The organism is Jeongeupia chitinilytica, assembly GCF_014652315.1.
GTDB classification, from domain to species: Bacteria; Pseudomonadota; Gammaproteobacteria; order Burkholderiales; family Chitinibacteraceae; genus Jeongeupia; species Jeongeupia chitinilytica.
Genome location: NZ_BMYO01000008.1, coordinates 171261 through 226357, shown reverse-complemented (window position 1 = coordinate 226357; position 55097 = coordinate 171261). Strand labels below are relative to the sequence as shown.

Sequence of the window (55097 nt, the reverse complement as noted above, 5' to 3'; positions counted from 1 at the left end):
TGGGCGATGGTCTGCATCGCCTTCCTCGTCGGCCTGCCGATCTTCTTCGAAGTCGGTTTCGTGCTGCTGGTCCCGATCGCCTTCAACGTCGCCCGCCGTACCGGCACCTCGCTGCTGCTGGTCGGCCTGCCGATGGTTGCCGGCCTGTCGGTGGTGCACGGTCTGGTACCGCCGCACCCGGCGGCGATGATCGCGGTCGGCGAGTATCACGCCAATGTCGGCCGGACGATCTTCTACGCGCTGATCGTCGGCATCCCGACGGCCATCGTCGCCGGCCCGCTGTTCGCCAGGTTCATCGCCCCGCGCGTGCAGCTGCCGGCGCACAATCCGCTCGAAGACCAGTTCATCCACCAGGACGAATCGCGCGTACTGCCGGGCTTCGGCATCACGCTGTTCACGATCCTGCTGCCGGTGCTGCTGATGCTGATCGGCGGCTGGGCCGACGTGCTGGCCGCCAGGGGAAGTGCCGCCAACGACCTGCTGCACTTCATCGGCAACTCGGTCGTCGCGCTGCTGATCGCCACGCTGGTGAGTTTTTTCACGCTGGGCTTGGCGCGCGGCTTCAAGCGCGAGACCATTCTCAAGTTCACCCAGGACTGCCTGGCGCCCACGGCCGGGATCACCCTGCTGGTCGGCGCCGGCGGCGGCCTGAACCGCATCCTCGTCGATTCGGGCGTCGCGCACGAAATCGTCTCGCTGTCGAACGTGCTGCACATCTCGCCGCTGCTGCTGGGCTGGATCATGGCCGCGCTGATGCGCATTGCCACCGGCTCGGCCACCGTGGCGATGAGCACCGCTGCCGGCATCGTCGCACCGATCGCGCTGGCGCAGGGCTATCCGCATCCGGAGCTGCTGGTGCTGGCCACCGGCGCCGGCTCGCTGATCCTCTCGCACGTCAACGACGGCGGTTTCTGGCTGATCAAGGAATATTTCAACATGAGCGTCGCCCAGACCTTCAAGACCTGGACGGTGCTCGAAACGCTGGTGTCGGTCGTCGCCCTCGTGCTGGTGCTGGCGCTGTCACTGGTGATCTGAGAGCGCAATCAATGACCGTATCCGACATCGTTTTCCAGATCCGCAGCCGTTACGACCAGCTCTCGGGCACCGAGCAGAAGGTGGCCGATGCGGTCCTCGCCGACCTGGCCTTTGCCGCCAGCGCGAGCATCAACGAGCTGGCCGAGCGCGCCGGCGTCAGCATCGCGACGATCTCGCGCTTCGCCAAGGTTGCCGGCTGCGACGACGTGCGCGACCTGAAGCTGAGGCTGGCACAGGCCGGCGCGATCGGTGCGCGCTTTCTGGCCGACCAGGGCGGCGGCGAAGACAACGTGTTCTACAACCGGATCTGTGCCGACATCGAGGCCGCACTGCACCAGAGCCTGGCGCACTTTTCCGAAGCGCAGTTCCGCGCTGCGGCGGCGCTGGTCGACAAGGCACGCATGACCTGTGTCGCCGGCTTCGGCGGCGCGTCGACGATGCTCGGCGACGAGCTGCAGTTCCGGCTGGCGCGGCTCGGCTATCCGGTGTCCGCCTACCACGACCCGGTGCTGCTGCGCATGCTCGCGACGACGCTGTCGGAGCGCGACGTGCTGCTGCTGCTGTCGGTGTCTGGCGTTACGCCCGAGCTGCTCGAGGTTGCCGACATCGCGCGCCAGTACGGTGCAAAAGTGGTGGCCATCACCGCGCCGGACTCGCCGCTGGGCGAACGCGCCGACGTGCTGCTGCCCTTCCACGTCGACGAGACCGACTTCATCTACAAACCGTCGGCATCGCGCTACGGAATGATGCTGGTCATCGACGTGCTCGCGACCGAACTCGCGCTGATGCACAAGGCACACAGCAAGGAAATGCTGCGCCGGCTCAAGCTCGTGCTCGACGACTATCGCGGCGGTGGCGACCGGCGCCTGCCGCTCGGCGACTAGGAGAACCCATGTACGACCTGATCATCCGCAACGCACGCATCCTCGACGGCGACGGCGGCGAATGCCACGGCAGCGTCGCGGTGGCCAACGGCCGCATCGCCGCGATCGGCGTCGGCCTCGACGATGGCGACGCGCACGACGTCGTCGACGCCACCGGACTCGCACTGGCGCCCGGCTTCATCGACGTCCACACCCACGACGACACCAATGTGATCTGCGAGCCGGCGATGCTGCCCAAGCTGTCGCAGGGCGTGACGACGGTCGTCGTCGGCAACTGCGGCATCAGTGCCAGTCCGGTACGGCTCAGGGGTGACCCGCCCGATCCGATGAATCTGCTGGGCGACGCCGAACACTTCGTCTACCCGCGTTTCAGCGACTACCGCGACGCGGTCGACGCCGCCCGGCCGGCGGTCAACGTGGCCGCGCTGGTCGGCCACACCGCGCTGCGGCAGAACCACATGGACCGCCTCGACCGCGAGGCAAGCGAGCCCGAGATCGCAGCGATGCGGGCCGAACTCGACGACGCGCTCGCCAACGGTGCGCTCGGTCTGTCGACCGGGCTGGCCTACGCGTCGGCGTTTTCGAGCTCGACGTCCGAGGTCAAGGCGCTGGCCGAAGTGCTCGACGTCCATGGCGGCGTCTACACGACGCATCTGCGCACCGAATTCGACGGCATCATCGGTGCGCTCGACGAGGCGTTCGAGATCGGCCGCCATGCGCGCTCGCCGGTGGTCGTCTCGCACCTCAAGTGCGCCGGCGCCGGCAACTGGGGCCGCGGGCCGGAAGTCATCGACCACCTGGCCGCCGCGGCGCACGGCCATCCGGTCGGCTGCGACTGCTATCCCTACTCGGCCAGCTCGTCGACGCTCGACCTCAAGCAGGTCACCGACGAATTCGACATCCTGATCACCTGGAGCACGCCGCATCCCGAAGAGGCCGGCCGCAAGCTTGCCGACATCGCGGCCGGCTGGGGCGTTTCGCTGATTGAGGCCGCACGCCGGCTGCAACCGGCCGGTGCCGTCTACCACGGCATGCAGGAATCCGACGTCCGGCACATCCTCTCGAACCCGCTGACCATGGTCGGCTCGGACGGGCTGCCGAACGATCCGCTGCCGCATCCGCGGCTGTGGGGTGCCTTTCCGCGCGTGCTCGGCCACTACAGCCGCGATGTCGGGCTGTTCCCGCTCGCCGAAGCGGTGCGCAAGATGACCGGCCTGTCGGCCGACCGCTTCGGCCTGACCGACCGCGGCCGCATCCGGCCGGGCGCCTGCGCCGACCTCGTCCTGTTCGATCCGGCCCGCATCCGCGACGTTGCCAGCTTCAGCGCACCGCAGCAGGCTGCCGACGGCATTCACGGCGTCTGGGTCAACGGCGTGCTGTCCTACCGCGACAAATCCCCGACCGGCGTCCGCGCCGGCCGATTCCTGCCGCGTCAGGCCGACGTGCGCACGACTTTCCCATCCCAACAGGAGAACCATCATGTCTGACATCACCCGCATCGGCGTCGAAGGCGGCAAGGGTACCGGCGGCCAGCATCTGCCGTTCGCACGCGCGGCCGGCGCCGACGGCTGGCTGTTCGTATCGGGCCAGGTGCCGATGGTGAACGGCGAGATCATCGACGGCGGCATCGTCGCCCAGTCGCACCAGGCGATCCAGAACGTGCTCGCCATCCTCGCGGAAGCCGGCTACGGCCCCGAGCACGTCGTCCGCTGCGGCGTCTGGCTCGACGATCCGCGCGACTTCATGTCGTTCAACCGCGTGTTCATGGAGTACTTCGGCGCCAACCCGCCGGCGCGCGCCTGCGTGGTGTCGAGCATGGTCGTCGACTGCAAGGTCGAGGTCGACTGCGTCGCCTACAAGAAGCCGGCATGACCATGCGGATCGGTCTGATCGGCGAAGCGATGATCGAGCTGGCCGGCACGCCACTCGAACGCCGCTGGGGTGGCGATACGCTCAACACCGCCGTCTATCTGGCACGCCAGCTCGGCGCGGCCCACCCGGTGCATTACCTGAGCGCGCTCGGCGACGACAGCCTGTCCGACGGGCTGCTCGCCGACTGGCAGGCCGAAGGCATCGCGACGGAGCGGATCGCCCGCCTGTCCGGCCGCCTGCCCGGCCTGTATCTGGTCGAAACCGACGACGCCGGCGAGCGGCGCTTCCATTACTGGCGCAGCGACAGCGCGGCCCGCCACTGGTTTGCCGGCGGCCTCGATTTCGCAGCCCTGTTCGACGGTCTGGATGCGGTCTACCTGTCCGGCATCACGCTGGCGCTGTTCCCGGCGCCGGAGCGCAAGCGGCTGATCGAGGCGCTGGCCGCGTTCAGGCGGCAAGACGGCCGGGTCTGGTTCGACAACAACTACCGGCCGCAACTGTGGCCGGTGGCCGACGCGCGTGACGCCTATGCGCAACTCTACGCGATCGCCGACATCGCCCTGGTCACCGAGGACGACGAGACCCGCGTTTTCGGCGACGACGGCGACGCGCTGATCGCCCGTGTTCAGGCGCTGGGCTGTTCCGAGATCGTCGTCAAGCGCGGCGCGGCACCGGCCACCGTCATCAGCGGCGGGCTGCAGGTCGCGGTGGCGGCCAGCCCGGTGGAACGCGTCGTCGATACCTGCGCCGCCGGCGACTCGTTTGCCGCCGCTTACCTTGCCGCTCGCCTCCTTGGCGCGACCCCGGCCGATGCCACCCGCAGCGGCCACCGGCTGGCCGGGCTGGTGATCCAGTACCCGGGCGCGATCATGCCGACCGGAGCGATGCCGCGGTAAACGGCGGCAACGGCCGACGGCGAACCGCACACGGTCTGCCTGCAGGCGACGGGTTCCTGAGTCGCCCCCTTCGCCAATCGCGCCACCGGACCATCCATGACACAGCCCCTGCAACGCAGGGGCTTTTTGTCGCCCGGCATCTCCCGGCATCCGGTCCGGCCCCACGGCGGCACAATCGACACGCCCATCTGTCCGGTTTTGTCCAAAGCAGCCGCCGAAGAAACTAGTGTTCACAACATAGCCAGCGGCCGCCCGGATGCGCGCCGACAGTCGACCCTCAACGACTTGGCAGATCCGCTCACCTGTTTTGACAGATGACACCGAGCGGATCATGAACAGGCCAGCTTCCTCCGTTGCCCTTCGTCGCGACTGCGTCCGCAGCGTGACCGATGCACGCGACCGGCACATGCCACGCGCCCTCCCTGTCCGCCCTCCCCCCAAGCCCCCGCATTCACCACCCGCGTCGACAACCGCACACCCGAAGGTGCGCGTGGCACACCCCGCCCGTCTTCAACCGAATCCCCGTTTGCCGAGGAAAGCATCATGGCCAGTCCACTCCTGATTCGCGGCCACCAGGGCGCCGACGTCGCCGCGCTGAAACAGGCGCTGCGGACCGCACTCGAACAGGCCGGCATCAACGCCGCGCCCTTTCCCGGCCTGAACGACGGTGGTGACGGATTCGACGCCGACACCGAGGCGGCGCTGCAGCAATGGCAGGGCAGCGCCGGCTTCGTCGCCGACGGCATCGCCGGCCCGCGCGTGCTCGGCGAGTTCGGGCTGCTGCAGAGCGATCCGGCCCAGGTCCAGGTCAACGTCGCGTCGGTGCAGAAGATGTTCCCGGCGACCAAGGCGTCGAACATCGAGCGCAACCTGCCGTACGTGATGGCCGCGCTGCGCGCCGCGGGCCTGATCGAGCGTGATCTGATCTGCATGGCACTGGCGACGATCCGCGCCGAAACCGAGGGTTTCGTGCCGATCAGCGAAGGCGTGTCGAAATTCAACACCGCCCCCGGCAAGCCGCCGTTCAGCGCCTACGACCCCGGTACCGACATCGGCCACACCCTCGGCAACACCGAGCCCGGCGACGGCGCGCGCTTCAAGGGTCGCGGCTACGTGCAGCTGACCGGCCGGGACAACTACACAAGGCTGGGGACCAGGCTCGACATCGATCTCGTCGGCCGGTCCGAACTGGCCAACGCCCCGGAGGTCGCCGCCTGTCTGCTTGCCGCCTTTCTCGTCGCCAAACGGGACCCGATCCGGGCGGCGCTCGACAGCGACGACCTGAAAAAGGCGCGCAAGCTCGTCAACGGCGGCAGTCACGGGCTCGACCGCTTCACCGACGCCTACCGCCGCGGGCTGGCGGTGCTCGGCCCGGTGCAAGCGGCCCGCGCAAGCGGCAAGGCCAAGGGCTTCACCGTGCCCGAGACGCTGACCGTCGTCCGCGACGGCGTCGACCTGCGCGACCGGCTGTTCATGCCGCGCGTGCAGTCGTTGCCGCCGCAACATCCGACCGATGCCGACGTTGCACAACTGCTGCCGGCCTACACCAGGGCCGGGCTGGTGCTGAACCAGGGCACCGAAGGCGCCTGCACCGGCTTCGGCCTCGCCTGCGTGATCAACTACCTGCGCTGGCGCGCCAACGGCGGCAAGGCGACCGAATCGGTCAGCCCGCGCATGCTGTATGCGTTCGCCCGCCGCTACGACGAATACGACGGCGAGGATTACGAAGGATCGAGCTGCCGCGGTGCGCTGAAAGGCTGGCACCGCCACGGCGTCTGTCCGGCGCACGACTGGCCCTATCACCCCGGCGAGGACACGACGCCGAATCCGGGCTGGATCGACGCAGCGCTGGAAACCACGCTCGGCGTCTATTACCGGATCGACCCCAAGGCGCTGGTCGACCTGCAGGCGGCCATCGCCGAGGTCGGCGCGATCTATGTCTCGGCGTACACGCATCCCGGCTGGGCCGGCGTCGCGCGGACCAGGGCACCGAAATCGCACGCGGACCTGCCGCTGATCGCGTTCGACGACCGGCCTTCGCTGTCGGGCGGGCATGCCTTCGCGCTGGTCGGCTTCAACCGGACCGGCTTCGTCGTGCAGAACTCGTGGGGCGAGGCATGGGGCGCCGGCGGCTTTGCCGTGCTCGGCTACGCCGACTGGCTCGCCAATGCGATGGACGCCTGGGTCGCGGCACTCGGCGTGCCCGGCAACCTGTCCGGCCAGCGCGTGCCGCGTTCGCACCGCAATGCGCCCAGCGGCGTCGCGGCTTCGAGCTGGGATGACGAAACGACGACAAGGCACAGCATCATCAGCGGCAACGACGGGCGCATCGACAGCTTCATCGCCGAAGACGAACTCCAGCGATCGCTGCGCGCACAGGCCTGCACGCTGCCCGACCTGTGGTTCCGCACCCAGCCGGGCGACGTCAAGCGGCTGGTCATCTACGCCCACGGCGGCCTCAACAGCAAGGATGCAGCGCTCAAGCGCGCCCGCGTGATGGGGCCCTACTTCACCGGCAACGGCTGCTACCCGCTGTTCCTGGTCTGGAAAACCGGCCTGCTCGAATCGGTCGGCCAGATCATCGGCGACCATATCGACCAGCTGCGCTCGGGCCTGTTCGGCGCTGATCGCGGCATCACGGACTTTTTCGCCGACCAGCAAGATGCGCTGGTCGAAACCGTCATCGGCCGCCCGCTCGCCCGGCCGATCTGGAGCGAAATGAAGGAAAACGCCGGGTTCGCGACCGAACGCGGACGCGGTGGCGACCTGCTCGCACTGGCGCTGCAGGCACTGGCGAACCTCTGGGGCGACAAGCTGGAAATCCACCTGATCGGCCACTCGGCCGGCGCTATCCTGCTCGGCCAGCTGCTCGACCGCTTCGCCCAGCTCGACCTCGGCGAGCGTCTGGCCTCGGTCCACCTGTATGCGCCGGCCTGCACGGTGGCGTTCGCCAACACGCACTACACACCGCATCAGGCCCTGATGAAACGCCTGCATCTGCACGTGCTCAGCGACGACAACGAGCGTAACGACACCGTCGCGGAAATCTACCGCAAGTCGCTGCTTTATCTGGTCAGCAACGCGCTCGAAACGGACAGGCGCACGCCCCTCCTCGGGCTGGAAAAGGTGTTCACCACCCCCGATGCGCGGGACTGGGACGGCGCGTCGACGACCTTCGACACCGTCAACGACTGGTGCCGCGCGTGGGCCGACGCAGGCGGCGCCGGGCGGCTGCACGTCTGGCGGGACGCCCGGGTCAGGTCCGGCCCGGACACGACGATCTCCGCATCCCACGGCAGCTTCGACAACAACATCGAGGTCATCGGCCAGACACTGAAACTGGTGACCGGCAACGACGTGCTGACCATGCCGGTCGACGACCTGCGCGGCTTCTGAGCCGGTGCGAACGGCGGGCCGGCGATTGCCACCCGCCACCATCAACGTTGCGCCTGCAGGCCGTCCCGGACGGAGATCACGTAATCCTGACTGGCGCCACGGCTATTCGAGCAGCTCCTGAAGCGCTTTCGCGCCGGCACCGTTGCTGTCGTTGTACGCGTCGACGATGGCCTGCGTCAGCTTGCCACGGTTGATCGCGTGCCCGGCCGGCAGCTCGTTCTCGCTCTTGAAACCCAGCGAGGAAACGTAGAAGAAACTGATCTTGTCCAGATCGGCACCATCCCGGCGCAAACGCCGGTCGCCGACCACGGCAAGGCTTTCCCGGGCCAGCAGGCGGTACCAGTCCGAATCGGCCAGCCAGGTCCGCATCGTGGCCTCGCCCACGCTGTTGCGGATGTTGGCCTGCGCAAGCCGGCGCAGCAGCTGGTCGGCACCGGCGTCGGGGGTCGGGTCGGTGCGCTCCGGTACCGGTACCGCCGCCGACCGGACAGCTGGCGGCGGCTGCACCTCGGCCTGCGCCGGTACGGCCGGCGCCGCCTTCCTTTCGGCAAAGAACCCCGATTGCGACAGCACCGCAACCAGCCCGCCCACGGCCGCAATCACGGCGGCCACACCGGAAAGCACGCCGGGAAGCGTTTTCCACCACGAACCCTTTTCGCTGTCTGTATCCATGCCCGCCGCCGCACCGGAACCGCCTGTTTCCGCTATGGCAGCAAGCCCCGGTCACCGCGCCTGTTTTCGGACAACCGGCCGGCCAAGGGCGTGGCAACCGACGAACGTCCGGCCGGCATAGGAATCCATCAACGAAAAAGCCGCCCTTGGGCGACTTTTTCCGTTGATGGCAATGCTCAGGCGTTGCAACCGCAACTGCCGCCGTGCGCGTGCACCTTGTAGGCATTGACCGCGTCAACCGCCAGCTTGCGGCCTTCGGCGATCGCCTTGCGGGCTTCGACCGTCGCTTCGAGCATGTTCGCCAGCGCGGCTTCGGTTTCCGGCCAGCCGCGGGTCTTCAGGCCGCAGTCCGGGTTGATCCACAGCCGTTCGGCCGGAACGACGTCGAGCGCCTTGGCAATCAGCCGCAGCATGTCGGCCACCGGCGGGACGCGCGGGCTGTGGATGTCGTAGACGCCCGGGCCGATCTCGTTCGGGTAGGCGAATTCGCCGAAAGCTTCGAGCAGCTCCATGTCCGAGCGGCTGGTCTCGATCGTGATCACATCGGCGTCCATCGCGGCGATCGCAGGCAGGATGTCGTTGAACTCCGAGTAGCACATGTGGGTGTGGATCTGGGTGCTGTCGACGACGCCCGAGGCCGAAATCCGGAATGCGCGGCCGGCCCATTCCAGATACGCATCCCAGTCCGAGCGCTTGAGCGGCAGGCCTTCGCGGAACGCCGGTTCGTCGATCTGGATCACCTTGATGCCGGCGGACTCGAGGTCGACGACCTCGTCGCGGATCGCCAGCGCGATCTGCAGCGCGGTATCGCGGCGCGGCTGGTCGTCGCGGACGAACGACCACTGCAGGATCGTCACCGGGCCGGTGAGCATGCCCTTCATCGGCTTGGTGGTGAGCGACTGGGCGTAGCGGCTCCACTCGACCGTCATCGGGTTCGGGCGCGAGACGTCACCGAAGATCACCGGCGGCTTCACGCAGCGGCTGCCGTAGCTCTGCACCCAGCCGAAGCGGGTGAAGGCGAAACCGGCCAGCTGTTCGCCGAAGTATTCGACCATGTCGTTGCGTTCGGCTTCACCGTGCACCGGCACGTCGAGGCCCAGCGCTTCCTGCTTGGCGACCGCGAGGCGGATCTCGGCCTGCATCGCCGCGACGTAATCGGCCTCGGCCAGCGCACCGCGCTTGAACGCGGCCCGCGCGGCACGGATGTCCTGCGTCTGCGGGAACGAACCGATCGTCGTCGTCGGCAGCAGCGGCAGCTTCAGCCATTCGCGTTGCGCGACCGCACGTTGCGCATACGGGCTGTGACGCTCGGCGTCGCTGGCAACCAGCGCGACCAGACGGGCACCGACGGCACGGTTGTGGATGCGGGTCGACGTCGCGCGGCTGTGCGCGACGGCGTCGCTGGCGGCCAGTTCGGCGGCGACCGCGTCACGGCCACCGTCGAGCCCCCGCTTGAGGATCGCGACTTCGTCCAGTTTCTGTCTGGCAAACGCCAGCCACGATTTCAGCTCGGCATCGAGCCGGTCTTCGGAATCCAGATCGACCGGGCTGTGCAGCAGCGACGCGCTGGCCGACACCCACAGGCGCTCGCCGAGCTGCGCCCTGGCCGTTTCCAGCTGCGCCAGCTTCGTCGTCAGGTCGGCGGCCCAGATGTTGCGGCCGTCGATCACGCCGGCGCTGAGGATGCGCTCGGCCGGCCATGCCGGCAGCAAGGCATCGAGCTGGGCCGGTGCACGCACGAGGTCAAGGTGTACGCCGGCCACCGGCAGCGCGTTGATCAGCGCGGCGTGCCCGGTCACGCTGTCGAAATAGGTGCCCAGCAGCAGCTTGACGCCGGCATTGCCGAGCTCGCGGTAGGCCGGCACGAAGGCGGCCTGCCATGCGGTGTCGAGTTCGAGCGCCAGCACCGGTTCGTCGATCTGTACCCATTCGATGCCGCGTGCAGCGAGCTTTTCCAGAATGCGGCGGTAAGCCGGAATGATTTTTTTCAGCAGTTCGAGCTTGTCGAACCCGGCCGCCCTGGTTTTGGACAGGTAAAGGAAGGTCAGCGGGCCGACCAGCACCGGCTTGACCTTGTGGCCCTGCGAGCGCGCTTCGTCGATGTCGTAGAACAGCCAGTCGACACCGCCGTCAAACGCCGTTGCCGCATCGAGTTCCGGCACGATGTAGTGGTAATTGGTATCGAACCACTTGGTCATTTCCATCGCCGGCTGTTCGGCATTGCCGCGCGCCAGTTCGAAGTACTGCTTCAGGTTGAGCGCCCTGGCATCGAAGCCGAAGCGGGCCGGCAGCGCGCCGAGCAGCGCAGCCGTGTTGAGCATCTGGTCGTACCAGGCGAAATCGCCGACGGCGGCGAAATCGAGGCCGGCGTTCTTCTGCCAGTCCCAGTGGCGGCGGCGCAGCGTGCTGCCCACGGCGGCAAGTTCGGCCTCGGACGATTCGCCGCGCCAGAACGCTTCGACGGCGAACTTCAGTTCGCGCTGGCCGCCGATGCGCGGAAAACCCAGAACATGAGCAACAGTCATTTCATTCATCCATTTATATGAGTCACTTGCATGATGCGCGTTGCAGCATCTATGATTCAAACTCATTATTTTCAGAATTAGTGTGAACAAAGCTCATGCAATCGATCCTCGAACTGCGCCATCTGAAAACCCTGGCGGCGATCCGCGATACCGGCAGCCTGACGCGCGCGGCCGAGCGGCTGCACCTGACGCAATCGGCGCTGTCGCACCAGCTGCGCCAGCTCGAGGAGCACTATGCGATGCCGCTGTTCGCGCGCAAATCGGCGCCGCTCAAGCTCACGCCGGCCGGCGAGCGGCTGGTGGCGCTGGCCGACGGCGTGCTGCCGCAGATCGCCGGCACCGAGCGCGACATCGCCAAGCTGCGTGAAGGCGAAGCCGGCAGCCTGCGCATCGCGGTCGAGTGCCACACTTGCTTCGACTGGCTGATGCCGGCGATGGACACCTTCCGCGGCCGCTGGCCCGAGGTCGAACTCGACATCGTCTCGGGCTTTCACGCCGACCCGGTCGGCCTGCTGTTCGACGACCGCGCCGATCTGGCCATCGTTTCGGACATCGACCCCGAGGCCCGCATCCACTTTGCGCCGCTGTTCGCCTACGACATGGTCGCGCTGCTCGCCAACGACCACCCGCTCGCGGGCAAGGCCTGGCTGTCGGCCGGGGACTTCGCCGACGAAACGCTGATTACCTATCCGGTGCCGGACGAAATGCTCGATCTGGTCCGGCAGGTGCTGAAGCCGGCCGGCGTGAACCCGAAGCGGCGCACAACCGAGCTGACGGTGGCGATGCTGCAGCTAGTTGCCAGCCGCCGCGGCATCGCCGCGCTGCCGCGCTGGAGCGTGCAGCACTACCTCGACCGCGGCTATGTCGTCGCCAAGCCGGTAACCGAAAACGGGCTGACGGCAAGGCTGTACGCGGCGATGCCGCAGGAACGCGCCGGTGCCGCCTATCTGCGCGACTTCGTCGACATCGTCCGCGAGGTCAGTGCTGCGGAGCTGCCGGGGATCCAGCTGACGCTGTAGCCAGGGCGCGGATCGCGTCGACGCTCTTCACCAGCAGGCGCTGGTGTTCCATCAGCGCGCCCTGCAGCACCATGTTGTACGGATTGGCGCTGTCCGCCGGCGTGTACGGGGTGTCGAGGTAGGGATGTGCCGGCGGCTCGCTCCGTCGGTGTTCGAAGTAGGCCGCCAGTTGCCGATGCACCTCGTGGATCTGCGCCAGATGCGCGAACACGTGGTCACGGAACGCCGGTTCCAGCAGCCCGAACAACTCGCGGCTGTCGCCGAGTTTGCGCAACAGGCCGGTGCCGCTGTCGATCAGCGCGAGCCGGTGCTCGAACAGCCCCACCTCGCCGCCGTAGCGCCGCAGATGGCGCCGGCCGTGCGGACCGTAATCGGCCTTGAAGTTCGCCAGCTGCGCCCGCGTTTCCAGCTGGGCCTTCGTCAGCGGATCGAGGCAGGCCGGCGTCAGGCTGGCCAGCGAGCGCGTTGCCACCACGGCCTCGAACAGCGCCGCCAGTTGTACGCTGCCACGGTGCGCGAGCTGGTGGAAGCGGTAGCCCTGATCGGGCGGCAGCACCAGCAGTTCGACCGCAAAGCCGATCGCCATGCCGACCGCGACGGCGAACATCCGCCCTTCGGCCGCCGCCAGATCGCGGCCGAAGCCGGCGACAAGGCAGATGGCAATGCCCATGCTGGTGAGCCGGAACGCGTCCGGAAAGCGCTTGACCAGCACGAACATGACGATGGCGACCAGCACGATGATCGCCATCGGCTCGGGCACCAGCGGGTACAGCGCCAGGCCGATCGGAATCGGCACCAGATTGGCCATCGACCGCTGGATGAAGTACTTCTTCGACGTCTCGATCGACGGCCCCAGGCCGAGCGCCAGCCAGGCCGACGAGGCCATCGTCTCGGCGATGAAGGGTTTGGCGTTGAACAGCGTCGGCAGGCCGTAGCCGAGCAGCAGTGCGATCAGCAGTTTGACGAAGCGTCCTTCCTGCGAGATCGACAGCCTGGAGAGTCGGTCGCGTAGCGTCATGGTCCGGCTCCGGAATGCGAAGCCGCTACCCTGCCACGAACCGGCGCAACGCGCACCGGTCCGCGATCAAGATCCGGCCCCGGCACTATTGCAGCTTGAACTGCGCCCGCGTACTCGGCCCCTTGTCCTTGTCGCCGTCCTTCGCGCTCGCATCCAGCCTGGCGCGGGTCAGGAACATCCGCTCCTCCGGCACGCCGGCATCGAGCAGCGCATCCTTGACGCCACGCGCCCGGCGGTCCGCCAGCTGCGCCAGATCGGCATCGGACACCGGCAGCTCGGCCATCAGGATCTTTTCCATTTCGTCGGCCGGCAACGATTTGGCCAGCCCGATCGCATTGGTCGGCTTCTTGATGTCGGCCGCCTTGTAGACGCGCTTGAGCAGTTCGGGCTTCTCGGCATCGCTGATCTTGATGTCGTCGACCGACTCGCCGCCCTGCGACACGTCCTTGGCCTTCAACAAACGCATCTTCTGCCGGATCATCCGCTCGCGCAGGCCGGGAATGTCCTTGTCGCGATCGACCCAGCCGGTGATTTCGAGCTTGAGCGCCGGCCGGTCCTGCAAGGCCTGCGCCAGCTGCTTGATGCCGTCCTGCGCCGCCGGCTCGATCCGCGCCGACCCCGGCGCAAAGCCGACATAGGACAGGCTCGGACCGCCGCCGAATGCCGAGGCGATCAGGTCGAACGGCGCGGTCACGGCCTTTTCCAGCAGGTTGACGATCACCTGGACGATCAGCCCGCCGACGCTGAAGTCCGGGTCGTCGAGCGAGCCCGAAATCGGCAGGTTGACGTTGATCTGGCCATGGCGGTCGGTCAGCAAGGAGAGCGCGAACTTCACCGGCAGCTTGGTCGCCTGCGGGCTGTCGACCTTGTCGCCGAGCGTGAGCTGGTCGAGCTGCAGCTTGTTCTCGGCCTTGAGCTTGTTGTCGTCGATCCTGTAGTGCACGTCCATCGACAGCTTGCCCTTCTCGATCCCGTAGCCGGCGTACTTGGCCGAGTACGTCGACGCCGACGCCAGCTCGTACCCCTTCACCGCGGCCCTGATGTCGATGTAGCGCTTTTTCGCCAGCGGGTTCAGCTCGCCCGAAATCGTCACCGGCGCAATCCGGTCGACGCTGCCCTTGATGTCGAGCTTGGCGCGGGTATCGTCGACCGACGACAGCCCGGTGATCGTCCCGCCCATGTCGGTCAGGTTGGCGTTGTAGTTCGGCTTGATGAACAGGTCGGTGTAGTTGATCCGGCCCTTGCTCAGCGTCACCCTGTCGACCCGGACCGGCGTCACCGGCTTCGGTGCGACGGCCGGCAGCGAGGCCTCGCGCACCCGCGCGCCGGCGACGGTCTTCGTCTCGCCGGCCTTGTCGTTCGCCTTCGCCGCGGCGGCCACCTCCTCCGGCACCGGGCCGCTGCTGTCGCCGGCGGCGATGTCCTTCAGGTTGAGCTGGCCCTTTTCGGTCAGCACCAGCCGCGCGTAGTAGTCGCTGAGGTTGACGTCACGCACCGCGATGTTCAGCGGGTCGAAGCGCGTATCGATGCCGGTCAGCGCCAGATTTCCCCAGCGCAGCAGGTCCTCGCCACTGTTGCGGTCGATCGCATGCAGCTTGGCGACGCCCGCATTGCCGCGGTAGCGGCCCTTGAAGCCCGACGCGGTATCGAACTCGACGTCGCCCTTGGCCGAGATCAGGCCGCTGACGAGATTGATGTTCAAGTAATGGGCGAAATAGGGCTGGGTCGGCGCGGCGTCGAGGCTGCGTGCGTCAACCCTGAGCTTGCCCGACAGCGGCAGCAGCTTGAGTTCGCCCTGCGTCGCCAGGCTGCCGCTGCCGTTGCGTGCCGTCAGCTTGAGCTGGGTCGTCACCACATCGGGCCAGGCGAACGGACCGGCATCAAGGCCGATCCGGTCGAAGACGAAAGGCACGCCCTTGGGCAGGCTGCGGTCTTCGAAGGTCAGCCTGACGTTGTTGAAGGCGATCTGGTCGACCTGCACGTGGATCGGCGCCTCCGCCCGAGCCGCACGCCGCGAAGCCCTCTTGTCCGTCGCGACTTCGGCCGTCCTGGCCAGGTTCTGCATGTTCAGCTGGCCGTCGGCCTGCCGTACCAGCTTGATGGCGCCACCGTCGACGCCAAGCCGTTGCAGCTTCAGCGTATTGTCGCCGCTGTCGTAGCGGATGCCGTCGACGTCGAGCGCGTCGATGTCGGCCACCCGCTCCTTGTCGAGCGTCGAACGCGCCCCCGCAATGTGCAGCTTGCCGTCCTCAAGACCGAACGTGGCGCCGTTGTCGCCGCTGGCAAAGCGGTAGCGTCCGCCGACCGCGAGCGTTCCCGTCTCGGGCTGGGCGCGCGTATACATCCGGTAGTACGGCAGATAGTCGACGAACGGCAGCTTGTCGAGCGAGAACGTCCCCTCGGCGGCCAGCGGCGTCAGCGTCAATTGCGACGTGGCGGCGATGGCCTCGCCGCGGCTGCCGGCGGCGCTGAGGTCGATCTTCGCCGGAGCCTTGCCGTCACTGGCGAGGCCGTCGGCCCGCAACTGGATCCCGGTCAGCGAGGCCGACACCGCCGGGCTGACCGCGGCGTCATGCCAGTCGACCCGGCCCTGCTCGATGACGAAATGCGCCAGGCTGTAGCGCAGCAGCTCGCCCTTGCGTGCCCTGGCCACCGCCGAGGCGTCCGGCCTGTCCGCGGACCGGGCCGCCGGTCGGGATGCGGCGGCCGGCAGCAGCCGTTGCCAGTTCAGCGTGCCCGCGGCATCACGGGCGGCCGTCAGCGCCGGCGCCTCGACGGTCAGCGACTTGAAGCGGTACAGGTTCGCCAGCGGTTCGACCTGCTGTGCTTCGAGCCGGATCGACCTGGCCGAGAACAGCGGTGCATCGGCGTGACCGACAAAGGCCAGCGCATTGAGCGCCAGCTTGCCGTCCAGCCGCAGCGTCTGGGTCTTGCCCTGGCTGAACACCAGCTGCAGATCGCTGTCGAGCTTGGCCGACTGCAGCCGGCCGTCGAGCTTGAGCGGTACGTAGTCCCAGTAGCGCGCCAGATCGAGCGCCTGCCATTTCAGCTCGAAGCGCGTCTCGCGCGCGTCCTCGAACGGCCGGGTCGTGCCACTCAGCGCGAACGGTGCGCCATCTAGCCTGAGCGACAGCTTCGGTTCGACGTCGGTATCGACGAACACCGGCAGGTTGGAAACGAAGGGCACGCCGAGATCGAGCGCCTCGACCTTGTGTTGCTGGTGCAGGTACTGGTCGTCGAAATCGACCCGGCCCCCGTTGACGCGGATGTTGTAGACGGCGAAGCGCTGCGGTTCGCCCTCGGACGGCGGCGCGGCCCGGGCCTTGTCGATCAGGTCGGAGATGTTGTAACGGTTGGGGCCGAGTCGCACCAGCCGGAAGTACGGCTGGTCGATGTCGAGCGATTCGAGCACCGGAGCCAGCCGGTACAGCGATTTCAGCGTTGCATTGACCCTCACCTGCTTGAACGACAGCACCGGTTTGCCGGCTTCCAGCACGCTGAAATCGCGCACCGTCGCCGTCAGCGTGAACGGATTGACCGACAACGCACCGATGGCCACCTGGCGGCCGCCCAGCGCCTGCGACAGCGCGCTCTCCAGCCTCGGCCTCGCCAGCCACGGCAGCAGGCCTGCCCCCAGCACGGCGATCGCGATCACGGCAATCAGCAGTGCCAGCCCGATCCGCCGGGCGCGACCGCTGCGCAATGTCCGGCTCACCTTCGCGACGGCGGCTGATGTCATCAGGCTTGCTCCATGCTTTGATTTCATTCCGGTATTTTAGTCGCCAAGCGCCCGGACAAGGCATCCGCATATTCCTATTGCAAATTGAACGGCGATACGCTCGGGCGTGCCAATTTGACTCGTGCCCACAAGGGCATAAAATCTGAAATCCTGCCTGCAGCAAAAGAAGTGTTATCCGTGGTGTTTTCCCTGTTCCGCAAAAAAGACGCCGGCCCTGCCGCCACCGGCCCGGCGACGCAGCCGCGCAGCGAGCCGCAGGCGGCTGCACGTCCGCCCGAGCCGCCACAGGCCGCGCCGGCGCCCGAGTCGTACAACCTCAGCACGCTGGCGATCGAGGTCGAAGAATCCGCCTCGCACCTGAGCCCGGTCGAGGAAGAAGCCGTCGTCCTGCACGCCAACGGTCAACTGGCAATGGCGATCCAGGCACTCGCCCCGCATGTACCGACGCTGTCGGGCCAGCGCCGTACCGAAAGCTGGCTGATGCTGTTCGAGCTGTACCAGCAGGCCGGCGAACGCAAGGCCTTCGACGATCTGGCGCTGGCCTACGTGCTCGAATTCGAGATTTCACCGCCGCTGTGGCGCGGTAGCGCGGATGCGCCGGACGCGACGACACCGGCGCAAAATGGCGGCTATGTGGCATTGCCGGCACAGCTGAGCGCCAACAGTTTCGAGCGCGAACTCGACCGGGTGGTCGACGCCTGCAAACCGGGCAACAGTGTCCGTCTGGATTTCTCCAAGGTCACCGACATCGACCCGTTTGCCGCAGCCGAACTGTTGTCGCTGTGGCCGCGCATCCGCAAACAGGGTGCGATCCTGCAGCCGCTCGGCACCGCCGGCTTTGCCGACCTGCTCGCCTCGCGCATCGAAACCGGCCGCCGCCTGCCGGCCGAAGCGCCGTTCTGGCTGCTGCTGATCGAACTGATGCAGGCCACCGGCGACGCCGAGCGCTTCGAGAACATTGCCATCGACTACGCGATTACCTTCGAAGTCTCGCCGCCGTCGTGGGACGACAAGCTGGCGCCGAAGCAGCCGGTTGCGAAAGCGCCGGCCCGGGCCGCCCAGACACAGGCGCCGACCCCGTCGCCGACCGTACCCGACCGGCTGATCGTCAGCGGCGTGCTCGCCGACGGCGCACCGCAGGCCCTGAAGCAGATGCGCGATTTCGTCCACCAGCACGGCAAGCCGACGCTCGACTTCGCCGCCGTCACCCGTGTCGATTTCGAAACCGCCGGTCAACTGCTGAACCTGACGATGGAACTGCTCTCCAGCGGTCACACGCTGTCGTTCACCCGCGTCAACGAACTGGTGCTGGGCATGATGCGGCTGATGGGCATCGCCGACCTCGTCAACATCGGCCGGCAATCCTGACGCCACGCTGCGCTCTTGAACCGGGGCCCTTGGGGCCCCATTTGCTTTGAATCATTCATTCCGGCGGGACACAGCATGCAACAGTTTGACGGCACCACGATCGTATCGGTCCGGCGCGGCGAGCACGTCGCGGTCGGCGGCGACGGTCAGGTCACGCTCGGCAACATCGTCATCAAGGGCACGGCGCGCAAGGTGCGCAAGCTCTACAACGACCGCGTGATCGTCGGCTTTGCCGGCGGCACCGCCGACGCGTTCACGCTGATGGAGCGCTTCGAAGCCAAGCTGGAGAAACACCAGGGCCAGCTGACGCGGGCCGCGGTCGAACTGGCCAAGGACTGGCGTACCGACCGGATGCTGCGCCGGCTCGAAGCGATGCTGATCGTCGCCGACAAGACCCAGACGCTGGTGATCACCGGCAATGGCGACGTGCTCGAACCCGAGGAAGGCATCGCCGCGATCGGCTCGGGCGGCGCCTACGCCGAATCGGCCGCACGCGCACTGTTCCTCAACACCGACCTGCCGGCCGACGTGGTGGTGAAGAAGTCGCTCGAGATCGCCGGCGACCTGTGCATCTATACCAACCAGAACCACACGATCGAAACGCTGTAGCGCCTGACCGGCTACGCCTGCGCGTTTTGTCCCCGTACGATGCCCGGAATCCTCATGGACTCCATGTCCATTCCGGTTCCTGCGCTTCGGGCGTGAACAAACTGCTTTGGCTCGCTCGGCCGCTGAGATCGGCTCGTCTTGCCGGCCCGCATCGCTGCTAAAATCGCTGCCATGGCCGATACCCTTACCTGTCTGCAGTTTCTCAGTGCGGAGCACTTCACTTCCGGCGCCGACATCGCCGCATCGCTCGGCGTCTCGCGTGCCAGCGTCTCGACCGCGCTGGCCAGCGCCGAAGACTACGGCGTCACGCTGACGCGCCGCACCGGCGCCGGCTACCGGCTGAGCACGCCGATCGAATGGCTGTCGCGAGACCGGGTTCTGGCGGCTTTGCCGGCCGGCAGCCACATCGACATCGACGTCGTGGCCCGCACCGATTCGACCAACCGCCGGCTGCTGGCCGCGCCGGTCCACGGCAAGGCACTGGTCGCCGAATGGCAGGATGGCGGCCGCGGCCGTCTCGGCCGGCGCTGGCTGGCCCAGCTCGGCGGCAGCCTGATGTTCTCGCTCGGCTGGCGGTTCGAAGGCGGCACCGCCGGCCTGTCCGGCCTGTCGCTGGCGGTCGGCGCCATCGTCGCCGGTGCGCTGGCCGATGCGGGGGTCGCCGCCGTCCGGCTCAAATGGCCGAACGACCTGCTGCTCGACGGCGCCAAGGTGGGCGGCATCCTGATCGAGATCTCCGGCGATGCCATGGGCCCGACCGACGCGGTCATCGGCATCGGCCTCAACCTGATTGCCCCCGCGGCAGTCACCGACCAGGCCTGCGCCGGGCTCGCCGGACACGGGCTGGTTCCGGGTCGCAACGCCCTGCTGGCGCAACTGCTGACCGCGCTCGAGTCCGGTCTGGCCGAATTCACCGAACACGGCTTTGCCCCGTTCAAACAACGCTGGGAATCCTTCAGCGCCTGGCAGGGCCAGCAGGTCGAACTGGTTGCTCCGGACGGCAGCCGCCGCGCCGGCGTACTCGCGGGGCTGGCCGACGACGGCTCGCTGCGGCTGACGACGGACGCCGGCGAACTGGTCGTCCACACCGGCGACCTGAGCCTGCGGCGGACGGAGCCGGCACGATGAGCAAGCTCTTTCTCGACCTTGGCAACACCCGTCTCAAATGGGCCAGTGCCGACCGCCCCGGCGACTGGCTGGCCCAGGGCGATGCGGCGCACGACCGGCTTGATGCCGCACTGGCCGCGTGGCGATTGCTGCCGGCACCGGCGTCGGTCCACGGTGCCTGCGTCGCGGCACCGGCGCTGCGCGAACAGCTCGATGCCTTCGTCCAGGCACACTGGGCCCGCACGATCGACTGGCTGGCCCCGTCGCGCCACGCGCTGGGGGTCGAGAACCGTTACCGCCGGCTCGAACAGCAGGGCCCGGACCGCTGGGCCGCCGTACTCGGCGCGCGGGCCCGCTTTCCGGACGAGGCACTGGTCATCGCCAGTGCCGGCACCGCGCTGACCGTCGACGCGGTCACGGCCGACGGCGTCTTCCTCGGCGGAATGATCCTGCCCGGCTACCGGCTGATGAAACGCGCACTGGCCACCGGCACCGCCCGGTTACCCGACGCCGAAGGCCACCTCCACGACTACCCGACCTCGACCGAGGACGCAATCGAAACCGGCATCCGCACCGCACTGGCGGCCAGTGTCGACGCGATGGCCGCACGGCTCGTTGCCCGCGGCGAAACGCCAAGACTGTTGCTTGCAGGCGGCGATGCGGCGCAACTGACATCGTTGCTTAACACGCCGGCGACGCTTGTAGATAATCTCGTGCTTCACGGGCTGGCGGCGCTGGCCTTCGCCTGACCCGCAACGGATCACACCGCACGATGAAATGGTTTCTGGCCGCGCTCGTCGCACTCAACCTGCTGTTCTTCGCCTACACCCGCCTCGTCCCGGACCGGCCGAGCGGCGAGACACGCGCACCGGAAGTGGCCGCCAGCCAGGTCAGAAGCGTCAATCTGGCCAGACTCGACCCGACACCGCAGGCATCGGCGCACGGACCCGCCACGACTCCGACTCCGACTCCGACTCCGACTCCGACTCCGACTCCGACTCCGACTCCGACTCCGACTCCGACTCCGAAGCCTAGTCCCAAACCGACCCCACCGGCACAGGCACAAGCCGAAACCGCTGGCGTCTGCCTCCGCTGGGCCGGCCTGAGCGGCCCGGACGTCGACGCCGCACGCGGCAAGCTCAAGGCACTCGGCATTGCGGCGCAGGAGCACGGCAGCGGCGAGAATGCCCGCGTCTGGGTCTACATTCCGCCATTGGCCGACCTCGACACGGCCAGGAAGAAAGCCGACCAGCTGGCCGAGCTCGGTGTCGACGACTATCTGGTGGTCAACGACGGCAAGCGCTGGCAGAACGCGATTTCGCTTGGCGTGTTCTCGACCCGCGAAGCCGGCGAACGCCGGCTGGCGCAGCTGCAGGCCAAGGGCGTGCGCTCTGCCGTGGTCCGCGAGCGCGACGACGGCCTGAAACCGACCAGTTTCGTCACCGCCAAGGTCACGCCCGAACAGCAGCAGAAACTGCAAAAGGCCAGCGCCCAGCTGCGCGGTGCGCAACTGCAGGAAACGGCCTGCAAGTAAGCCATCGGCGGCTCGGTGCGTGCCCCCATCGGGGTACACGTCGCACCGTCACGCCGGGTGACGTACGGCCAGCCGTGACTCAGTGCCCGGCGCCGTCCCAACGGGCATAGTCGCCGACTTCGGCTTGCGCGCCGCTCATCGTCGCCAGCGACATCAGCGGCTGGATCTGCTCGACCGTCAGCACGCCGCCACGGTCTTCGATCATGCCCAGCCTTTGTGCCGGATCGCCATTGAGGCTGTCGACCGGCAACTGGAAGCTGCGCAGCCGGTAAAGCTGCAGCGTGTCGCCGGGCCGCAACCCGGCGGCCGTGCCGGCATCGAGTACGACCTGACCTTGCGACAGGCCGACCACGCGGGCCGAAAACGGCTGGCAGCGGATCTTCTCGGCGATCACCGCGGCAGCGCCGGCAAGCTGCCCAGCGACGACCTGACCGTAGTCGCCATTGACGAATCCCGCCCCGGCCACGGCCTGACGCGGATCGCCGAGGACGTCGCCACCGGCCTCGGCCTGCAAGGGAAAGCGACCGAGCAGCGCGCCGGAGACGCCATCGAACAGATAGAGCGTGGCATCGAAGTTCCGCGCCGCCGGCGTACGCTTGAGCCCGAATCCGAAGAAATCGAAGATCGGCAGGCTGAGCGACAGCTTGCTTTCCCCGGGTTTGACCTGCGTGCCGACCGCGGGCATGAAGCGCACGCCGGTCGTCGATGCGTCGTCGACGACACCGCCGACCACGAACTGGCTGCCATAGCGCCGCGCCAGCTCGCGCACGCGTTCGGGCTTCCACTGCACGTCGATCATGCCCGGCTGCAGCGCAAACGCACCCTCGCCGGGGGCAATCCTTGCATTGAGTTTGCCCCCGAGATCGAGGCTGCGCCGCAGGATGTCCTGCGTGCCTTCGAGAAACTGCGGCAGGTCGGCGATCTGGCCGGGCTGGCGCACCACGAAGGGGAGGACGACCACCGAGCGCTTGAACAGCCGTGCCGGCGGCACTTGGGGTTCCTGCGCCGCCACGGGCTGCGCGACGGTTTGCCCCGCCGGGTCAGCGGCCGACGGTAGCGGCGCCGTCTGCGCGGGCACGGGTTCGGTGTAGGGCGCGGTCGTCACCACCAGCGCCCGGTCGACGTCGACTGTCTGCCGGCCCAGCTGCGCGCTGTTCAGCGGCGTGACGGTGACGTCATCGGCGGCCTGCGCCACACCGGACAGCAAGGCCAGCGCGGTGGCGAATCGGACGAGGGACATGCGCAGGCTTCCGGCAGGAGATGCTGCGAGTCTAGATCAGCCGGCCTTGCGACGGAATACCAGATCCCAGACGCCATGACCCAGCTTGATGCCGCGGTTCTCGAACTTGGTCAGCGGCCGGTAGTCCGGACGCGGCGCGTAGCCGTCAGCGGTGTTCTCGAGCAGCGGCTCGGCGGACAGCACTTCGAGCATCTGCACCGCGTAGTCTTCCCAGTCGGTCGCCAGATGCAGATAACCGCCAACCTTGACCCGCGACAGCAGCTGCCTGATGAAATCGGGCTGGACGAGACGGCGCTTGTTGTGGCGTTTCTTGTGCCACGGATCGGGGAAGTAGATGTGCACACCATCGAGGCTGTCCGGCGTCAGCATGTGCTCGATCACCTCGACCGCGTCGTGCTGGACGATGCGGATGTTGCCGATGCCCTGCTCGCCGATCAGTTTCAGCAGGCTTCCGACACCGGGCGTGTGCACTTCGACGCCGAGGAAGTCGGTATCCGGCCGGCCGGCGGCGATCTCGGCGGTGGCCTGGCCCATGCCGAAGCCGATTTCGAGCACGCGCGGTGCTTCACGGCCGAAGGCCGCAGCCAGATCGAGCGCTTCGGCGGCGTACGGGATGCAGAAACGCGGGCCGAAGTCGGCCAGCGCACGTTCCTGCCCGGCCGACAGGTGGCCCTGACGCAGCACGAAGCTGCGGATGCGGCGCATGTAGTGGGGATTGTCCATCTCGATCCATTCCAAGCAAAAGCGCCGCAACGCGGCGCCTTTTTTCAACGATGCGCGATTATAGCGTCGCGACCGCCCCCGCGGGATGCCTTACAGCGCCAGACTGTAATAGCGGTAGACGGTATCGAGCGTGTAGCCGAGCGACTCGTACAGCGCCTGTGCGCGGCTGTTGCTGTGCGCCGTCGACAATTCGAGGTGGGATGCGCCGGTCGCCCGGGCATGCTCGGCCGCCTTGGCCATCAACAGGCGCGCCACACCGCCGCCGCGTGCCGTTTCGGCCACGTAGAGATCCATCAGGCTCCACGTCCGCGTTGCGGCAATCGAGCTGAAGTAGGGATAAAGCTGGATGAAGCCGCACGCACTGCCGTCCCGTTCGGCGAGCAGCAGCACCGACTCCCGCAGGCCAAGGCGTTCGGCCAGAAAAGCCCGTGCGAGCACAGGGTCGCTCGGCTGTTTGTAGAACACGCGATACGCGTCGAACAGCGGCGCAAGCGCGTCAAGATCGTCGAGGCTGGCATAGCGCACGATCACGTCGTGTGCCGCACCGTTCCACTCGGCTGGAATCCCCATCGTCCGCTCCCGTTCAAAAAGCGCCAGAGTGTAGGACCAAAGTCAGCGGGTTGCTACAGCTTCAGCGCGTAGCCCTGAAACTCGGTATCACGCTGGTAACCGAGCGATTCGTACAGCGCTTGTGCCGCATGATTGGCATGCGCGGTCGAGAGCCGCAGGCTGGCCGCGCCGGTCGCCTGCGCGTGGCCCCGCGCCGTGCCCATCAGCGCCCGCGCCACACCCTGCCCGCGTGCCGAGTCGGTCACGAACAGGTCGTTGAGCAGCCAGACCCGGCGCATGCCGACCGAGGAAAACAACGGAAACAGCTGGACGAAGCCGACGGCCCGGCCAGCATTTTCGGCCAGCAGCAACACCGACTCGCGCAAGGCCAGCCGCTCGCCCAGATAGTCACGCACGCCATCGACGTCGCTCGCCTGCTTGTAGAACTGCCGGTAGGCATCGAACAAGGGCACCAGCACATCGAGATCATCGAGGCTGGCATGGCGGACCGTGGTCATGCGTGACTCCTGGAGATGAAAAAGGCGGTCGTCGACCGCCTTGTGATTGCGCAAACCGGCTTACTTGCTGCCGATCATGCCGAACAGCGGGCTCGACGGGTCGGCGCTGTAGAGCTTCTTCGGCATCCGGCCGGCCAGGAAGGCTTCGCGACCAGCCTCGACCGCCAGCTTCATCGCGTATGCCATCCGCACCGGATCCTTCGCGGCGGCGATCGCGGTATTCATCAGCACACCGTCGCAGCCCAGCTCCATGCCGACGGTCGCATCGGACGCCGTGCCGACACCGGCGTCGACCAGCACCGGTACCTTCGATTGTTCGATGATCAGCCGCAGGTTCCACGGGTTCAGAATCCCCATGCCCGAGCCGATCAGCGACGCCAGCGGCATGATCGCGCAGCAGCCGATCTGCTCGAGTTCGCGGGCGACGATCGGATCGTCCGAGGTGTAGACCATGACGTCGAAGCCTTCCTTCACCAGCACTTCGGCCGCCTTGAGCGTTTCGCGCACGTTCGGGTACAGCGTGTTCGGATCACCGAGCACTTCGAGCTTGACCAGCTTGTGGTCGTCGAGCAGCTCGCGCGCCAGCCGCAGGGTGCGGATCGCGTCGTCGGCCGAATAGCAGCCGGCGGTGTTGGGCAGGTAGGTGAACTCGGACGGCGGCAGGTAGTCCAGCAGGCTGGGTTCGCCGGCATTCTGGCCGATGTTGACCCGGCGGATCGCCACGGTGACGATCTCGGCCCCCGAGGCATCGATCGCCGCGCGCGTCTCGGCAAAATCCTTGTACTTGCCGGTGCCGACCAGCAGGCGCGAGTTGTAGGTTTTGCCGGCGATCTGGAAAACGTCAGACATGCTGTTCCCTTTTGAAGCGAAGTAGCGATTCAGGAGGCCGCGGCGGCAGTCAGCCACGGCGTCACCGCGTCCACCTGCTGGTGGACAACGATGGGATCGGAAATCAGGCCGAAACGTGCGCCCTCGGGATACGTAACGGCAATGTGCGGCTGCGGGCCTGCGAAATCATGAATGGCGGCCCAGTCGGTCCAGTAGGTCAGCAGGAAGAAATGCGTGTAGCCGTCCTGCTCGACCCGCTGCACGAAGGCGCCCAGGTTGCCGTTCAAAGCCGTGCTCCCGGCGACCCCGGTCTGCTGCAGGTAGGCGGCAAACGCATCGCCATGCAGCGCCGGAACGACGCCATGCCAGCTGCGCGCAATCATTGCTCAGCCACCACCGACGGCAACCACCATCTCCAGCACGTCACCGTCCGCAAGCTGCGTCTGGGCGTGCAGGCTGCGCGGCACGATTTCACCGTTGCGTTCGATCGCGACACGCTTGCCGGTCAGCTCGAGCGTGGCAATCAGTCCGGAAACGGTCAGCGGCGCGGCGAAGGCTTTGGCTTCGCCATTGATGGATAGCTGGATCACGACGCGGCCTTGGCAGGATTGCGAATGGCGCCGATTTTAGCACGCGCGAAGCGTCGGACTTTGATGCCGCTCAGGCGCGTACCCGCTGCAGCCGGTAGATCACCGGCAGCTGGCGCAAGCGACGCATCACCTTGGCCAGATGCACCCGGTCGTGCACCTGCAGCGTGAACTGGACCTGGATGTAGCGCTCGCCCTCGGCTTCCTGCGTCGTCACCGCGCCGATATTGGCCTCGGCGTCGCCGATCGCGGTGGCGATCTGCCCGAGCACACCACGCTGGTTGTCGGCGAGCACCCGCACCGGTACGTCGAAGAAGCGTTCGACCAGCGGATCCCATTCGACGTCGATCAGCTTCTCGGCGTCGACGTGACCCTTGGCCAGCAGCGGACAGTCATGGGTGTGGATGACCAGCCCCTGGTCCTTCTTGACGATGCCAAGGATGGGGTCGCCCGGAATCGGATTGCAGCAGCGGCCGAACTGCACCGCCATGCCCTCCGTCCCGCGGATCGTCATCGCCGCGGTCCGGCGCGCGCCGCCACCTTCGTCGCGCCACAGCCCGGCGAGCTGCAGCAGGCGCTTGACGACGACCACGGCCAGCCGTTTGCCCAGACCGATGTCGGCGAGGATTTCGTCCTTGTCGCGGGCGCCGTTTTCCTTGACGTAGCGATCCCAGACGTCGTCGTCGAGCTCGACCGGCGCCTGGTGCAGCGTCGAAAACCCCTGTTCCAGCAGGCGTTCGCCCAGCGTCACCGATTCCTCGAAACGCATGCTCTTGAGGAAATGGCGGATGTGGCTGCGCGCCTTGCCGGTGGTAACGAAGGTCAGCCAGCTCGGATTCGGCTTGGCGTGCGCGGCAGTCACGATTTCGACCTGATCGCCGTTCTTGAGTTTGGCGCGCAGCGGCACCAGCTCGTGGTTGATCTTGGCCGCGATACAGCGGTCGCCGATGTCCGAGTGCACCGCGTAGGCAAAGTCGACGCAGGTCGCACCGGCGGGCATCGACAGGATCTTGCCTTTGGGCGTGAACACGTAGACCTGATCGGGGAACAGGTCGACCTTGATGTGTTCGAGAAACTCGACCGCATCGCCGGATTCGGACTGCAGCTCCAGCAGGCTCTGCAGCCACTGGTGGGTCTTCTGCTGCACGTCCGAGAACGACTCGTCGCCGCTCTTGTACATCCAGTGACTGGCCACGCCGGCATCGGCGATCCGGTGCATTTCGGCCGTGCGGATCTGGATCTCGATCGGTGTCCCATACGGCCCGAACAGCGTCGTGTGCAGGCTCTGGTAGCCGTTGGACTTCGGGATCGCGATGTAGTCCTTGAACTTGCCGGCAATGGGCTTGAACAGCCCGTGCAGCGCGCCGAGTGCCAGATAGCAGGTCGGCACGTCCTTGACGATGACGCGGAAGGCGTAGATGTCGAGCACTTCCGAGAACGACAGCGACTTCTCCTGCATCTTGCGGTAGATGCTGAAGAGGTTCTTCTCGCGACCCGACACCGTGGCGTCGAGACCGGCGCCCATCAGTTGCGCCCGCACCGCGTCGAGGATCTTGCCGACCACCTCGCGGCGGTTGCCGCGCGCTGCCTTCAGTGCCTTCGAGAGCACCGCGTAACGCCGCGGGTGCATGTACTTGAACGACAGGTCGTCCAGTTCCTGATAGACCGCGTTCAGGCCGATGCGGTTGGCGATCGGCGCATAGATTTCCATCGTTTCGCGGGCGATGCGCTTCTGCTTGTCCGGCCGCATCGCATCCATCGTGCGCATGTTGTGCAACCGGTCGGCCAGCTTGATCAGGATCACGCGCAAATCGCGCGCCATCGCCAGCAGCATCTTGCGGAAGTTCTCGGCCTGCGCCTCTTCCTTGCTCTGGAACTCGAGCTTCTCGATCTTGCTCATGCCGTCGACCAGATCGGCGACATGGCGGCCGAACTTCTCGGTGATCTCCAGCTTGGAGACGCCGGTATCTTCGACCACGTCGTGCATCAGCGCGGCGGCGAGCGCCTGCGCATCGAGATGCCACGCGGTGAGGATGGTCGCAACGGCGAGCGGGTGCGAGATGTACGGCTCGCCCGACTGGCGCGACTGGCCGCGGTGGGCGATTTCGGAGAACTTGAACGCGCGGGCGAGGAAGTCGCGGTCTTCCGGCTTCAGGTAGCCGGTGTCGTCGGACAGGAAGCTGTTGGCCGCGTCGAGAACGTGCGGCGCCTGGGTGGCGAGCTCGGGAAGTTCGTGCGGGCTTATCGCGGGCATGTGCCCGCCTTTGCCCGCCCGCTATGGCAGGCTGCGTCGTCGGTCTGGCGACACCGCCGTTTCATCGTGGTTGCGGCCCGGGCAACGCCGGGCCGGCTCCGCTGCCGATCAGGAACGACCGCGGTTGAGGATGTCGCGGCCGACGAGGCCCGACGCGACTTCGCGCAGTGCCAGCACGGTCGGCTTGTCCTTGCCCGGATTGTCGACCTGCGGGGTCGAGCCGTTGGCGATCTGGCGGGCGCGGTAGGCGGCGGCCAGGGTCAGGTCGAAGCGGTTGTCGATGTTCGGCAGGCAGTCGTCAACGGTTACACGGGCCATGTTCATTTACTCCAGATCAGTGAAATCGCCGGCGAAGGCGATAGATGGGCTCCATTCTACCAGAGCCCCCGACGGACGATCAGCCCTTGAGGCTGGCGAGCAGTGCAGCGTGCCGCTTTGCCTGGCGCGGCTGGCGCAGCCGCTCGGCGCGGACGATGCCGACAATGTCGCGCACCGCTTCGTCGATGTGCTCGTTGACGATCAGGTAATCGAACTCGGCGGCATGGCCGATTTCGGCGCGGGCCTCGGCCATGCGGCGGGCGATCACGTCCTCGGCGTCCTTGCCCCGGTTCTTCAGGCGCTGTTCGAGCACCTCGAGCGACGGCGGCAGCACGAACAGGCCGATTGCGTCCGGGAACAGCTTGCGCACCTGTTCGGCGCCCTGCGTGTCGATCTCGAGCAGGATGTCGCGGCCGGACTGGCGTGCCTCGTTGATCCACGCCAGCGACGTGCCGTAGTAGTTGCCGTAGACCTCGGCGTACTCGAGCAGCTCGCCGGCGGCGATCATCGCTTCGAACGCGGCGCGGTCGACGAAACGGTAATCCTTGCCGTCGACTTCACCGGCGCGCGGTGCGCGCGAGGTGAACGAGATCGACAGCTGGACATTGGCGTCGGCGGCGAGCAACGCCGCGACCAGCGTGGTCTTGCCGGCGCCCGACGGCGCGGTGACGACGAAAATGTTGCCCTGGGTCATCGCGGTTCAATTCCGTAAGAAAATTACAGGCAGCGTAGCATAGGCCGGCGGCATCGAAAACGCCGCCGTACGGCGGCGTTGCTGCCGGCCGGTGACGCGGGCTATTCGATGTTCTGGATCTGCTCGCGCATCTGTTCGATCAGCACCTTGAGTTCGATCGACGCACGGCTGGTTTCGGCCGATACCGACTTCGATCCGAGCGTGTTGGCTTCGCGGTTCAGCTCCTGCATCAGGAAGTCGAGCCGCTTGCCGACCGCCCCGCCCTTTTGCAGGATGCGGCGGATTTCCGAGAAGTGCGCGGTCAGCCGCGACAGCTCTTCGTCGACGTCGATCTTCTGCGCGAACACGACGATCTCCTGGCGGATCCGGTCGTCGTCGATGGTGCCGATCGCCTCGACGAAACGTGCGGTCAGCCGGGCTTCGTAGTCGGCCACCAGCGCCGGAATGCGCGGCTTGACCTCGGCGACGATGGCTTCCATGCCGGCGATGCGCTCGAGCAGGTGGTCCTTGAGCTTCTCGCCCTCGCGTGCGCGGCTGGCCTTGAAGTCGACCAGCGCCGCGTCGAGCAGCGCCGTCAGCGTCTCGCCGAGTGCGTCGTCCTGCGGCGCTTCCTGCGTCAGCACGCCGGGCCAGCGCAACAGTTCGCCCAGCTTGAGTTTCTCGCCGCTGCCGATGCGTTCGCCGGCTTCCGCACTGACGCGCAACAGCTCGTCAAGCAGCGCCTGGTTGAGTTGCAGCTTGGCCGAGCCGGCCGCCTGGGCATTGAAATAGGCGCGGCATTCGACCTTGCCACGGGACAGGGCGGCGCCGATGCGCTCGCGAATCGTGCCCTCGAACGCGCGCAGGTCTTCGCCGAGCCGCAGCGACAGATCGAGGAAACGGTGATTGACCGCGCGCACTTCGACGCTGAGCGTGCCCAGTGCCAGCTCGCGCTGGGCATTGGCATAACCGGTCATGCTGAAAATCATTGGAACTCCTTGTGGTCAAGCGGGTGCACCGGAGAAACAGCGTGAGCCACGCAACTTTACTTTCACCGGGGCGGCACTCAGAATCGGCGCAGACCGATCAGGCAATGCCAGTATAAAAACACGGATGGCGACACCGAGTAATCAGCCGCTCTCGCGCGGCTACCAGCTGCAGAACTATACGATCGCCAAGCTCTTGTCGGCTGGCGGCTTCAGTATCGTCTACCTCGCGCACGACGAAAACGATTATCCGGTCGCGATCAAGGAGTATCTGCCAAATTCACTCGCGCTGCGCTGCGAAGGCGAGCGCGTCGAAGCGACCAGCGACGAGAATCTGGCGATGTTCCGCCATGGCCTCAAGTGCTTCTTCGAGGAAGGCAAGACGCTGGCGCGCATCCAGCACCCGAACATCGTCCGGGTGCTGAACTTCTTCCGCGCCAACGACACCGTCTACATGGTGATGGAGTACGAGCGCGGGCGCACCTTGCAAAAGGAAATCCAGCTCAAGCACGAACGCGAAGGCGTCGACGAGAAGCTGATCCGCCACGTGTTCTTCCACCTGCTCAACGGCCTGCGCGAAGTCCACCTGAACAAGCTGCTGCACCTCGACATCAAGCCGGCGAACATCTATATCCGCAAGGACGGCTCGCCGGTGCTGCTCGATTTCGGCTCGGCGCGGCAGACGCTGACGCAGGAACACGCCAAGCTCACGCCGATGTACACGCCGGGCTTTGCCGCACCCGAGCAGTACAACAAGAAGAACGAGCTCGGGCCGTGGACCGACATTTACGGGGTCGGCGCCTCGATGTTCGCGTGTCTGGCGGGCACGGCACCGCAGCCGGCCGACGCCCGGTCGCGCGCCGACAAGCTGGTCGACCTGCGTGTGGCATACGGCGACCGCTACTCGCCCGAACTGCTCGACCTGATCCACCAGTGCCTGCTGCTCGATCCGACCGCGCGGCCGCAAAGCGTGCCGCAGCTGCAGAAGGCGCTGATCGATGCCGCATCACCGCCGGCGCGCAAGCCCGGCCTCATCCGCACCGTCCAGCGTGCCTGGCGCAAACTGACCATCAAGCCTGACCGGGGGATCGAATGAAATTCACCGTCTACCAGGATTCGCGCCGCGGCGCGCGAAAGAGCAATCAGGACCGCGTCGGCTACTCGTACAGCCGTGACGCGCTGCTGCTGGTCGTCGCCGACGGCATGGGCGGCCACCTGCACGGCGAGATTGCCGCACAGCTGGCGGTCGAACTGCTGACCGACCAGTTCGAGCAGAAGGCGCAGCCGGCGCTGGCCAACCCGCTGCAGTTTCTCGCCGACAGCTTCCAGCGCTGCCACGAAGCCATCTACGACTACGCGGCGCGCAAGCAGATGCTCGAGATACCGCGGACGACCTGTGTCGCCTGCATCGTCCAGGACGGCGTCGCCTACTGGGCCCACGTCGGCGATTCGCGCCTCTACCTGCTGCGCGGCAGCAAGGTGCTGGCGCAGACGCGAGACCATTCCAAGGTGCGGCGCCTGCTCGACGAGCGCAAGATCACCGAGGAAGAAGCACGCGTCCACCCGGAGAAGAACAAGATCTACTCCTGTCTCGGCGGCGTCTACCCGCCGGAGATCGACCTCGGCGGCAAGATCGCGCTGTCCGACGGCGACACGCTGCTCCTGTGTTCGGACGGACTGTGGGGCTCGCTCGAGGACGACGAACTCGCGCACTTCCTCGGCGCCTTCCCGGTGCTGTTCGCCGTGCCGCAGCTGATGGACCGCGCCGAGCTGCGCGGCGGCAAGTTCGGCGACAACCTGTCGGCGCTGGCGATCAACTGGCATGACGCCGACGAGAAGGAAATCAGCGGCGATGCCTTCGTCTCGACGCAGAAGCTCGACCTGCACACGATCGCGACCCACGTCGACCCGCTGACCACCAAGGACGGCGGCGCCTTTACCGACGACGACATCGAAAACGCCATCGCCGAAATCCAGGCGGCGATCGCCAAGTATTCGAAGTAGGCCGGCAGGGCAATATTCGCACGGCTGCCGGCCACCCCGGCGGTATAATCCCTTGATTCGATTGAACCAAGGATGATCATGCGCCCGTCCAGCCGTACCCCCGCGCAGCTGCGCCCCGTCCGCCTCACCCGCCACTACACCCGTCACGCCGAAGGCAGCGTGCTGGTCGAGTTCGGCGACACCAAGGTGCTGTGCACCGCCAGCGTCGAAGAAAACGTGCCGCCCTTCCTGCGCGGCAAGGGTCAGGGCTGGGTGACCGCCGAGTACGGCATGCTGCCGCGTTCGACCGGCAGCCGGATGAAGCGCGAAGCCGCCGCCGGCAAGCAATCGGGTCGCACCCAGGAAATCCAGCGCCTGATCGGCCGCAGCCTGCGCGCCGTCGTCGATCTCGCCGCACTGGGCGAGCGGCAGATCGTCATCGATTGCGACGTGATCCAGGCCGACGGCGGCACCCGTACCGCCAGCATCACCGGCGCCTTCGTCGCGCTGACCGATGCCATCAACGGCCTGATCGCCGCCGGCAAGCTCGAACAAAGCCCGATCCGCCAGCATGTCGCCGCGATCTCGGTCGGCGTTTACCAGGACACGCCGGTGCTCGACCTCGACTACCCGGAAGACTCGGACTGCGAAACCGACATGAACGTCGTGATGACCGACAGCGGCCAGTTCATCGAAGTCCAGGGCACGGCCGAGGGCGTACCGTTTTCGCGCGACGAAATGAACGCACTGCTCGACCTGGCCGACGCCGGCATCCGCGAACTGATCGCGGCCCAGAAGGCGGCGCTGGCAGCATGAGCGGTGCAGTGAAACGGCCGTCGCGGCGCTTCAGCATCGCGCCGATGCTCGACTGGACCGACCGCTTTTACCGGCGTTTCGCCCGCGAGCTGAGCCGCGACGCCTGGCTGTACACCGAAATGGTCAACACCGGTGCCATCCTGCACGGCGACAAGATGCGCCATCTGCGCTTCGACGACGTCGAGAATCCGCTGGCGCTCCAGCTCGGCGGCTCCGATCCGGCGGATCTGGCCAAATGCGCCAGGATCGCCGAAGACTGGGGCTACGACGAGGTCAACCTCAATGTCGGCTGCCCGTCCGAGCGCGTGCAGTCCGGCAGCTTCGGCGCCTGCCTGATGCTCGAACCGCGACTGGTATCGGACTGCCTCAAGGCCATGCGCGATGCCTGCGGGATCGATGTGACCGTCAAGCACCGGATCGGCATCGACGCGGTCGAGGATTACGGATTCCTGCGCGATTTCGTCGGCCATGTCCACGCCGCGGCCGGGGTGACGACCTTCATCGTCCATGCCCGCAACGCCATCCTCAAAGGCCTGAGCCCGAAGGAAAACCGCGACATTCCGCCGCTGAAGTACGACTACGTCTACCGGCTCAAGCGCGACTTCCCGCAACTGGAAATCCTCGTCAACGGCGGCATCACGACGCACGACGAGATCGCGGGGCACCTCGGCCACGTCGACGGCGTGATGGTCGGTCGCGAGGCGTATCACAATCCGTGGATGCTCGCCGAGGTCGACGCACGCTACTACGGTCACGACGCACGCCCGGCCAGCCGCGAGGCGGCGATGCACGCGCTGCGGCCTTTCGTCGAAGCCGAGCTCGCGGCCGGGACGCCGTTGCGCTTTTTCACCCGCCACGTGCTCGGCCTGTATCAGGGCGAACGCGGCGCACGCGGCTGGCGCCGCACGCTGTCCGACGCCAAACTGCTCAAGGATGCCGGCTGGCCGCTGATCGAGGCGGCGCTGGCGCAGATGCAATCACCGGAACCCTCGCACGCATGAAGCTTGCCGCCGCTCTCGCCGTCGCCCTGTTCGCCCCCGCCGCCTTCGCCACCAACATCACGCTGATGGCGGTACTCGGCAACAAGGCCATCCTGAACATCGACGGAGCACAACGCACCGTCTCGGTCGGCCAGAGCATCGGCAGCATCAGGCTGCTGGCGCTGAACGGTGATGCCGCAACGATCGACGCCGGCGGTGCACAGAAGCGCCTGGTCCTGGGCGAGGGCTACACGGTCAGCGGCGGACGCGACAACAGCGGCGGCAGCCTGACGCTGACCGCCGACCGCGGCGGCCATTTCTATACCGATCTGCGCATCAACGGCATCGCCCAGAAAGCCGTGGTCGACACCGGCGCGAGCTTCATCTCGCTCAGCAGCAACGTCGCCGACAAGATGAAGATCGATTACCGAAAAGGCCGCGAAGGCACCGCCAGCACCGCCAACGGCAAGATCAGCGTCTGGATCGCCAAGGTGCCGCAGGTGCAGGTCGGCAACGTAATGCTCTACGACGTCGACGTCTCGGTACAGAACGGCGACACCCTCGATATCGCCCTGCTCGGCAACTCCGCGCTGAGCCGTTTCCAGATGAAGCGGGACAACGACCTGCTGACGCTGACCAAGAAAACCTACTGACATGACCATGAAAAAAATCGTCCTCGCCAGCAACAACGCCGGCAAGATCCGCGAATTCCGCCACCTGCTCGCGCCGCTCGGCCTCGAGATCGTGCCGCAGGGCGAGATGGGTGTCCCCGAATGCCCGGAACCGTTCGGCACCTTCGTCGAGAACGCGCTGGCCAAGGCACGCCACGCCAGCCGCATCACCGGCCTGCCGGCGCTGGCCGACGATTCGGGCATCTGCGTGCACGCGCTCGGTGGCGCACCGGGCGTGTATTCGGCGCGCTACGCCGGCGAGCCGAAATCGGACGCCCGCAACAACGAAAAGCTGCTGGCCGAGCTGGCCGGCCACGCCGACCGCAGCGCCTACTACTATGCCGCGCTGGTACTGGTACGCAACGAACAGGATCCGCAACCGCTGATCGCCGACGGCATCTGCACCGGCACGATCATCGACGCACCGCGCGGTGACGGCGGCTTCGGCTACGACCCGCTGTTCCTGCTGCAGCAATACGACCGCACCGTCGCCGAAATCAGCGCCGACGAGAAGGCCGCGATCTCGCACCGCGGCCGCGCGCTGCGGGTGCTGGTCGACAAGCTCAGGGAAACGCAGCTATGAGCGCGTGCAGCAACGAAGCCCGCTACGCCATCTGGCACCGCGACGACGGCTCGGTCGTGTCGTGCACCGAAAAGGTCAAGGTCATGAACGAGAATCTCGATGAAATCGCCCAGCTGATGCAGGACGCACTTGAGGACGGCATCCTGATGGAAGTCTCCGAAGCGCAGATGAAGGATGTGCTGCACAAACTGGTCGATGCCCTGCACAACCCGTACGCCGGGCGCGAATGACACTCCGGTGGGTCATGGCAATGGCAGGCTGCATCGCCATGGCCGCCTTCGCCAATGACGACATCGACGCCTACACCATCATTCCGGCCGATCTCGGGCACCGCGACGCACCTCGGGCCGGTCGTTTTCCGGCTCGCCACCTCCCGGCTTCCAGCCCCGCGACGCTGGTGCTGACCCCCGGTTCCCCGGCATGGCAGTTCCGCGGCCGTTTGACGGCAGCCCCCCGCACCGCAAACTTCGCCGGCGCACTGACACTGGTCTGGTGGGGATGCGGTTCGGCGTGCCAGACTGCCGCGCTGATCGACCGTACGACCGGGCAGGTCTACCTGCCGGACGCCCTTCGCGACATTCAGACCAACAATCTGTCCAACCGGATCGACGCGGAAGGCGGATTGATCTTTCGCCCGGACAGCGAACTGCTGATCGTGCTCGGCACCCCGGGCGACCCCAGCCACCCGCGGGGCGTGAACTACTATCGCTGGCATCAACGCCGGCTCATCCATCTGTATTCGGTGCCCCGGCCGTATCCGGGGCAATGACATGACGACGATCTCACTCCCGACGACCCGCAGCAACTGGGGCCTGACCGCCCTGCCGCCGCTGGCGCTGTACATCCATTTCCCGTGGTGCGTGAAGAAGTGCCCGTACTGCGACTTCAACTCGCACGCCCTCAAGTTTGGCGGCAACGGCGACGACGGCCGGCTCGATGCCACGCTCGAGTCGCAATACGTCGACGCGCTGATCGCCGACCTCGAATCCTGTCTGCCGCTGGTGTGGGGTCGGCCGGTCACGTCGATCTTCATGGGCGGCGGCACGCCGAGCCTGTTCTCGGCCGAATCGATGGACCGGCTGCTCGCGGCGATCCGCGCCCGGGTCAAGCTGCTGCCCGATGCCGAAATCACCCTCGAAGCCAATCCGGGCACGTTCGAAGCCGACAAGTTCGCCGGCTTTGCCGACGCCGGCATCAACCGGCTGTCGATCGGCATCCAGAGCTTCGACGATGCCAAGCTCAAGGCGCTCGGCCGCATCCACGACCGCGACGCGGCGCACCGGGCGATCGAGATCGCCCACCGCCATTTCGACAACTTCAACCTCGACCTGATGTACGCGCTGCCGCAGCAGACGCTGGCCGAGGCACTGCAGGACATCGACACGGCGATCGCCGCCGGCTCGACCCACGTCAGCGCCTACCACCTGACGCTGGAACCGAACACGCTGTTCCACCGCTACCCGCCGGCGGTGCCCGACGACGACCTCGCCGCCGACATGCAGGACGCGATCGAGGCACGGCTCGCCGCCGCCGGTTTCGAGCACTACGAGACCAGCGCCTTCGCCCAGCCCAAGCGCCAGGCCAGGCACAACCTCAACTACTGGCGCTTCGGCGACTACCTCGGCATCGGTGCCGGTGCACACGCCAAGATCAGCTTCCCCGACCGGGTGATCCGGCAGATGCGTTACAAGCAGCCGGCCGACTACCTCGCCAAGATGCACGAGGGCGGCGCGGTGCAGACCGAGGACGCGATCACGCTCGAACAGCTGCCGTTCGAGTTCATGCTCAACGCACTGCGGCTGACCGATGGTTTCGCACTGAACCTGTTCACCGAGCGCACCGGCCTGCCGTTGACCAAGGTGATCCACGAGATCGACCGCGCCTGTGCCGAAGGCCTGCTCGAACGCGACCTCGAGCACGTCAAGCCGACCGAACAGGGCCGACGTTTTCTCAATACCTTGCTCGAGCGTTTTTTGCCCGACTAGCAGGGCTGCACCCCAGGAAAACAAACGGCACGCCAAGGCGTGCCGTTTTTCATCAGGCGGCCATCGCCGCCTCGCTCTGTCGCGCCTGCTGCCGGTACCAGACGAGGTCTTCAATTGTCAGCACCGGCAAGCCTTGCTGCTCGGCGTAGGCGATCACCGTGTCACCGCGCATCATCGTGCCGTCCGGATTCATCAGCTCGCACAGCACCGATGCGTCGCCCAGGCCTGCGAGTTTCGCCAGCTCGATCGAGCCTTCGGTATGGCCGCGGCGTTCGAGCACGCCGCCGGGGCGGCCGCGCAGCGGGAAGACGTGGCCGGGGCTGACAAGCTGCGCCGGGTCGAGGCTCAGCGCCGCGCGGATCGTGGTCACCCGGTCGACGGCCGATACGCCGGTCGACACGCCGTCGCGTGCTTCGATCGACACCGTGAACGCGGTACTGTTGCGGCTGCCGTTGCGCGCGACCATCTGTGGCAATTGCAGCCGCGTCAGCGCGGCATCGCTCAGGCACAGGCAGACGATACCGCTGCCGTCGCGGATCATCTGCGCCATGCCGGCCGCATCGATGCGCTCGGCGGCGATGATCAGGTCGGCCTCGTTCTCGCGGTCTTCGTCGTCGAGCAAGACGACCGGCCGACCGATGCCGGTAGCGATGACGGCGGCTTCGAGCCGTTGCCGGGGATTAGTGGAGGAAAAATACTGGTCGAATCTGGATTCAGGCCTGGACATCGGGGAAACGCTCCGCAGAATTGGCGAAAGCGTTCAGGGCCAACCCGGAACCGGGTCGGAGACGGCCACCCGCCTGCCCTTCGGCATGCGGGTGCACCTGGTCTTCTCTCATCCGGACTGTGACCGTCGGCTCCGGCATCGGACCGGATCTGCTGACCCTGCTTGCGCAGGCGCTCGCGGGCTCGGGCCCGATCGAGCCCCTACCGCCGGTGGGGAATTCCGCCCCGCCCTGAAGACGCATGGTGCCGCGACCAAGGCCGCGACGATTCGGATGTTAACAAAACGGTCGCCGTCGCGGCAGCTGCGGCTATCCCGAACGCGCGCGGTACACGCACATCGGTCACGGACCGCATGTCGCCGGGGAACCAAGCCGGACAAATCGGTCTAATGCATTTCATGCAACCTGATGAGGCCTTCCCATGTCCGCATTACCTCCGATAACGGTGTCGTCGCTCGATGCCGATCGCCTGTACGAACTGATCGACACGCTGCCGGCCAGTGCCTTTCCGGGGGCTGCGGCCCTGCGCGCCGAACTCGACCGGGCAACCCTGCTCGAGCCGGAGGACATGCCCGGCGACGTGGTGACGATGCGTTCGCGCGTCCGTTTCGAGATTGCCGGTTCGGGCCAGCCTTTCGAGCTGACCTTGTGCTATCCGAAAGACCTGAGCGGCGAAACCGACCAGATCTCGATTACCGCACCGGTCGGCAGCGCCCTGCTCGGCCTGTCGGTCGGTCAGCAGATCAGCTGGCCGGCGCCCGGCGGCGGCAACACCAGCGTGAAGATCCTCGACGTCGTCTACCAGCCGGAACGCGCCGGCGAATTCGGCCGCTGAGCCGGCGTCAGGGCGACACCGACGCGGCATCGTCGCTGCGCTGGCGCGGCTCGGGCAGCGAAGCGTCGTTGGCGTCGATGCCGTAGGGCGCGAAGGCATAGGGTTCAGCAGCGATGCCGGCCAGAACGGCGGCCAGCGACGGGCTGTCGGCGTTCAGTACCTGCGGTACCGCACTCGGTTTCGCCAGCAGCTGATGCACACGCGCCTGATCCAGTGGCCGGTCCGACAGTACCGCGTCCATGATGCGCTGATCGAGCAGGCTGGCGGCCAGTGTCGCCGGCGCCGCCTGATCCGGGTACTCGCCCACGCCCTCGTAGGTCGCCATCCACACCTGGCCGCCGGCATCGCCGACCAGCACCGGCTGGTTGACGACGCGGAACGGCGTGCCGACCTTGAGTTGCGGAAACAGTTCGGCGGCATCTTCCGGATACAGATGCATGCAGCCATGGCTGGTCCGCATGCCGATCCCCCACGGCCGGTTGGTCGCGTGCAGGTAGATGCCGGGCCAGCCGGTTCGCATCGCCAGCATCCCCATCGGATTGTCCGGCCCGGGCGGAAAATACTCGGGCAGCTCGACGCCCTCTTCCTCGCGATGCTCGTCGCGGATGCTCTTGGGCACGAACCAGCCCGGATCGCGGTACTTGGCGATAACCTTGCTGGTGCCGAGCGGTGTCGACCAGCCTTCGCGGGCGATGCTGATCGGATAGGTGATCACCTGGGCCGGCTGGCCTTTCTTTGCCGGCGGAAAGTAGAACATCCGCCGCTGCGGAATGTTGACGACGATGCCTTCCCACGGTTTGGGTGGCAGGATGAACCGGGTCGGAATCACCACCCGGGTGCCCGGTTTCGGTGTCCACACCGATACCTTGGGATTGGCGCTGGTGATTTCGGCGTAGCCGAGGTCGAAATGGCGCATCAGATCGAGCAGGGTGTTGTCGGGCGTCGGCACGACGACCTTGACTTCCCCGACCACGGTGCTGCCATCCTTGGGTAAGGGGAACGTCGCCGCGACGGTGACGGTCGAAACCAGCACGGCCGCCATTGCTGCAATGGCGCGCCATGGAGTGAGACGATGCCTGCCGCCCTGATCCGCCTTGCCCTGACCGCACTGCTGCTCACCGCGCTGCCCGCCCGTGCCGAACCGTGGACGCTGGTCGACACGGCCGCCCAGACGCTGACCGTGTATTCGACCTCGGGCGTACCGCTGGTCACCGTCGACCATGTCGCCATCGGCAGCGGCGGCGTGTCCGATGTCCACTACCGCGGCGACAACACCACGCCGCGCGGCGACTACCGGATCCGGGCGATTCGCAAATCGCATCGCTTCATCACCTTTTACGAGCTGGACTACCCTAAGACCGCGCAAGCCGAGCAGGCGTTCCGCGAGGGCCGGATGTCGGCGCAGACCCGCGACCTGATCACCGGGCAGAACGATGCCGGCGCCCGCGCGGCACAAAACTCCATCCTCGGCGGCTGGATCGGCATACACGGCGTCGGGCGGGGGAATATGGACATCCACCGCAGTTTCAACTGGACCGACGGCTGCATCGCACTCGACAACGACGCTCTGGCCGCGTTCGGCGAATGGGCCGAAGTCGGCATGCGGGTGGAGATCCGCTGACCCGCCGGGCGGGACCGGGTGGCCCCGCCTGCGATGCCTACTTCATCATCGACTTCTTGAACGCCCGGTCGACCTTTTCGTTCGCGGCCGCAGCCTCCTGCCTGGCAGCCTTGGCTTCGCTCAGGGCCTGGTCGGACTTCTGGTTGGCCTGTTGCGCCATGGCCGCCGCATTGTTCGCGGTCGTCGCATTGGCATTGGCCTTGGCAAGCGCCTGATCGGCCGTGGCCTGGGCCTTGTCGATCGCGGCTTTCATGGCGGTGTCGCTGGCACAGCCGCCGAGCAGCGCGAGGGTGGCCGCCGCAACGACGAGGGCGGACCGGTGGCGAAGAACCGTCTGCATGACGTACTCCTTCATGAGTCAAAGGACGCGCCGACGGCGCATCTTTCCTCTTTAGAGTTCGCCATGCCACCGCATGCAAGCGGGATATGCCAAATCGATGGGCGCCGGGCCGATGGCCGGCAGGATATCGGCGCCCGGAGCAAAATCGTCGCTACAATGGCCGCCTCATCAACGCCACCGGGGAATGTCATGAACAAGACCATCATCCACAGCGATCACGCACCGGCCGCCGTCGGCACGTACTCGCAGGCCGTCAAGGTCGGCGATACCGTTTACCTGTCCGGACAGATCGGCCTCGACCCGCAGAGCGGCGCGCTGGTCGACGGTTTCGAAGCGCAATGCCATCAGGTGTTCAGGAACCTACGCGCCGTTTGCCAGGCCGCCGGCGGCGATCTCGCCGACATCGTCAAGCTCGGCGTGTTCGTCACCGATCTGGCCAACTTCGCCAAGCTCAACGAGATCATGGGTGACTACTTCAGCGCGCCGTTCCCGGCCCGCGCCGCCATCCAGGCCGCTGCGCTGCCCAAGGGCGCGCTGGTCGAAGCCGACGGCGTGCTGGTCCTGGCGAGCTGAGCCGGATCGGCTGTCGGGACAGCGACGCGCAGGCTGCCTGCGCGCCGGACTGTAACCGGGGCGTGTCGGGGGGATTGCTACTGTCGCATTCCGGCCCGGCCGCCTAGGCTGGACACTTCCACCGATCCCGTGTCCGCCACCATGCATCTCGAACTCTGGCTCGCCTTCGTCGCAACGACGTTCTTCATTTCCGGCACGCCGGGGCCGAACATGCTGCTGATGCTCAGCCACGGCACCCGCTACGGCTGGCAGCCGACGCTGTCGACCATGGCCGGCGCGCTGACCGGCCTGGCCCTGCTGTTCACGCTGTCGGCGTTCGGCCTTGCGGCCATCCTTGCCGCCTCGGCCAAGCTGTTCCTGCTGCTCAAGCTCGTCGGCGCCGCCTACCTGATCTATCTGGGCATCCAGTGCTGGCGCGCCGGCGACGCGCTGGACGAGCCGAACATCCGCGGCGATTCGGCCTGGGCCCGCTACCGGCTCGGGCTGACCGTGGCATTGTCGAACCCCAAGGCCATCCTGTTCGCCGCCGCCTTCCTGCCGCAATTCGTCGATCCCAGACTGGCGCAGGGACCGCAATGGGCGCTGTTGCTGCTGACCTTCTTCGTGATCGAGGCCGGCTGGCAGGTCGCCTACGCCGCCGGTGGCACCCGCCTCGCCGCCTGGCTGCACCGTCCCGGCCGGATCCGCAGCTTCAACCGCTTCTGCGGCACAGCGTTCTTTGCCGTTGGCGGGATGCTGGCGCTGGCAAGGCGGTAAAGCAATGACTCGGCAATTCAGGCAAAAAAAGGTCGCGATACTTTTGGCGTACATTACACACAAACAATTAATGATGTAATTAAAGGTTTTTCAAGCCTGCCGGCTTAATTGTCAGAGCACCCGATACGTTCAAGCATTTTTTGGAGCAATCAATGCCTGCTTATGCTGTTGCCGTGATACGTGAAACCCGGTTTGGTGACGAGATCAAGGAGTACTTGCAGCGTATTGACGGCACGTTGGCCCCTTTCTCTGGCAAGTACCGTGTACACGGCGGCCCCTATCAACCGCTTGAAGGTGCTTGGTCCGGTGATTTGGTTGTCATTGAGTTTCCTTCCATGGCGCTGGCCCAAAGCTGGTACGAATCCGATGCCTACAAGGCAATTCGCCCTCTGCGTACCGAACATACGGAGGGAGAAGTATTTCTGGTTCAAGGCGTGCCAGAGGGTTATAGAGGCGAAGACATTCTTGGCTGACAACACGGCGTACACCAACAATTCGCACAAACCGAAGTTGCCCTGCAAATCGATGTAGATCTGTGATTAGTCGTCGTGACGCCGGTGAATACTTCAATGAATATTCCCTTGTTTGCATCGCGCTACTGTCTTCCGGAAAACGGCCCATTCAAAAGTCTTTCCGACCTTCCTGACAGCGATGACAATCCGGTTTTCCATGAGTTGTTGAACCGGCATCAAAGAGATGCCCGGCTACCGTCGGTGGTTCGGGCGTGAATACATTCAAAGACGAAAATTCACCGAAAACAGGCTGCGGGCGCTGTTCATTGAGCGGGGCGGCAAACCCGCGCGCGACTATCCGGTTTATCTCACGCTAGGTGCGTCGCCGTGGTTCAAGGGGCTCAACGAACTGCATCACGAAATCCGGATCACCCTGTCTTGCCTCGATCCGGCAACGACGTCGCTCACCTTCCCGGACAGCTTCATGACCGTGAGCCGGCCCGACAAGCCGTACTACAACCAGGTCTTCCTGCCTGGTGACCTGGAGCAGATGGTGGATCGCTTCGGTCTGCCTGCCAACGACCATCTGGTTCCGTATGAAAAATACCGGGAAACGGATTTCGAGCTCTGTGTCGAAATTCAGGTGTGGGACTCCGCCGCGAGTCTGCTCCCGGCCTGATGCTTCGCCCAGCCGGGACCGGTTTAAATCGGCCTGTCATCTTGAAACATCAAGCTCGCATCTCAGGAACAACTGCCAGCAATCAGAGGGAACCATGAACGATCATCATCGCTTGCACTTGGTATGCGGCCCTGTTGGCGCAGGGAAAACAAGCTATTCGCACCAATTGGCCGAGCAGTCGAACGGTATCGTGTTTTCCATTGACCAATGGATGGCCAAGCTCTTTCAACCCGACCTGAATCCGGAGGTCGACCTCAAGACGATGAACCCTTCATGGTTTTCGGATCGTGTTGATCGCTGCGAATCGATGATCTACGAAACAAGTTCGTACATCCTGTCAGCCGGTGGCGTGGTGATTCTTGACCTCGGCTTCATCCGCCAGGCCCGGCGAGACACCGCGTACGCTTTTGCGTCGAGCCAAAACGTCCAGGCCCAATTGCACTACGTCACGGCGGAACAGGCCGTGCGCCAAAAGCGTGTCGAACAGCGGAATGCCGAGCGAGGCCAGACCTATGCTGTCGCCATCACGCCGGCGATGTTCGCTTTCGCCGAGAGCATGTTCCAAGCGCCAGACGGGCAAGAGCTGGCGTCGGCAACGATCGTTCGTACCTAGCCGGTCAGCCGCCAAGACATGTAACGGCAGCAGGGGCATCGTTCCCTGTTTGGCAGCAACCCAAAGAAAGAAGGCTCCCGCGGGAGCCTTCTTTCATTTCAACACGTCGCTTCGCCGCAGCTGCGGCAAACGCTCAGCACTGGATTTCGATATTGTCGATCAGTCGTGTCGAGCCGATCCGGGCTGCCAGCAGGATCACCAGCGCATGGTCGGTGTGCACCGCCGGCTTCAGCGTCCTGGCGTTGCGGGTTTCGACGTAATCGACGACCCAGCCGTGGCGGACCAGATCCTCGATGGTTTCCTCGGCCAGCCGGGCGAAATCGCGCTCGCCCGACGCGATCGCATCGCGCATCCGCGTCAGGTGGTGGTACAGCCGCGGCGCTTCGGCGCGCTCGGTCTCGGACAGATAGCTGTTGCGTGACGACAGTGCCAGCCCGTCGCCGGCGCGGCCGGTATCGACCGGCACGACCTCGATGGGCATGTTCAGCTCTTCGACCATCTGCTGCAGGATGAACAGCTGCTGGTAGTCCTTCTTGCCGAAACAGGCCACGGTCGGCTGGACGATGTTGAACAGCTTGCTCACCACGGTGGCGACGCCGCGGAAGTGGCCCGGGCGGAACGCGCCACAGAGCTCGTCCTGCAGCGCCGGCGGTTCGACCTTGTACTGCTGGATCACGTGCGGATACAGCTCCTTCTCGTCCGGCGCGAACACCACGGCGTGCGGGCACTCGTGCTCGATCAGCGACGCGTCGTGGCTCAGCGTGCGCGGATAACGGTCGAAATCCTCGCCCTGACCGAACTGCAAGCGGTTGACGAAGATGCTGACGACCACCGACTGCGCGCGCTCGCGGGCTTCGCGCACCAGCGCCATGTGGCCGGCGTGCAGATTGCCCATCGTCGGCACGAAGGCGACGGTGCCGGCGGTTTTGCGCCATTCGCGCAGTTCTTGGATCGTGTGGATGATTTTCATGTCGTTCACTCGGAGACAGGCGGATTCAGGTCGATCGGCGCGGCGCGATACTGCGACACCGTGTCGCAGGCGTACAGCCGCTCGACAAGTTCGGGCCACGGTTCGGCCCAGACTTCTTGATATGTGCATTCACCGGGGTACTGCACCGGATAGGCGAGGTTTTCGGCGCCGGGCGTGAACTGGCAGGCGATGCCGGGCTTGCTGTTGCCGCGCGCGTCGCACCGGTACCAGCCGTGGCCGTCGAGCCAGACCGCGGCAAAGCCGTGCAGGCAGTAAGGCGGATTCGGGCCGTCCCAGGTCAGCCGCTGGTAGCTGAAACCGCCGGGCAGGCCATTGGCACGCCACAGCGCCACCAGCAGGTGGCTCTTGGCGTGACAGAAGCCGGTCCCGGTCGCCAGCGTCTCGGACGCCGATACCGGCACTTCTGTCCGACCGAAATCGATGCAGTGTTCGATCCGGTCGCGCACCCAGTTGAAACAGTTGCGCGCGGTTTCGAGCTGGGTCGGCGCCGCCAGCGACTCGGCCAGGGCGGCGACGTCCGGGTGGTCGAAATCGACGACTTCGCTGGCGTTCAGGTACGGCGACAGATCAACGGCTGCGTTCACTTCGTCACTCCGTTCAGGGTTGCAGGTCGCCACGCGCGATGGCGTCGTCGAGGCCGGCCCGCAGCCGGGCCCAGACGCCCGGCAGAACCGGTTCGACCTTGGGCTGGTTCATCGCGACCACCTGCGACACGCGGATGCCGTGTTCGCGCCAGCTCTGGCCACCGTTGTTGAGGTTCTGCAGCATCGGCATCACCCGGTCGATGGCACGGGCGAACCGTGCGTCGTCGTCGTTGCCGTGCGAGAAATCGTGCCACAGCGCGAACAGCGCCTTGCCGGCGTCGTCGGGCAGCAGGCCGAAGATGCGCTCGGCGCCGGCCAGCTCCAGTGCTTCGGCAGCCTGACGCTGCGCCGCGTCGTAGACCATCACGTCGCCGGCATCGATTTCGGGGATGTCGTGGACCAGCAGCATCTTCAGCACCCGGTCGACGTTGACCGGGCGGACCGCTTCGGGCGCCAGCGTCATTGCCAGCATGGCGATCTGCCAGCTGTGCTCGGCGGTGTTCTCGCGCCGGTCCAGTCCGACCGGCTTGTTCCGGCGCAGCACGCCCTTGAGCTTTTCCAGCTCCAGCGCGAAGGCGAAAATCGCGTCGAGACGTTCAGCCATCGCCGCGGCCTCAGTAGCTGTGTTCTTGTGCCGGGAAAGTCGCCGCACGCACCTCGTGCACATAGGACTCGAACGCGCCCTGGATGCTGGAAACGCCGTGCATGAAGTTCTTCACGAAGCGCGCCTTCTTGCCCGGGAACACGCCGAGCATGTCGTAGACGACCAGCACCTGACCGTCGACGTCGACGCCGGCACCGATGCCGATCGTCGGCACCGACAGCGACTCGGTCACGGTCTTGGCCAGATCGGCCGGAATCATTTCCATCAGCACCATCGCCGCACCGGCCTGCTGCAGCGCCAGCGCGTCCCGCTTGAGCACCTCGGCCTCGTGCTGGGTCTTGCCCTGGATCTTGAAGCCGCCGTAGACGTTGACCGACTGCGGCTGCAGGCCGATGTGGGCACACACCGGAATCCCGCGCGCGGCGAGGAAGGCGACGGTCTCGACCATCACCATGCCGCCTTCGATCTTGACCATTTCGGCGCCGGCAGCCATCAGTTTGGCGGCATTCTCGTATGCCTGTTGCGGGCTCTGCTGGTAGGCACCGAACGGCAGGTCGGCCAGCACCAGCGCCTCGCGGTTGCCCCGGGCAACGCATCCGGTGTGGTAGACCATCTGGTCCATCGTCACCGGCAGCGTGCTGGTCTGGCCCTGGATCACGTTGCCGAGCGAATCGCCAATCAGCAGGATGTCGACCCCGGCTTCGTCCATCAGCGTGGCGAAACTGGCGTCATAACACGTGAGCATGACGATCTTCTGGCCGTCCTGCTTCATTTTCTGCAGCGTGGTAATCGTGGTCTTCATTGCGTAATCCCGTGGGTGGTTGGGCAGACGTCACGGCAGCGGGGTAATGCCGCCGCGTGGGGCATTATTCCACCTGCGCGGCAGCTGCGCCCATACGTATTGTTGCCGAGGGCGGCAGTTGACCCCGCTCAGGACCGGCGGCCGCTGCCCGGTATCCGCGCAATGGCCTGACCGGCCACCGCCGCCAGACCGTCCTTTGCCGGGCCGAAACCGGGGATGACGACGTCCGGTGCGATCTCCAGCAGCGGCAGCAGTACGAAGGCGCGCTCGTGCATGCGCGGGTGCGGCACGTGCAGGTGCGGCAGCTGCAGCGTCGCGTCGCCATAGAGCAGCAGATCGAGATCGAGCGTGCGCGGCGCATTGCGGAAACTGCGGTGCCGGCCCAGCCCGGTTTCGATCGCCAGCAGCGCATCGAGCAGCGCCGGCGGCGCCAGCGTGGTCGTGATCCGGGCGACGGCATTGTGGAAATCGGGCTGGTCGGCGTAACCGACCGGCGCACTGCGGTAGTAGTCCGATACGGCCATCAGCGTCGAGCCCGGCAACACCGCCAGTGCGTCGACGGCCATGTCGAGCTGGCGCGCCGGATCGCCCAGATTGGCGCCCAGCGCGATGTAGGCATCGACCATCACGCGCCGCTGGCCGGGGCCGCGGCGGGCTTCTTGCGGCGCGGCTTGCGCTTGCGCTGCGCCCCGCCCTTGTCGCTGCCGGCAACATTGGCGATCAGCGCCGAACGGGTCGCGTCGTCACAGTACTGGAACTGCTGCCACCAGTCCGCCAGCGCCTTGTCCGCCAGGCCGCACTGCGCGCGCAGCACCAGAAAATCGAAACCGGCCCGGAAGCGCGGCTGTTCGATCAGCCGGAACGGCCGCTGGCCGACGCGCTGCTCGAAACGCGGCTGCATCATCCAGACTTCCTTCATCGCCGCGCTGTAACGGTTGGGAATCGCCAGGCGCTTGCTCACCCGGTCATCGACCTCGTTCATCGCCGCGACCAGCGCCGGCATCGTGTGCTCGCCGGCGGCCTCCTTCTTCTTCCAGAGTTGCTCGACGTCGTGCCACAGCAGCGTCGCGAACAGGAAGCCGGCCGACACCGGCTTGTCGTCGGCGAGGCGGGCATCGGTGTTTTCCAGCGCGCGCTGGATGAAGGTCGCCGCGTTCGGATCGTCGAGCTGGCGCTCGAGAATGGGCAGCAGCGAGCGGTGCAACCCTTCGGCACGCAGCGCCGACACGCACGCCCAGGCCTTGCCCGACAGCAAGAGCTTCATCGTCTCATCGAACAGCCGCGCGCTCGGGATGTTTTCGAGCAGACTGGTCAGTCCGGCGATCGGCTTCTTGGTGCCCGGCGCGATCGTCAGCCCGAGCTTGGCGGCCAGCCGCACCGCGCGCAGCATGCGCACCGGGTCTTCGCGGTAGCGCTGCACCGGATCGCCGATCATCACCAGCTGGCGGCGTTCGAGATCGTCGACACCGTGGTGGAAGTCGAGGATTTCCTCGCGGTTCGGGTCGTAATACAGCGCATTGACGGTGAAGTCGCGTCGTGACGCATCTTCCTCGATCGTGCCGTAGACGTTGTCGCGCAGGATGCGGCCGGCGTCGTCGGTCGGTGCGTCCGAGGCACCGCGGAACGTCGTCACCTCGATGATTTCCTCGCCGTCACGGTCGTAGAACGGCACGTGGACGATCTTGAAGCGGCGGCCGATGATGCGCGAGCGGTTGCAGACGTGGCGCACCTGCTCGGGCGTTGCACTGGTGGCGACGTCGAAATCCTTGGGACTCTTGCCGAGCATGAGGTCGCGGACCGCGCCGCCGACGATATAGGCATCGTAACCGGCAGCTTGCAGCCGGTCGCAGACCTTGAGCGCCCCCGAGTGCAGCTGGTCGCGGCGGATGCCGTAGTGTTTGGCGTGGAGGACGCGCTTGCCGGGGCGGCGAAGCACTTTTCCGATCAGTTTGCGGATCATTCGCGGGTCAGGGGGTTTGATTGCTTGACGCTGCATTATACAGCCGTGCGCGACCACGGCCTGTTGCAAAACGTAGCCCGGCCGCGCCCTGGCCGGCTGTGGCGCCGACAAGGCCGCCGGATTGTCACTGTTGCCGCTGCCGGCCGCATGGTTGAATGACGGTCCCGAATCCGGCCGGAGCCCGCCATGCGCACGCTGCACTACATCGTCGTCAACGTTTTCACCGCACCGGACGGCAACCCGTTCAGCGGCAACGCGCTGGCCGTGTTTCCGCACGCCGACGGCGTCTCCGACGCGCGGATGCAGGCGATCGCGCAGCAGCTCAACCTGTCGGAAACGACCTTCGTCCGCCACAGCGGCGACGACCAGCCGGGGGCCGACGCCGACGTGCGCATCTTCACGCCGGGCTACGAACTGCCCTTTGCCGGCCACCCGACGCTGGGCACCGCCGCGGTGCTCGACGCCGAGCGCGGCCTGGGCGGTGAAGTGGCGCTGCATTTCCCTGCCGGCACGGTCCCGGTCTCGATCCGCAACGGTCTGGTGACGCTGACGGCGCAACCGCCGCGCTATCGCGACGCGCCGGACGATGCAGTGCTGGCCGGGGCGCTCGGCCTCGCCGCCGGCCGGTTCGCCGGCCGCGCCCGCTTCGTCGATACCGGCACCGAGCAACTGGTGGTCCCGGTGGCCTCTGCCGACGACGTCTTCGCCTGCCAGCCCGACGTCACACGCTTCGGCGAAGCCGCACTCAACGGCCGCGGCATCGCGCAGGCGCTGGTGTGGGCACCGTCGGAGGCCGGCATCGTCGCGCGCTTCTTCTGGGTCCAGGCCGGGCAGATCGGCGAGGACTTCGGTACCGGCTCGGCCTGCGCCAACCTGGGCGGCTGGCTGCTCGGCCAGGGCCGGACACTGCCGTTCACGTCGACGATGCTGCAGGGGCACGGCGTCAAGCGCCTTGCCCACCTGCAACTCGACCTGACCGGGACCGGCGCAATCCGCGTCAGCGGCCGGGTCAACCGCATCGGTCACGGCACGTTTGAACTGCCGGACGAATAAACGCTCCAACCCGGCGACCGTCGCCGTCCGGATTGCAGACGGCACGGTGCCATCCGTCAGTGCAAGGTAATTCGCACGCCCGCAACGGCAGACCCGCGCCGGATGACGGTTTTATAATCGCCGACTTGTTCCGCCCCATTCCAAGAGTGCTGTTTCACCGATGAATCTCCGCCGTCACTTCGCCCTCGTCGCCCTGGCCGCCCCGCTCGTTTCCATGACCGCCCAGGCGTTCACCCCGCCGCCGCCGGACATCGCCGCCAAGGCCTATTTCCTTTCCGATTACCAGAGCGGTGCCACACTGGCCGCCCGCGATGCCGACACCCGGATCGAACCGGCGTCGCTGACCAAGCTGATGACCGCCTACGTGGTGTTCAAGGCGATCAAGGAAGGCAAGCTCAAGCTCGACCAGCAGCTGACCGTGTCGGCGGCCGGCATGAAGGCCGGCGGCGGCAGCGGCGGTTCGACGATGTTCCTCGATCCGCGCACCCCGGCCACGGTCGACCAGCTGATCAAGGGCATGATCGTCCAGTCCGGCAACGACGCTTGCGTGACGCTGGCCGAAGCCATCGCCGGCAACGAGGAAGTCTTCGCCCAGCTGATGAACCGCGAGGCGCAGCGCCTCGGCATGAAGAACAGCCACTTCACCAACTCGACCGGCCTGCCGGACCCGAACCTGTACATGACGACGGCCGACCTCGGCCGGATTGCCGCGGCGATCATCCACGACTTCCCCGAGTTCTATCCGATCTACTCGATGAAGGATTTCACCTTCAACAACATCAAGCAGGGCAACCGCAACCTGCTGTTGTACCGCGATCCCAACGTCGACGGCATGAAGACCGGCCACACTGCCTCGGCCGGCTACAACCTCGTCGCGTCGAGCAAGCGTGACGGCCGCCGGGTGATTTCGGTCGTCGTCGGCACCACCAGCGACCAGATCCGCGCGGCCGAATCGTCCAAGCTGCTGAACTGGGGCGTGCAGTTCTTCGATACGCCGAAGGTCTACAGCGCCGGCCAGAGCATCGCCACCGTACCGGTCTGGAAGGGCAAGGCGGACAGCGTCAAGGCCGGCTTCCTCGAGGACCGCTACCTGACGGTGCCGAAGGGCGACGCCGCCAAGATCAAGCTCGACTTCACCAGCCAGCAGCCGCTGATCGCACCGATCGCCAAGGGCCAGCAGATCGGCTCGGTCAAGGTCAGCCTCGACGGCAAGGCACTGGGTGATTACCCGGTCGTCGCGATCGAACCGGTGGCCGAAGCCGGCATCTTCGGCCGCGCTTGGGATGCGATCCGCCTCTGGTTCAAGCAGCTGTTCGCCTGACCCCCGGTTCCGCCGGCATGACCCGATCATGCCGGCGGCGTAAACTCCCGTCATGAACACCCCCGACCTCACCGCCTACCTGAACGGCCGCTTTGCGCCGCTGGGCGACCTTTCCGTGCCGGTACTCGACCGCGGCTTCCTGTTCGGCGACGGCGTCTACGAGATGATTCCGGTTTACAGCCGCAAGCCGTTCCGGCTCGACCCGCATCTCGAGCGACTGGCCGCCAGCCTCGCCGCCATCCGGATTGCCAATCCGCACACGCAGGCCGAATGGCGCAGGATCATCGAAACGCTGGTCCGGCACCAGCCCTTCGACGACCAGTCGATCTACCTGCAGGTCACGCGGGGAGTCGCCTACCCGCGCAACCACGCCTTCCCGGCCGAAGCAACGCCGACGGTGTTCCTGCTGGCCGATCCGTTGCGCACGCCACTGCCGGCCCAAGTGGTCAGCGGCATTGCCGCGGTCACCCAGGCCGACGTGCGCTGGCTGCGCTGCGACATCAAGGCGATTTCGCTGCTGGCCAACGTGCTGGCCCGGCAGGGTGCCGTCGATGCCGGCGTCGCAGAAACGGTGCTGCTGCGGGACGGCCTGCTGATCGAGGGCTCGGCCAGCAACATCTTCGTCGTCCGTGACGGCATGCTGCTGGCGCCGCCGCCGTCTCACCTGATGCTGACCGGCATCACCTACGATCTGGTGCTCGAACTCGCAGCCCGGCACGGCATGCCGCACCAGGTCCGCGAGATCACCGAGGCCGAATTGCGCAGTGCCGACGAAATCTGGCTCACGTCGAGCAGCAAGGAAGTGCTCGCCATCGTCACGCTCGACGGCACCCCGGTTGGAAACGGCGCCCCCGGCCCCATCTACAAAGCCATGTACCAGCATTACCAGGCCTTCAAGACCGAGGTGATGCGCACCGGCAAGGATATCCAATGAACACGAATACCCCGGCACCGCCGCCGCTCGAAGAACTGGTCGATTTCCCGGCCAAGCTGCCGATCAAGGCGATCAGCCACAAGCAGGTCAGTCACGACGAATTCCACGCCGTGCTGTTCGCGCTGTCGTGCGAGCACGTGCCCGGCGTCACCGCCAACGTGCTGACGATCCGCCCGAGCAGCGCCGGCAACTACTTCGCCGCCACGCTGATGATCACCTTCGAGACCGCCGATCAGGTGCGCGCGCTCGACGCCGCACTGCGTGCGCATCCACTGGTGCGGATGGTGCTGTGAGCGAAGTCGCGACCGCGCCGGTGGTCCGGCAGCTCGGCCTCGCCGACTACGAGACCACCTGGCACGCGATGCAGGCCTTCACCGACGCCCGCGACGCGGCCACGCCCGACGAAGTCTGGCTGCTCGAACACCCGCCGGTGTTCACGCTCGGCCAGGCCGGCAAGCCCGAACACATCCTGCAGCGCAGCGACATTCCGATCGTCAGGATCGACCGTGGCGGTCAGGTCACCTATCACGGCCCGGGTCAGCTCGTCGCCTACACGCTGCTCGACCTGCGCCGGCTCGGCTTCGGCGTGCGCGAGCTGGTGCGCCGGCTCGAGAACAGCGTGATCGCGCTGCTCGCCGACTACGGCATAGCCAGCTACGGCAAGGTCGACGCCCCGGGCGTGTACGTGAAGGATGCGCTCGGCGAAGCCAAGATCGCCGCGCTCGGTCTGCGCATCCGCAACGGCTGCTGCTTCCACGGCCTGTCGTTCAACGTGAACATGGACCTCGCACCGTTCTCGATGATCAATCCCTGCGGTTACGAAGGCCTGCGCGTCGCCCAGCTGAACGATTTCGGCTTTGCGGAGACACCGGCGACGTTAGCCGGTAAAATGGCCGACAAAATCCTGCAACAAATCAACTGATTAACCCTGCCCGACGCAAGGTTGATCGGCACGGATCATGACCCAAGACACCAAGAACGCCCCCGTTACCGCCGGCACCAAGCTCAAGGGCGAAGCCAAGACCGCCCGCATTCCGATCAAGGTGGTCCAGCTCGAATCCAAGCTGAAGAAACCGGACTGGATCCGCGTGCAGGCACCGAGCCTCAACGGCCGCTTCGGCGAGATCAAGCAGATCCTGCGCGAGCAGAAACTGCACACGGTGTGCGAGGAAGCATCCTGTCCGAACATCGGCGAATGCTTCGGCAAGGGCACGGCAACGTTCATGATCATGGGCGACATCTGCACCCGGCGCTGCCCGTTCTGCGACGTCGGCCACGGCCGGCCGAACCCGCTCGACGCCAACGAACCCGTGCATCTGGCCGAAACCATTGCGGCGCTCAAGCTCAAGTATGTCGTGGTCACCTCGGTCGACCGTGACGACCTGCGCGACGGCGGCGCCCAGCATTTCGTCGACTGCATCAGCCTGACGCGCGCCAAGAGCCCGGATACCCAGATCGAAGTGCTGGTGCCCGACTTCCGCGGCCGGCTCGAACTGGCACTCGAACTCTTCGGCCAGGCACTGCCGGACGTGATGAACCACAACCTCGAAACCGCACCGCGGCTGTACAAGCAGGCGCGCCCGGGCTCCGACTACCTGCACTCGCTGAAGCTCCTGAAGGACTTCAAGGCGATGTATCCGGACGTGAAGACCAAGTCCGGGATCATGGTCGGCCTCGGCGAAACCGACGAGGAAGTCGTCCAGGTGATGCACGACATGCGTGCGCACGATATCGACATGATCACCATCGGCCAGTACCTGCAGCCGTCGAACGGTCACCTGCCGGTGCTGCGCTACGTGCATCCGGACCAGTTCAAGGCCTGGGAAAACCTCGCCTACGAGCTGGGCTTCCAGCACGCCGCGGTCGGCGCGATGGTGCGGTCGAGCTATCATGCAGATCAGCAGGCGCATCACGCCGGGCTCTGAACCGGCGCAGCCGAACCGACAACGCCGGGCTTGCCCGGCGTTTTTCATGCCCAACGAGGAAGACCGATGACCGACCTGCCCCGCCACCAACTGACCATGACCGTGCTGATGACGCCGGACATGGCCAACTTCTCCGGCAACGTGCACGGCGGCGCGCTGCTCAAGCTGATGGACGAAGCCGCCTACGCCTGTGCCAGCCGCTTCGCCGGCGCCTACTGCGTGACGCTGTCGGTCGACCAGGTGACGTTCAAGCAGCCGGTTCACGTCGGCGAACTGGTGACCTTCCTCGCCAGCGTCAACTACACCGGCCGCACCTCGATGGAAATCGGCATCAGCGTGATTGCCGAGGACATCCGCGCCCAGACGGTCCGGCACACCAACAGCTGCTACTTCACCATGGTCGCGCTTGGCGACGACAAGCGCCCGCTCGACATTCCGGCCCATGTTCCGGCCGGCGACACCGAGACCCGCCGCTGGCGGGAAGCCGACCAGCGCCGCCAGCAGCGGCTTGCCGCGGCCCGGCGCTAGTTGAGCCGGGTGACCAGCCCCCAGATGTCCGGCGGCCGCGCCAGCGGCACCTTGCGCACGAGATCGTAGACGCGCGACAGCGCCATCAGCTCGCTGGCGACCGGCAGCGGAAAGCCGCGCCGGTTGCCACGGTCGTCGATCAGCAGAGCATTGAAGTAGTCGTCGAGTTCGGGCCTGCCCCACAGGCCGGCCACCCGGTCGGCAATGCGCGGAAACAGCCGGATCAGCTGATCCGGATAGGCCTGCGCGTAGGGCCCGACGCACTCGCGCAGCTGGGACTCCAGCAAGGTGGTCATCGCTCATCTCCGTATCCGGTGGGCGCCGTGGCGCCGGATTGCCGTCTGCTGCGGCTCCAGTTCCACGCTAGACCACCCGCCACGTCCACCCAAGACCGGCCGACCAACGAAAAAACGCCACCCGAAGGTGGCGTTCC

60 protein-coding genes and 1 riboswitch (1 of these 61 only partly in view) are annotated in these 55097 nt (G+C 66.3%); of the genes, 35 read left to right on the top strand and 25 right to left on the bottom strand.

The features are described from left to right. From IE097_RS15540 to IE097_RS15515, 6 genes are all read left to right on the top strand, one after another. Positions 1-1035: the 3' portion of a GntP family permease gene (locus tag IE097_RS15540; protein ID WP_189461768.1), read on the top strand. 309 nt of this gene lie to the left of the window's left edge; the window shows 1035 of its 1344 coding nt (coding positions 310-1344); its start codon lies off the left edge, out of view; it ends in the stop codon at positions 1033-1035. Positions 1036-1046: 11 nt separating this feature from the next. After that, positions 1047-1919: a MurR/RpiR family transcriptional regulator gene (locus IE097_RS15535; RefSeq protein ID WP_189461767.1), complete on the top strand. Its 873-nt coding sequence runs from the start codon at positions 1047-1049 to the stop codon at positions 1917-1919. An 8-nt stretch (positions 1920-1927) separates the two neighbouring features. Beyond that, on the top strand, positions 1928-3406 hold the full coding sequence (locus IE097_RS15530) for an N-acyl-D-amino-acid deacylase family protein (protein ID WP_189461766.1): 1479 nt from the start codon (positions 1928-1930) through the stop codon (positions 3404-3406). Beyond that, positions 3399-3791, top strand: a complete 393-nt coding sequence (locus tag IE097_RS15525) for a RidA family protein (RefSeq protein ID WP_189461765.1) — start codon at positions 3399-3401, stop codon at positions 3789-3791. The genes IE097_RS15530 and IE097_RS15525 overlap by 8 nt, the downstream gene beginning before the upstream one ends. Then, positions 3788-4687: a sugar kinase gene (locus IE097_RS15520; protein ID WP_229797614.1), complete on the top strand. Its 900-nt coding sequence runs from the start codon at positions 3788-3790 to the stop codon at positions 4685-4687. The genes IE097_RS15525 and IE097_RS15520 overlap by 4 nt, the downstream gene beginning before the upstream one ends. A 543-nt stretch (positions 4688-5230) precedes the next feature. Then, the gene (locus IE097_RS15515) at positions 5231-8083 is read left to right on the top strand and encodes a peptidoglycan-binding protein (protein WP_189461764.1); all 2853 of its coding nucleotides are present in this window, start codon (positions 5231-5233) and stop codon (positions 8081-8083) included. Between the two features lie 102 nt (positions 8084-8185). Here the strand turns inward: IE097_RS15515 and IE097_RS15510 are convergent, their stop codons facing one another. Both IE097_RS15510 and metE read right to left on the bottom strand, forming a co-directional pair. Further along, positions 8186-8755 carry a hypothetical protein gene (locus IE097_RS15510; protein ID WP_189461763.1) on the bottom strand — a complete coding sequence of 190 codons (570 nt, stop codon included), beginning with the start codon at positions 8753-8755 and terminating at the stop codon, positions 8186-8188. A 176-nt stretch (positions 8756-8931) separates the two neighbouring features. Then, positions 8932-11280 (bottom strand): 5-methyltetrahydropteroyltriglutamate--homocysteine S-methyltransferase, encoded by a 2349-nt coding sequence (metE, locus tag IE097_RS15505; RefSeq protein WP_189461762.1) that lies wholly within the window; start codon positions 11278-11280, stop codon positions 8932-8934. A gap of 95 nt (positions 11281-11375) precedes the next feature. Between metE and IE097_RS15500 the strand changes: the two genes are divergently transcribed. After that, a complete protein-coding gene (locus tag IE097_RS15500) occupies positions 11376-12299 on the top strand; it encodes a LysR family transcriptional regulator (protein ID WP_189461761.1) in 924 nt (307 codons plus the stop codon). On the opposite strand, the gene IE097_RS15495 is transcribed toward IE097_RS15500, so the two are convergent. Continuing rightward, on the bottom strand, positions 12259-13317 hold the full coding sequence (locus IE097_RS15495; RefSeq protein WP_189461760.1) for an FUSC family protein: 1059 nt from the start codon (positions 13315-13317) through the stop codon (positions 12259-12261). The two genes, IE097_RS15500 and IE097_RS15495, sit on opposite strands and share 41 nt — an antisense overlap. An 85-nt stretch (positions 13318-13402) precedes the next feature. Next, the gene (locus tag IE097_RS15490) at positions 13403-17056 is read right to left on the bottom strand and encodes a DUF748 domain-containing protein (RefSeq protein WP_189461759.1); all 3654 of its coding nucleotides are present in this window, start codon (positions 17054-17056) and stop codon (positions 13403-13405) included. Between the two features lie 177 nt (positions 17057-17233). Between IE097_RS15490 and IE097_RS15485 the strand changes: the two genes are divergently transcribed. The 5 genes from IE097_RS15485 (at position 17234) to IE097_RS15465 (ending at position 21674) form a co-directional block, all read left to right on the top strand. Further along, positions 17234-18424: an STAS domain-containing protein gene (locus tag IE097_RS15485; protein WP_189461758.1), complete on the top strand. Its 1191-nt coding sequence runs from the start codon at positions 17234-17236 to the stop codon at positions 18422-18424. A 75-nt stretch (positions 18425-18499) separates the two neighbouring features. Beyond that, positions 18500-19033, top strand: coding sequence for an ATP-dependent protease subunit HslV (gene hslV, locus IE097_RS15480; RefSeq protein ID WP_189461757.1), 534 nt, complete (start codon positions 18500-18502; stop codon positions 19031-19033). Positions 19034-19204: 171 nt separating this feature from the next. After that, entirely contained in the window at positions 19205-20161 is a 957-nt protein-coding gene (locus IE097_RS15475; RefSeq protein ID WP_189461756.1) for a biotin--[acetyl-CoA-carboxylase] ligase, read from the top strand. After that, the gene (locus IE097_RS15470; RefSeq protein ID WP_189461755.1) at positions 20158-20889 is read left to right on the top strand and encodes a type III pantothenate kinase; all 732 of its coding nucleotides are present in this window, start codon (positions 20158-20160) and stop codon (positions 20887-20889) included. Before IE097_RS15475 ends, IE097_RS15470 begins: the two co-directional genes overlap by 4 nt. A gap of 23 nt (positions 20890-20912) precedes the next feature. Further along, positions 20913-21674, top strand: a complete 762-nt coding sequence (locus IE097_RS15465; protein WP_189461754.1) for an SPOR domain-containing protein — start codon at positions 20913-20915, stop codon at positions 21672-21674. 79 nt (positions 21675-21753) lie between these two features. On the opposite strand, the gene IE097_RS15460 is transcribed toward IE097_RS15465, so the two are convergent. The 11 genes from IE097_RS15460 to IE097_RS15410 all read right to left on the bottom strand — a co-directional run bounded on the left by IE097_RS15460 (position 21754) and on the right by IE097_RS15410 (position 30353). Next, a complete protein-coding gene (locus tag IE097_RS15460; protein ID WP_189461753.1) occupies positions 21754-22914 on the bottom strand; it encodes a flagella assembly protein FlgT middle domain-containing protein in 1161 nt (386 codons plus the stop codon). A gap of 36 nt (positions 22915-22950) precedes the next feature. Continuing rightward, on the bottom strand, positions 22951-23637 hold the full coding sequence (gene trmB / locus IE097_RS15455; RefSeq protein WP_189461752.1) for a tRNA (guanosine(46)-N7)-methyltransferase TrmB: 687 nt from the start codon (positions 23635-23637) through the stop codon (positions 22951-22953). Positions 23638-23727: 90 nt separating this feature from the next. Continuing rightward, a complete protein-coding gene (locus IE097_RS15450) occupies positions 23728-24207 on the bottom strand; it encodes a GNAT family N-acetyltransferase (protein WP_189461751.1) in 480 nt (159 codons plus the stop codon). A gap of 53 nt (positions 24208-24260) precedes the next feature. Further along, a complete protein-coding gene (locus IE097_RS15445; protein ID WP_189461750.1) occupies positions 24261-24704 on the bottom strand; it encodes a GNAT family N-acetyltransferase in 444 nt (147 codons plus the stop codon). A gap of 60 nt (positions 24705-24764) precedes the next feature. Continuing rightward, a complete protein-coding gene (locus IE097_RS15440) occupies positions 24765-25553 on the bottom strand; it encodes a thiazole synthase (RefSeq protein ID WP_189461749.1) in 789 nt (262 codons plus the stop codon). Between the two features lie 29 nt (positions 25554-25582). Beyond that, entirely contained in the window at positions 25583-25915 is a 333-nt protein-coding gene (locus IE097_RS15435) for a hypothetical protein (RefSeq protein WP_189461748.1), read from the bottom strand. Between the two features lie 3 nt (positions 25916-25918). Then, complete coding sequence (gene thiS, locus IE097_RS15430) at positions 25919-26122, bottom strand: sulfur carrier protein ThiS (protein ID WP_189461747.1); 204 nt, start codon at positions 26120-26122, stop codon at positions 25919-25921. A gap of 70 nt (positions 26123-26192) precedes the next feature. Continuing rightward, positions 26193-28373, bottom strand: a complete 2181-nt coding sequence (locus tag IE097_RS15425) for a RelA/SpoT family protein (protein ID WP_189461746.1) — start codon at positions 28371-28373, stop codon at positions 26193-26195. A 108-nt stretch (positions 28374-28481) separates the two neighbouring features. Next, entirely contained in the window at positions 28482-28691 is a 210-nt protein-coding gene (rpoZ, locus tag IE097_RS15420) for a DNA-directed RNA polymerase subunit omega (RefSeq protein ID WP_189461745.1), read from the bottom strand. A gap of 79 nt (positions 28692-28770) precedes the next feature. Further along, a complete protein-coding gene (gene gmk / locus IE097_RS15415) occupies positions 28771-29385 on the bottom strand; it encodes a guanylate kinase (RefSeq protein ID WP_189461744.1) in 615 nt (204 codons plus the stop codon). Between the two features lie 101 nt (positions 29386-29486). Continuing rightward, positions 29487-30353 carry a YicC/YloC family endoribonuclease gene (locus tag IE097_RS15410; RefSeq protein WP_189461743.1) on the bottom strand — a complete coding sequence of 289 codons (867 nt, stop codon included), beginning with the start codon at positions 30351-30353 and terminating at the stop codon, positions 29487-29489. Positions 30354-30477: 124 nt separating this feature from the next. On the opposite strand from IE097_RS15410, the gene IE097_RS15405 reads away from it, so the two are divergent. From IE097_RS15405 to hemW, 9 genes are all read left to right on the top strand, one after another. Further along, positions 30478-31446, top strand: coding sequence for a serine/threonine protein kinase (locus tag IE097_RS15405; protein WP_189461742.1), 969 nt, complete (start codon positions 30478-30480; stop codon positions 31444-31446). Then, a complete protein-coding gene (locus tag IE097_RS15400) occupies positions 31443-32354 on the top strand; it encodes a PP2C family protein-serine/threonine phosphatase (protein ID WP_189461741.1) in 912 nt (303 codons plus the stop codon). Before IE097_RS15405 ends, IE097_RS15400 begins: the two co-directional genes overlap by 4 nt. Positions 32355-32432: 78 nt before the next feature. Then, the gene (gene rph, locus IE097_RS15395) at positions 32433-33149 is read left to right on the top strand and encodes a ribonuclease PH (protein ID WP_189461740.1); all 717 of its coding nucleotides are present in this window, start codon (positions 32433-32435) and stop codon (positions 33147-33149) included. After that, positions 33146-34150 carry a tRNA dihydrouridine(20/20a) synthase DusA gene (dusA, locus tag IE097_RS15390; protein WP_189461739.1) on the top strand — a complete coding sequence of 335 codons (1005 nt, stop codon included), beginning with the start codon at positions 33146-33148 and terminating at the stop codon, positions 34148-34150. The genes rph and dusA overlap by 4 nt, the downstream gene beginning before the upstream one ends. Continuing rightward, positions 34147-34782 (top strand): retropepsin-like aspartic protease family protein, encoded by a 636-nt coding sequence (locus IE097_RS15385; protein WP_189461738.1) that lies wholly within the window; start codon positions 34147-34149, stop codon positions 34780-34782. The genes dusA and IE097_RS15385 overlap by 4 nt, the downstream gene beginning before the upstream one ends. A gap of 7 nt (positions 34783-34789) precedes the next feature. Further along, positions 34790-35383, top strand: coding sequence for an RdgB/HAM1 family non-canonical purine NTP pyrophosphatase (gene rdgB, locus IE097_RS15380; RefSeq protein ID WP_373295751.1), 594 nt, complete (start codon positions 34790-34792; stop codon positions 35381-35383). Next, positions 35380-35613, top strand: coding sequence for a hypothetical protein (locus IE097_RS15375; RefSeq protein ID WP_189461736.1), 234 nt, complete (start codon positions 35380-35382; stop codon positions 35611-35613). Before rdgB ends, IE097_RS15375 begins: the two co-directional genes overlap by 4 nt. Positions 35614-35651: 38 nt before the next feature. Further along, positions 35652-36152, top strand: a complete 501-nt coding sequence (locus tag IE097_RS15370; protein ID WP_189461735.1) for a hypothetical protein — start codon at positions 35652-35654, stop codon at positions 36150-36152. Between the two features lies 1 nt (position 36153). Then, the gene (gene hemW / locus IE097_RS15365) at positions 36154-37368 is read left to right on the top strand and encodes a radical SAM family heme chaperone HemW (RefSeq protein WP_189461734.1); all 1215 of its coding nucleotides are present in this window, start codon (positions 36154-36156) and stop codon (positions 37366-37368) included. 52 nt (positions 37369-37420) lie between these two features. Here hemW and ribB read toward each other — a convergent pair whose 3' ends face one another. Continuing rightward, a complete protein-coding gene (gene ribB, locus IE097_RS15360) occupies positions 37421-38095 on the bottom strand; it encodes a 3,4-dihydroxy-2-butanone-4-phosphate synthase (RefSeq protein WP_189461733.1) in 675 nt (224 codons plus the stop codon). A 96-nt stretch (positions 38096-38191) separates the two neighbouring features. Then, positions 38192-38336: riboswitch (FMN riboswitch) on the bottom strand. A 178-nt stretch (positions 38337-38514) separates the two neighbouring features. Between ribB and rnk the strand changes: the two genes are divergently transcribed. Beyond that, the gene (gene rnk / locus IE097_RS15355; protein ID WP_189461732.1) at positions 38515-38928 is read left to right on the top strand and encodes a nucleoside diphosphate kinase regulator; all 414 of its coding nucleotides are present in this window, start codon (positions 38515-38517) and stop codon (positions 38926-38928) included. A gap of 7 nt (positions 38929-38935) precedes the next feature. On the opposite strand, the gene IE097_RS15350 is transcribed toward rnk, so the two are convergent. Beyond that, on the bottom strand, positions 38936-39970 hold the full coding sequence (locus tag IE097_RS15350; RefSeq protein ID WP_189461731.1) for a L,D-transpeptidase family protein: 1035 nt from the start codon (positions 39968-39970) through the stop codon (positions 38936-38938). Positions 39971-40000: 30 nt separating this feature from the next. On the opposite strand from IE097_RS15350, the gene IE097_RS15345 reads away from it, so the two are divergent. Next, complete coding sequence (locus tag IE097_RS15345; protein ID WP_189461730.1) at positions 40001-40549, top strand: L,D-transpeptidase family protein; 549 nt, start codon at positions 40001-40003, stop codon at positions 40547-40549. 37 nt (positions 40550-40586) lie between these two features. On the opposite strand, the gene IE097_RS15340 is transcribed toward IE097_RS15345, so the two are convergent. Further along, a complete protein-coding gene (locus IE097_RS15340) occupies positions 40587-40889 on the bottom strand; it encodes an Lpp/OprI family alanine-zipper lipoprotein (RefSeq protein WP_189461729.1) in 303 nt (100 codons plus the stop codon). A 189-nt stretch (positions 40890-41078) separates the two neighbouring features. Between IE097_RS15340 and IE097_RS15335 the strand changes: the two genes are divergently transcribed. The 5 genes from IE097_RS15335 to IE097_RS15315 all read left to right on the top strand — a co-directional run bounded on the left by IE097_RS15335 (position 41079) and on the right by IE097_RS15315 (position 43962). Further along, a complete protein-coding gene (locus IE097_RS15335) occupies positions 41079-41462 on the top strand; it encodes a Rid family detoxifying hydrolase (RefSeq protein ID WP_189461728.1) in 384 nt (127 codons plus the stop codon). Between the two features lie 141 nt (positions 41463-41603). After that, the gene (locus IE097_RS15330) at positions 41604-42218 is read left to right on the top strand and encodes a LysE family translocator (RefSeq protein WP_189461804.1); all 615 of its coding nucleotides are present in this window, start codon (positions 41604-41606) and stop codon (positions 42216-42218) included. Positions 42219-42370: 152 nt separating this feature from the next. Beyond that, positions 42371-42691: a DUF1330 domain-containing protein gene (locus IE097_RS15325; protein ID WP_189461727.1), complete on the top strand. Its 321-nt coding sequence runs from the start codon at positions 42371-42373 to the stop codon at positions 42689-42691. 223 nt (positions 42692-42914) lie between these two features. Next, positions 42915-43349 carry a hypothetical protein gene (locus IE097_RS15320; protein WP_189461726.1) on the top strand — a complete coding sequence of 145 codons (435 nt, stop codon included), beginning with the start codon at positions 42915-42917 and terminating at the stop codon, positions 43347-43349. Between the two features lie 94 nt (positions 43350-43443). Beyond that, positions 43444-43962, top strand: coding sequence for a P-loop nucleotide/nucleoside kinase family protein (locus IE097_RS15315; protein ID WP_189461725.1), 519 nt, complete (start codon positions 43444-43446; stop codon positions 43960-43962). 133 nt (positions 43963-44095) lie between these two features. On the opposite strand, the gene panC is transcribed toward IE097_RS15315, so the two are convergent. The 6 genes from panC to pcnB all read right to left on the bottom strand — a co-directional run bounded on the left by panC (position 44096) and on the right by pcnB (position 48903). Beyond that, positions 44096-44932 (bottom strand): pantoate--beta-alanine ligase, encoded by an 837-nt coding sequence (gene panC, locus IE097_RS15310; protein WP_189461724.1) that lies wholly within the window; start codon positions 44930-44932, stop codon positions 44096-44098. Between the two features lie 5 nt (positions 44933-44937). After that, positions 44938-45537 carry a transglutaminase-like domain-containing protein gene (locus IE097_RS15305; protein ID WP_189461723.1) on the bottom strand — a complete coding sequence of 200 codons (600 nt, stop codon included), beginning with the start codon at positions 45535-45537 and terminating at the stop codon, positions 44938-44940. Between the two features lie 13 nt (positions 45538-45550). After that, positions 45551-46141 carry an HD domain-containing protein gene (locus IE097_RS15300; protein ID WP_189461722.1) on the bottom strand — a complete coding sequence of 197 codons (591 nt, stop codon included), beginning with the start codon at positions 46139-46141 and terminating at the stop codon, positions 45551-45553. A gap of 10 nt (positions 46142-46151) precedes the next feature. After that, entirely contained in the window at positions 46152-46943 is a 792-nt protein-coding gene (gene panB, locus IE097_RS15295) for a 3-methyl-2-oxobutanoate hydroxymethyltransferase (protein WP_189461721.1), read from the bottom strand. Positions 46944-47071: 128 nt separating this feature from the next. Beyond that, entirely contained in the window at positions 47072-47569 is a 498-nt protein-coding gene (gene folK / locus IE097_RS15290; protein WP_189461720.1) for a 2-amino-4-hydroxy-6-hydroxymethyldihydropteridine diphosphokinase, read from the bottom strand. Next, positions 47569-48903, bottom strand: coding sequence for a polynucleotide adenylyltransferase PcnB (pcnB, locus tag IE097_RS15285; protein ID WP_189461719.1), 1335 nt, complete (start codon positions 48901-48903; stop codon positions 47569-47571). The genes folK and pcnB overlap by 1 nt, the downstream gene beginning before the upstream one ends. Before the next feature lie 186 nt (positions 48904-49089). Here pcnB and IE097_RS15280 point away from each other — a divergent pair, with 186 nt between their 5' ends. The 7 genes from IE097_RS15280 to IE097_RS15250 all read left to right on the top strand — a co-directional run bounded on the left by IE097_RS15280 (position 49090) and on the right by IE097_RS15250 (position 54664). Next, positions 49090-49956 (top strand): PhzF family phenazine biosynthesis protein, encoded by an 867-nt coding sequence (locus IE097_RS15280; protein WP_189461718.1) that lies wholly within the window; start codon positions 49090-49092, stop codon positions 49954-49956. Between the two features lie 160 nt (positions 49957-50116). Further along, complete coding sequence (locus IE097_RS15275; protein WP_189461717.1) at positions 50117-51277, top strand: D-alanyl-D-alanine carboxypeptidase family protein; 1161 nt, start codon at positions 50117-50119, stop codon at positions 51275-51277. A gap of 52 nt (positions 51278-51329) precedes the next feature. After that, positions 51330-52211, top strand: coding sequence for a D-amino acid aminotransferase (locus IE097_RS15270; RefSeq protein WP_189461716.1), 882 nt, complete (start codon positions 51330-51332; stop codon positions 52209-52211). Further along, on the top strand, positions 52208-52504 hold the full coding sequence (locus tag IE097_RS15265) for a YbeD family protein (RefSeq protein WP_189461715.1): 297 nt from the start codon (positions 52208-52210) through the stop codon (positions 52502-52504). Before IE097_RS15270 ends, IE097_RS15265 begins: the two co-directional genes overlap by 4 nt. Continuing rightward, positions 52501-53133 (top strand): lipoyl(octanoyl) transferase LipB, encoded by a 633-nt coding sequence (gene lipB, locus IE097_RS15260; protein WP_189461714.1) that lies wholly within the window; start codon positions 52501-52503, stop codon positions 53131-53133. Before IE097_RS15265 ends, lipB begins: the two co-directional genes overlap by 4 nt. Before the next feature lie 37 nt (positions 53134-53170). Beyond that, entirely contained in the window at positions 53171-54136 is a 966-nt protein-coding gene (gene lipA, locus IE097_RS15255; RefSeq protein WP_189461713.1) for a lipoyl synthase, read from the top strand. A gap of 66 nt (positions 54137-54202) precedes the next feature. Continuing rightward, positions 54203-54664 (top strand): acyl-CoA thioesterase, encoded by a 462-nt coding sequence (locus tag IE097_RS15250; protein WP_189461712.1) that lies wholly within the window; start codon positions 54203-54205, stop codon positions 54662-54664. Here IE097_RS15250 and IE097_RS15245 read toward each other — a convergent pair. Then, positions 54661-54960 carry a hypothetical protein gene (locus tag IE097_RS15245; RefSeq protein ID WP_189461711.1) on the bottom strand — a complete coding sequence of 100 codons (300 nt, stop codon included), beginning with the start codon at positions 54958-54960 and terminating at the stop codon, positions 54661-54663. The two genes, IE097_RS15250 and IE097_RS15245, sit on opposite strands and share 4 nt — an antisense overlap. Between the last annotated feature and the right edge of the window lie 137 nt (positions 54961-55097).

Bases quoted from the DNA above. Each gene is read 5' to 3' on its own strand.
- IE097_RS15450 (WP_189461751.1), bottom strand. From the start codon at position 24,207: ATGGGGATTCCAGCCGAGTGGAACGGTGCGGCACACGACGTGATCGTG.
- IE097_RS15405 (WP_189461742.1), top strand. From the start codon at position 30,478: ATGGCGACACCGAGTAATCAGCCGCTCTCGCGCGGCTACCAGCTGCAG.
- IE097_RS15440 (WP_189461749.1), bottom strand. From the start codon at position 25,553: ATGTCTGACGTTTTCCAGATCGCCGGCAAAACCTACAACTCGCGCCTG.
- rph (WP_189461740.1), top strand. From the start codon at position 32,433: ATGCGCCCGTCCAGCCGTACCCCCGCGCAGCTGCGCCCCGTCCGCCTC.
- IE097_RS15515 (WP_189461764.1), top strand. From the start codon at position 5,231: ATGGCCAGTCCACTCCTGATTCGCGGCCACCAGGGCGCCGACGTCGCC.
- panB (WP_189461721.1), bottom strand. From the start codon at position 46,943: ATGAAGACCACGATTACCACGCTGCAGAAAATGAAGCAGGACGGCCAG.
- folK (WP_189461720.1), bottom strand. From the start codon at position 47,569: ATGGTCGATGCCTACATCGCGCTGGGCGCCAATCTGGGCGATCCGGCG.
- lipA (WP_189461713.1), top strand. From the start codon at position 53,171: ATGACCCAAGACACCAAGAACGCCCCCGTTACCGCCGGCACCAAGCTC.
- rdgB (WP_373295751.1), top strand. From the start codon at position 34,790: ATGAAAAAAATCGTCCTCGCCAGCAACAACGCCGGCAAGATCCGCGAA.
- panC (WP_189461724.1), bottom strand. From the start codon at position 44,932: ATGAAAATCATCCACACGATCCAAGAACTGCGCGAATGGCGCAAAACC.
- IE097_RS15265 (WP_189461715.1), top strand. From the start codon at position 52,208: ATGAACACGAATACCCCGGCACCGCCGCCGCTCGAAGAACTGGTCGAT.
- IE097_RS15465 (WP_189461754.1), top strand. From the start codon at position 20,913: ATGAAATGGTTTCTGGCCGCGCTCGTCGCACTCAACCTGCTGTTCTTC.
- IE097_RS15520 (WP_229797614.1), top strand. From the start codon at position 3,788: ATGACCATGCGGATCGGTCTGATCGGCGAAGCGATGATCGAGCTGGCC.
- hemW (WP_189461734.1), top strand. From the start codon at position 36,154: ATGACGACGATCTCACTCCCGACGACCCGCAGCAACTGGGGCCTGACC.
- IE097_RS15400 (WP_189461741.1), top strand. From the start codon at position 31,443: ATGAAATTCACCGTCTACCAGGATTCGCGCCGCGGCGCGCGAAAGAGC.
- ribB (WP_189461733.1), bottom strand. From the start codon at position 38,095: ATGTCCAGGCCTGAATCCAGATTCGACCAGTATTTTTCCTCCACTAAT.
- IE097_RS15495 (WP_189461760.1), bottom strand. From the start codon at position 13,317: ATGACGCTACGCGACCGACTCTCCAGGCTGTCGATCTCGCAGGAAGGA.
- dusA (WP_189461739.1), top strand. From the start codon at position 33,146: ATGAGCGGTGCAGTGAAACGGCCGTCGCGGCGCTTCAGCATCGCGCCG.
- IE097_RS15250 (WP_189461712.1), top strand. From the start codon at position 54,203: ATGACCGACCTGCCCCGCCACCAACTGACCATGACCGTGCTGATGACG.
- IE097_RS15300 (WP_189461722.1), bottom strand. From the start codon at position 46,141: ATGGCTGAACGTCTCGACGCGATTTTCGCCTTCGCGCTGGAGCTGGAA.
- IE097_RS15535 (WP_189461767.1), top strand. From the start codon at position 1,047: ATGACCGTATCCGACATCGTTTTCCAGATCCGCAGCCGTTACGACCAG.
- IE097_RS15425 (WP_189461746.1), bottom strand. From the start codon at position 28,373: ATGCCCGCGATAAGCCCGCACGAACTTCCCGAGCTCGCCACCCAGGCG.
- pcnB (WP_189461719.1), bottom strand. From the start codon at position 48,903: ATGATCCGCAAACTGATCGGAAAAGTGCTTCGCCGCCCCGGCAAGCGC.
- IE097_RS15375 (WP_189461736.1), top strand. From the start codon at position 35,380: ATGAGCGCGTGCAGCAACGAAGCCCGCTACGCCATCTGGCACCGCGAC.
- IE097_RS15510 (WP_189461763.1), bottom strand. From the start codon at position 8,755: ATGGATACAGACAGCGAAAAGGGTTCGTGGTGGAAAACGCTTCCCGGC.
- IE097_RS15445 (WP_189461750.1), bottom strand. From the start codon at position 24,704: ATGACCACGGTCCGCCATGCCAGCCTCGATGATCTCGATGTGCTGGTG.
- IE097_RS15280 (WP_189461718.1), top strand. From the start codon at position 49,090: ATGCGCACGCTGCACTACATCGTCGTCAACGTTTTCACCGCACCGGAC.
- IE097_RS15320 (WP_189461726.1), top strand. From the start codon at position 42,915: ATGCCCGGCTACCGTCGGTGGTTCGGGCGTGAATACATTCAAAGACGA.
- IE097_RS15340 (WP_189461729.1), bottom strand. From the start codon at position 40,889: ATGCAGACGGTTCTTCGCCACCGGTCCGCCCTCGTCGTTGCGGCGGCC.
- IE097_RS15325 (WP_189461727.1), top strand. From the start codon at position 42,371: ATGCCTGCTTATGCTGTTGCCGTGATACGTGAAACCCGGTTTGGTGAC.
- rnk (WP_189461732.1), top strand. From the start codon at position 38,515: ATGTCCGCATTACCTCCGATAACGGTGTCGTCGCTCGATGCCGATCGC.
- IE097_RS15460 (WP_189461753.1), bottom strand. From the start codon at position 22,914: ATGTCCCTCGTCCGATTCGCCACCGCGCTGGCCTTGCTGTCCGGTGTG.
- IE097_RS15385 (WP_189461738.1), top strand. From the start codon at position 34,147: ATGAAGCTTGCCGCCGCTCTCGCCGTCGCCCTGTTCGCCCCCGCCGCC.
- IE097_RS15435 (WP_189461748.1), bottom strand. From the start codon at position 25,915: ATGATTGCGCGCAGCTGGCATGGCGTCGTTCCGGCGCTGCATGGCGAT.
- IE097_RS15245 (WP_189461711.1), bottom strand. From the start codon at position 54,960: ATGACCACCTTGCTGGAGTCCCAGCTGCGCGAGTGCGTCGGGCCCTAC.
- IE097_RS15315 (WP_189461725.1), top strand. From the start codon at position 43,444: ATGAACGATCATCATCGCTTGCACTTGGTATGCGGCCCTGTTGGCGCA.
- IE097_RS15335 (WP_189461728.1), top strand. From the start codon at position 41,079: ATGAACAAGACCATCATCCACAGCGATCACGCACCGGCCGCCGTCGGC.
- IE097_RS15410 (WP_189461743.1), bottom strand. From the start codon at position 30,353: ATGATTTTCAGCATGACCGGTTATGCCAATGCCCAGCGCGAGCTGGCA.
- rpoZ (WP_189461745.1), bottom strand. From the start codon at position 28,691: ATGGCCCGTGTAACCGTTGACGACTGCCTGCCGAACATCGACAACCGC.
- IE097_RS15475 (WP_189461756.1), top strand. From the start codon at position 19,205: ATGGCCGATACCCTTACCTGTCTGCAGTTTCTCAGTGCGGAGCACTTC.
- IE097_RS15270 (WP_189461716.1), top strand. From the start codon at position 51,330: ATGAACACCCCCGACCTCACCGCCTACCTGAACGGCCGCTTTGCGCCG.
- IE097_RS15330 (WP_189461804.1), top strand. From the start codon at position 41,604: ATGCATCTCGAACTCTGGCTCGCCTTCGTCGCAACGACGTTCTTCATT.
- IE097_RS15345 (WP_189461730.1), top strand. From the start codon at position 40,001: ATGCCTGCCGCCCTGATCCGCCTTGCCCTGACCGCACTGCTGCTCACC.
- hslV (WP_189461757.1), top strand. From the start codon at position 18,500: ATGCAACAGTTTGACGGCACCACGATCGTATCGGTCCGGCGCGGCGAG.
- IE097_RS15275 (WP_189461717.1), top strand. From the start codon at position 50,117: ATGAATCTCCGCCGTCACTTCGCCCTCGTCGCCCTGGCCGCCCCGCTC.
- metE (WP_189461762.1), bottom strand. From the start codon at position 11,280: ATGACTGTTGCTCATGTTCTGGGTTTTCCGCGCATCGGCGGCCAGCGC.
- IE097_RS15370 (WP_189461735.1), top strand. From the start codon at position 35,652: ATGGCCGCCTTCGCCAATGACGACATCGACGCCTACACCATCATTCCG.
- gmk (WP_189461744.1), bottom strand. From the start codon at position 29,385: ATGACCCAGGGCAACATTTTCGTCGTCACCGCGCCGTCGGGCGCCGGC.
- IE097_RS15530 (WP_189461766.1), top strand. From the start codon at position 1,928: ATGTACGACCTGATCATCCGCAACGCACGCATCCTCGACGGCGACGGC.
- IE097_RS15490 (WP_189461759.1), bottom strand. From the start codon at position 17,056: ATGACATCAGCCGCCGTCGCGAAGGTGAGCCGGACATTGCGCAGCGGT.
- IE097_RS15470 (WP_189461755.1), top strand. From the start codon at position 20,158: ATGAGCAAGCTCTTTCTCGACCTTGGCAACACCCGTCTCAAATGGGCC.
- IE097_RS15500 (WP_189461761.1), top strand. From the start codon at position 11,376: ATGCAATCGATCCTCGAACTGCGCCATCTGAAAACCCTGGCGGCGATC.
- IE097_RS15525 (WP_189461765.1), top strand. From the start codon at position 3,399: ATGTCTGACATCACCCGCATCGGCGTCGAAGGCGGCAAGGGTACCGGC.
- trmB (WP_189461752.1), bottom strand. From the start codon at position 23,637: ATGGACAATCCCCACTACATGCGCCGCATCCGCAGCTTCGTGCTGCGT.
- IE097_RS15350 (WP_189461731.1), bottom strand. From the start codon at position 39,970: ATGGCGGCCGTGCTGGTTTCGACCGTCACCGTCGCGGCGACGTTCCCC.